The sequence below is a fragment of the Methylobacterium sp. Leaf87 genome (assembly GCF_001422775.1).
GTDB lineage: Bacteria > Pseudomonadota > Alphaproteobacteria > Rhizobiales > Beijerinckiaceae > Methylobacterium.
On record NZ_LMMI01000009.1, the window covers coordinates 1 to 55,950 of the forward strand.

Genomic DNA, 55,950 nt, shown 5'->3' on the forward strand with positions numbered 1-55,950 from the left:
CTGTTCCCCTCGACCTGCACCGACACCTTCGGCACCAAGTTCGCCGCCACCAATGCCGGCCTGCTCTACACCGCCAAGGGCACGGCGGCCCTGCTGGTGCCGGTGGCCAACTACCTGCAGCAGAGCACGGGGAGCTGGGACGGGGTGTTCCTGGTCGCGGCCGGCGCCAACGTCCTCGCCTCGCTGCTGGCCATCGCCGTGCTGAAGCCCTGGCGCAAGCGGGTCGTGGCCCAGGCGCAGATCGCCCCCGAGACCGTCCAGGCCCCGCGCATCGTCACAGCCTGACGCCCCTCGAACCCTCCACATGCGGGGCCGGACATCCGTCCGGCCCCGCATCCGTTCCGGGAGAGCCACCATGCAGCACACCCCCGAATGGCGCCGGATGAACACGGCCCCGCAGGACGTCGACCGGGTCTGGCTCAGGCACCGCACCCTCGGCATCGTCCTCGCCGAGGGCCGGGCCGGACGCTGGTACGCACCGAACGTCGCCCGCCAGATCTGGCGCTGGCACCGCTGCGAGGCGGGGCCGGATCCGTTCGAGGGCTGGCTTCCGTTCGACGCCCTGACGCCGACGCCGGCGGCGATCGCACCGTCCGTGCCTGCGGCCGCAATTCCCCTGCCCGCGCAGAAGGGTCCGTCGGCCATGGCGCGATGAGCGCCGATGCGTTGCACCGGGCGGGCTCACCGTATCGGTCACCGGCCCCGCGTCCGTCAGGACCCCGCGTCCGCTAGGGCGCCGCGATCGCCGCAAGCGCCGTGTGCCCGTCGACCACCACGCCGCGCGGCCACACATCCCAATCGGCGTCGCCGGTGATCGCCTCGGCGAGACGTCGCTTGTAGACGTGGCGGGGCACCTCCTCGGCGCCGAACTGCAGCAGGTGGTCGGTGACGAACTGGGTGTCAGCGAGGCGGTAGCCCCCGGTCCGCAGGCGGGCGACGAGGTGGACCAGGGCGACTTTCGAGGCGTCCCGCACGGTGTGGAACATGCTCTCGCCGAAGAACGCCGCCCCGAGGGAGACCCCGTAGAGTCCGCCGACGAGGCGGCCCTCGGCATAGACCTCCACCGTGTGGGCGTGGCCGGCGTCGAAGAGCGCGCCGTAGAGGTCGCGGATGCGGGCGTTGATCCAGGTGCGCGCGGCATCGCGGCGCGGTGCGGCGCATCCGGCGATCACCGCGTCGAAATCGTGGTCGACCCGGACTTCGAAGGCGTCCGACCGCACGGTGCGGGCGAGGCGCTTGGCGACGTGAAAGCCGTCGAGGGGCAGGATGCCCCGCGCCTTCGGCTCGACCCAGTAGATTGCCGGATCGTCGGCATCCTCCGCCATGGGGAAGATGCCCGCCGCGTAGGCCTTGAGCAGGATCTCGGGCGTGATGTCCACGCGGTCCGCGTCATGCATGGAAAAGACTTTGCATGGAGGAGACTTTGGCGTGGTGCGCGTCGGAATGCCAGGGTGAAGGCGGGCTCCGAACGCGGAACGGCGGAGCCGGGAGGCTCCGCCGCTGGACGAATCGGGACCGGGTCCGCCGATCAGAACTCCGGGCCGCCCGAGGTCGTGCCGAGGTTCGGCACCGTGCGGTTGATCTGCTCGGCGTTGCCGCCCTTGGCCGAGTCGACGATGATCGCCTCGCTGTTCGAGGGGAGCGGACGGGCACCGACGCTGCCCGTCGCGTCGAGGTCGACGAGGCCGGTCTCGGGATTGCGATAGGCGCCGTAGACGGACGGGTTGTCGATGGGGCCGCGCGTGGTGTTGCCGGCCTGCGGCACGGCGCGCTCCGGCTGGCCGACATTGCCGGAGGGGGACTGGGCCAGGGCGCCGGTCACGGACAGGGCAAAGGCGGCGACGGCGAGGGTCACGGAACGCATGGGTGTCTTTCGGGATGCTATGGTGTGTCCGGTTGGCGCGGGGCCGATGGCCCTGGCTGGGAAACTGTCTGTCTCCCGTCCGGTGTGGGGAGAGAAGTCGATTGTGCGCAATCGGTTCCAGCGAATTATTTGCTGGCAAAATGCCGCATCGCGTGGCCCTGGCGCCCTTGCCGTGGCCGCCCAATGCAGGGGGATTCTGGAGCCTTCACCATCCGCAATGAGCGGAAAGCGGCAGGTATCGGGTCCGCATAGCCACGCGACCGGACCCAAACTGGGGATTTCTTTGCTTATCAATTGATCGTGATGGTGACGGCGCTTGCCCGAACACCGTCTCGGATTGCGCATGAAAAAAGGCCGGCCCCATGGGGAGCCGGCCAATGACGGACGGTTCGGTTTCGCGAGCCGGGTGTCACACCCGGCTCGCCGCGGGGCGGTCTATTGGGCCGGACCACCGGACGTGCTGCCGGTGTTCGGTGCCCCGCGGGTCGGGTCCGATGCGTTGCCCCCCTTGGCCGAGTCGACGGAGCCCGCGCCGGGGGACATGCCGCCCTCGCCCACCGGCGTCGATTCGGTCCGGGTCGGGGCCATGTCGCGGGTCGAGGGCTTGTCGATGGGGCCGCCGGCGGTGTTGCCCGCCTGCGGAACGCCGCGCTCGGGCTGGCCGACATTGCCGGACGAGGATTGCGCCAGGGCGGGGGTGGCGAGGAGGGCGGTGGCGATCAGAACGTAGGAGAGGCGCATGGACGGTTCCTCGGCGGACACGGGCGAGAGCACTGCGCCGGAGGTGACGCTGACCAGCCCTGGTCGGCGACCGGCCTCGGCGGCACGATGTCACGGGTGAACGAAAGTCGACCCCGCGCCGTTCCCGCCACGGTTGCTGGTTCCGATGCAAAACCGAAGATTTACGGCTCGTCGAGGCCCCCGGCCGCCAGGAAGTTCTCCAGCCAGTGGATATCATAGGCGCCGTTCTGCACATCGGCGTTGCGCACAAGGGTGCGGAACAGCGGCAGGGTGGTGTCGACGCCATCCACCACGAACTCGTCCAGGGCGCGGCGCAGGCGCATCAGGCACTCGTTGCGGGTGCGCCCGTGCACGATGAGCTTGCCGATGAGCGAGTCGTAGTGCGGCGGGATGCGGTAGCCCTGGAACACCGCCGAATCGACCCGCACGCCGAGGCCGCCCGGCGGGTGGAAGTAGGTGATGAGGCCGGGGGACGGCCGGAAGGTCGCCGGGTGCTCGGCGTTGATCCGGCACTCGATGGCGTGCCCCGACACGCTGATTTCGTCCTGTGTCACCGACAGCGGCAGACCGGCGGCGACGCGGATCTGCTCGTTCACGAGGTCGATCCCGGTGATCATCTCGGTGACCGGATGCTCGACCTGGATGCGGGTGTTCATCTCGATGAAGTAGAACTGGCCGTCCTCGTAGAGGAACTCCACCGTGCCGGCGCCGAGGTATTTCAGCTCCTGCATGGCGCGGGCGCAGATGCCGCCGATCTCGGCCCGCATCGCTTCGTTGAGGGCCGGCGAACCGCCCTCCTCCCACACCTTCTGGTGACGGCGCTGGAGCGAGCAGTCGCGCTCGGCCAGATGCACGGCGTTGCCGCGCCCGTCGCCCAGCACCTGAACCTCGATGTGGCGCGGCTTCTCGAGATACTTCTCAAGGTAGACCGCATCGTCGCCGAAGGCGGCCTTGGCCTCCTGGCGGGCCATGCCCAGGGCCTGTTCGAGGTCGGCCTCGGAGCGCGCCACCTTCATGCCGCGGCCGCCGCCACCGGAGGCTGCCTTGACCAGCACCGGATAGCCGATCTCGGCCGCGATGCGCTTGGCCTCCACGGGGTCCTCGACTCCGCCCTCGGAGCCCGGCACGCACGGGATGCCGAGGCGTTTCGCCGTGCGCTTGGCCTCGATCTTGTCGCCCATGATGCGGATGTGCTCGGCCTTCGGGCCGATGAATCCGATCTCGTGATGGGCCAGGACTTCGGCGAAGCGCGCGTTCTCCGACAGAAAGCCGTAGCCGGGGTGCACCGCGTCCGCCCCGGTGATCTCGCAGGCGGCGATGATGGACGGGATGTTGAGGTAGCTGTCGCGGGCGGCCGGGGGGCCGATGCACACGCTCTCGTCGGCGAGCCGCACGTGCATGGCGTCGGCATCGGCAGTGGAATGGACGGCGACGGTCGCGATCCCGAGTTCCTTGGCCGCGCGCAGGATGCGCAGGGCGATCTCGCCGCGATTGGCGATCAGGATCTTGTCGAACATGGTGCCTCGCGCCTCACTCGATGACGAGGAGGGGTTCGCCGAACTCGACGGGCTGGCCGTCCTCGACGAAGACGGCCGTGACGGTACCGGCGCGGGGGGCCACGATCTCGTTGAAGGTCTTCATGGCCTCGATGAGGAGAACCTTCTCGCCGGCCTCCACCTTGGAGCCGACATCGACGAACACCTTGGCGTCCGGCGACGGGCGGCGATAGGCGGTGCCGACCATGGGCGAGGGCACGGCGCCGGGATGGCCCGCACCCGCCCGGGTGCGCTCGGGCACGGCGCCCGGCCCGGCCGCCGGCGGGGGCGGCGGAGCCACGGCGGCGAGCGCCGGGGCGGGGGCCGCCACCTGGACGTGGACCGGCTCGATGCGGCGAGCGACGCGGATGCGCAGGTCACCCTTCTCGACCTCGATCTCGGTGAGATCCGTCTCGGTGATGAGCTTGGCGAGCTCGCGCACGAGCTCCGGATCGAAGGGATCGTTCTTGGACATCGGCTCCTTGGGCATCGGCTCGGTCGTCGTCAGGCTGGATCGTGTCGTATCGAGAGACGCGGTCTCCCGGGTTCGGGGCGCTTCGCGGCTCGGGGGCCCTTCAGCAGCCGGCGTGGCCGCACTGGCGCACATCGGCGATGACCTTGCGGATCGGATCGACGCCGACGGCGCCCGGAATCACCTCGTCGCCGATGATGAAGGCCGGGGTGCCGGAGAGGCCGAGCTTGTCGCCGAGGCTGACGTTCTCGGAGAGCGCCGCCTTGACCTCGGGCCCCTGCGCGTCCTTGGCGAGGCGCGCCGTGTCGAGGCCCATTTCCTTGGCGACGGCGATCGCGCGCTCGCCCGTCACCCGGCCCTTGGTCTCCAAGAGCTTGACGTGGAACTCGAACATCCGGTCGGCCTTGAGCTGCTGCTTGGCCGCCAGCGCCAGCTTGCTCGCCTCGAGGGATTCTGCGCCCAGCACGGGGAAGTCGCGCAGCACCACGCGCAGCTTCGGATCGGACTTGACCAGGGCCTGGATGTCGCCGAGCGCCTTGCGGCAATAGCCGCAATTGTAGTCGAAGAACTCCACCACGGTGATGTCGCCCGCAGGATTCCCGACGACGACGCCGTGGGGCGAATTGGTGAGGGTGTCGCGGGATTCCTTCAGGGCGGCGGCCTGCGCCAGCTTCTGGGTCTCCTGCGCGCGCTTCTCGCCCTCGGCGATGGCCTCCTGCAGCACGTCCGGATTCTTGACGAGGTAATCCTTGACGATGGCTTCAATGGCTTGGCGCTGGGTGTCGGAGAACACCGGGGCGGCCGAGGTCGCCGCCGGGGCAGTCGCCGCCGGCGCGGCCTGCGGGGTGGTCTGGGCCCACGCGGCGGAGGCGCCGAACAGCATGGCGGAGGTGAGTAGGGACCGGAGCAGGGGCATGCGTCCTCGCGGAGGGGACCGGATGAAAACGCCACCGGCCGTAAGATGATCGTGCACGATGGGCGTGCGTCTATCGGCGGGGTTAGGCGTTTTCGCGGCGGCCGGTCAATCTCGGTCGCGGGCTCCGGACTGTTTCCGTCCCGCCGGATCGGCTCTACGGAGGTGCGATGACGGTTTCGCCAACGCCCCACCCCGCGTCTTCCATCGCCGCATCGCCTCTGCTGCCGTCGCGGCGCGCCGCCCGCGTCGCGCCGTTCCTCGCCATGGACGTGATGGCCGCCGCCGCCGCCCGGGAGGCCCGGGGCGACGGGGTGGTCCACATGGAGGTGGGACAGCCCTCGGCACCGGCCCCGCGTGCGGTGATCGCGGCGGCGCAGGCGGCGCTGGCTGGCGGCGCCCTGCCGTACACCCAGGCGCTGGGCCTGCCGGCGCTGCGCGCCCGCATCGCCCGGCACTATGCCGACACCCACGGCCTCGACGTGGCGCCCGGGCGCATCGTCGTCACCACGGGTTCGTCGGCGGGGTTCATCCTGGCCTTCCTCGGCCTGTTCGACGCCGGCGCCCGCATCGCCGTGCCGCTGCCCGGGTATCCGGCCTATCGCAGCATCCTGCATGCCCTCGACCTCGTGCCCGCTTCCCTGCCGCTGCGGCAGGCGGACCGCTACGCCCCGACGACCGAGAGCCTGCGCGCGCTCCATGCGCAAGCACCGCTCTCCGGCGTGCTGGTGATGAGCCCGGCCAACCCGTCCGGCACGGTCATCGAACCCGCGCGCCTCGCCGAACTCTGCACCACGGCCCGCGCCCTGGGGCTCCGCTTCATCTCGGACGAGATTTATCACGGCCTCGCCTACGGCGTGCCGACGGACACCGCGCTGCGCTACGAGCCCGACGCCGTCGTGATCAACTCGTTCTCGAAGACCTGGTGCATGACCGGCTGGCGCATCGGCTGGATGGTGGTGCCCGAATGGCTGGTGCGCCCGGTGGAACGCCTGGCCCAGAACCTGTTCATCTCCGCGCCCTACCTGTCCCAGGTGGCGGCTATCGCGGCGTTCGACGCCGTGGAGGAGGTGGAGGCCGTACGGGCCGGCTACGCCGCCAACCGGGCCCTGCTGCTCGATGCGTTTCCGGGCCTCGGCCTCGGCCGCACCCACCCGGCCGACGGGGCGTTCTACCTCTACGCCGACGTTTCGAACCTCACCGACGACGCGGCCGGGTTCTGCCGGCGGATGCTCGACGAGGCCGGCGTCGCCGCGACGCCGGGCCTCGACTTCGACGGCGTCGACGGCGGCCACCACGTCCGGTTCTCCTTCGCCGGCTCGCATGCGGATTGCGCCGACGCCGTGCGACGCCTGCGGGGCTGGCTGCGCTGAGGCGGCTGGCCCTCTTCATGCATGGGCCGAGAGGCATGGCCCGGGGGTGCTCTCGGGCGAACACCGATGAAGATCCGGCGGGCGCGTGAAACCCTGCACCGACAAAACACGGCGCTGCCTTGCCACCCGGTACCGGGCTCTGCATCCTGCCGGGAGATTTGGCGGCGTCTGGTTTCGGATAAGTTTCCGGCGCAACACTTATTGATCGACGCCGGTGCAACGATAAAGAGTTGCCGGCGGTTTCCGTCTTAACCCCTATTTCGACAAGTCCGGTTCGGGCTTGCACTGGAGCAGTGCCGCCATCATGAAGATCCGGACCGGTTACGCCATCACGTACGAGACGTTTCAGCCGACGCCGATGATGTTCCTGCTGAGCGTACACCCGTCGCGGGCGGGCGATATCCTGACGCCCGAGGTGATGACGTTCGATCCGCCGGTGGATGCGCACCAGTATCTCGACGCCTTCGGCAACGTCACCACCCGCATCCTGGCGCCGGCCGGCCGGATCACCGTGGCGACGGATTTCCTCGTGCACGATTCCGGGGAGCTCGATCCCGTGGTGCCGGACGCGAGGCAGCATCCGGTGCAGGACCTGCCGGACGAGGCCATGCGGTTCCTCCTCGGCAGCCGCTACTGCGACACGGACAAGCTGTCGAACATCGCCTGGGAGCTGTTCGGTGCCGGGCCGGAGGGCTGGGGCCGGGTTCAGACCGTGTGCGACTTCGTCAACCGCCACATCAAGTTCAACTACCAGGACGCCGACGCCACCCGCTCGGCCCACGACGCCTACACCCAGCAGCGCGGCGTCTGCCGCGACTACGCGCATCTGGCCGTCGCGTTCTGCCGCTGCCTCAACATTCCGGCGCGCTACTGTACGGGCTACCTCGGCGATATCGGCGTGCCCGTGGTGCCGCCGCCGGATTTCTCCGCCTGGTTCGAGGTCTATCTCGGCGGCGCTTGGCACACGTTCGACGCGCGCAACAACCGCCGCCGTATCGGCCGCATCGTCATCGCCCGGGGCCGCGACGCCACGGACGTGGCCATCTCGACGAGCTTCGCCACGGCGCTGCTCCTGCGCTTCGACGTCCACACGGACGAGGTTCTGGAGGAGGGAGAGTCCCCGACGCCGATCCTCACGGCCGAGGAAGCCGCCGCCGTGACGGGAAAGCCGACGGATCGGCCGAAAAAGGCCGCCGGGTCTGCCAAGACGCCAGAGACGGCGGTCGCGCCGGTCAAGACGCCGGAAACGGCCGTGGTTCCGACCGAGGCCGCGACCGTGAACACGCCAAAGGCCACGGCCGGCCTGACCAAGGTCGCCTGAGCGGCCGGCGCCACCCGTGTCGGAGAGCGGCCTCACCTACGCCATCGGCGACATCCACGGATGCGCCGATGCCCTGCGGCGCCTGCTCGCGGCCATCGACCGGCACCGGGCCGGCGCCCCGCGCCGCCTCGTCTTCCTCGGCGACTACATCGACCGCGGGCCGGACAGTGCCGGGGTCGTCGCGACCCTGCGCGCCCTTCAGGCCGCCGAGCCCGAGGCCGTCACCTGCCTCATGGGCAACCACGAGAGCCTGATGCTGGCCGCCTATCGCGACGGGTTCGGGAGCGCGCCCTGGCTCGAGAACGGCGGGGTCGCGACCCTGCGCTCCTTCGGCACCCGCGATCCGCAGGCCCTGCCCCACGACGTGCTGAACTGGATGTCGGCCCTTCCGACGGTCTGGGAGGATGCGCGCCGCTACTACGTCCATGCGGGCTTCCGCCCCGGCCGGCCCGGCATCGATCCGGACGAGCCGACCCGGCTGTGGATCCGCGAGCCTTTCCTTTCGGCGGACTATGATTTCGGCCGCCACGTCGTCCATGGCCACACGCCGCAAATGGACGGCCGACCGGACCTGCGCCCGCACCGGACCAACCTCGACACGGCCTGCGTCTTCGGCGCCACCCTCACGGCGGGGGTGTTCTCGGACGGTCAGGATGGACCGGTGGAGATTCTCCAAGTGGACGCGCAGGTGGCCGCGGAGATGTGACTCAGCCGCGCTCGGCCGCCTTCGATCCGGCGGGCTTCGCCTTGTCCGAGGCCTTGATGGCTTTCCAGGCGTTCGGCTGGGCGACGAAGGCGCGTAGAGCCACGGTGTTGGCGGCGGCCTCCTCGGGCGAAAGGTCCTGGCGGGACACGGCTTCGGCATCCGTGAACTTGCCCTTGAGGCCGTAGACCAGGGCGAGGTTCTGGCGCACCCGGGCATCGGCCCGGGGCTGGGCGACGGCGCGCTGCAGGGTGGCCTCGGCCTCGTCGAGGCGCTTGGCCAGAGCGTAGGACAGGCCGAGATTCGACAGGATCACCGGATCGTCCGGCTGGATCCTGAGGGCGGCCTCGTACAGGCCCTGCGCCCGGGCGTGGTCGCCGAGCTGGTCGGCGACGGCACCCTGGGCCGACAGCACGCGCCAGTCGGGCTGGGCCGCCGTGTGGGCGTTCTGGAGGACCTCCGCGGCCTCGGTGAAGCGGCCGACCTCGGCCAGGCTCTTGCCGTAGGCGGCGAGCACCGCCGTGTTCTTCGGGTTGCGCAGGGCGATCTGCTGAAGCACCGCCACGGCCTGGGGCCGCTGGTCCGTCGCCCGCAGGGCCTGGGCGTAGCGCAGGGCCAGGGGAACGTCGTTGGGATCGGCGGTGTAGCGCTCGCCCATGGCGTCGACCTCGCGGCGGGACACCACGTTGGCGGGCGCACGGCCGAGGCGCGGCAGGGAGAGACCGCCGAGGGAGCCAGTGGTCTCGGGGCCGTCCTGGCGGGTGCAGGCGCTGGACAGGAGCGCCAGAGCGGCGATCCCCGCGAGGCGCCGGAGCGTCCGTGCCGATGCCAAACGCGGCCTGACCATTGCGCGACTCCGCCTCAACCTTGCCCGCCGGCCGTTGCTTCACGGGGCCGGTCTCCGGGTGATAGACCGTTAACCCTAAGCAGCGGTTAATCCCGCCCCACGGCTGAGGAGCCCTAGCCCTGACCTCCCTGTTCGCCCCCGACTCCGACCACGCCTCCGCCATTCCCATCACCGGCGTCGGGTCGTCGGACTGGCCCCGGATCGAGGCCGCCCTGGATCCGCGCGAGGCGGCCTACGCCCGAGCGACGGGCTTCACGCCGAAGGCCGGCCGCATCGCCCTGCTGCCGGGGCCCGACGGCACCCTGGCGCGGGCGCTGTTCGGCCTCGGCGAGGCGAACCCGGCCCGCGAACGGCTCCTCGCCGGGACCTTGGCCGGCGCGCTTCCGCCCGGCACCTACCGCCTGGAGGGCACCGGCTTCGACGGCACGGAAGCCGCACTGGCGTGGCTGCTCGGCGGCTACCGCTTCACCCGCTACCGTGCGGCCGTTCCGGCCGGAGAGGCCGTTCCCGCCGGAGAAGCCGTTCCGGCCGGCCCCGCCCTGCCCCGCCTCGTCGCCCCCGCGGGCGTCGATGCCGAGGCGGTCTCCCGCATCGCCGCCGCCGTGGCGCTCGGGCGCGACCTCGTCAACACCCCGGCCAACGACCTCGGACCCGCCGAGATCGAGGCGGCCGCGCGCGCGCTGGCCGAACGGCACGGCGCCGCCGTCACGGTGGTGTCGGGCGACGAACTCGCGCGCGATTTCCCCCTCGTGCACGCCGTCGGAGCCGCCTCGCCCCGCGCGCCGCGCCTCATCGACCTGACCTGGGGCGATGCCGCCGCCCCCCGCGTCACCCTGGTCGGCAAGGGCGTCGCCTTCGACACCGGCGGTCTCGACATCAAGCCGTCCGCCGGCATGCTGCTGATGAAGAAGGACATGGGCGGGGCCGCCGCGGCGCTGGCCGCGGCCGCCATGGTGATGGGGGCGCATCTGCCCGTGCGCCTGCGCGTCCTCATCCCGGCGGTGGAGAATTCCGTCTCGGGCGCGGCCTTCCGGCCCGGCGACGTGCTGCGCAGCCGCGCCGGCCTCACCGTCGAGATCGGCAACACCGACGCGGAAGGGCGCCTCATCCTCGCCGACGCCCTGGCCCTGGCCGATGCCGAGGCCCCCGACCTGCTCATCGACTTCGCCACCCTGACGGGGGCGGCCCGCGTGGCCCTGGGCCCGGACCTGCCGGCGTTCTTCACGGAGGACGACGTCCTGGCCGAGGCCGTCGCGGCGGCGGGCCGGACGGCGTTCGACCCGGTGTGGCGCCTGCCTCTGCATGCCCCCTATGCGGGTCTGCTCGACTCGAAGATCGCCGACCTCAACAACGCCCCCGGCGGCCCCTTCGCGGGGGCCATCACGGCCGCGCTATTCCTGCGCCGCTTCGCGCCCGCCACCCGGGCGCACGTCCATTTCGACCTCTACGGCTGGAATCCCTCGACCAAGCCCGGTCGTCCCGAGGGCGGCGAGGTACAGACAGCGCGGCTCGTCTATGCCCTTCTGGCGCAGCGTTATCCGGCCGGGACATAGGATTGAACCAACGCATCCCGGGGCCACGCCGCAGAACCCGAGATCGGGAAACACACCGCTCGTCCGATTGACGATGCCGGGTTCCGGGGGCGCGTACGGGAGCCTGGAACGATCCCGGTGCAGGGTCGGCTCCCAGGCTCTAACCAGAGCCCGTCTGGATCGTGCGGGACACCAGGACGCGACGCCGCTCCGGCGGATGCGGCCGGCATCGTTTCTCCAGGGGTCACGCCGCCGTGGCCGCCTTCTCCGCGTCGTACGCCTTGCGCACGAGGGCGGCGCCGTAGGTGCGTTCCAGGCGCCGCACGGTGAAGTGGGCCCGCGCCATGGCCTGGAAGTGGTCCATGAACGCGGCGTTGACGGCAGCACCCCCGACGGCGCCGAGGATCGGCACGGCTTGGGCGGCGACCTTCTGCGAGACGACGATCCCGAAGCGGGCGGCGATCTGCGCCGAGAACCGGATGAGGGCCGGGGCCGCCTCGTCGAGGAGGGCGCGGTTGCCGGCGTAGCGCGCCGCCTCCGCCATGGTCTTGGCCAGCGCCGCGCGCACGGCGAAGTAGCCGCTCTCGGAGAGGGGGGTCTCGGCCCCGCGGGTCCCCAGGGCGAACACCTGCACGCAGGCGAGGGCGTTCTCCGGCTCGGCCAGATCCTCGCCCTCCTCGCGGGCGATCCCCGCGATGGACCGCAGCATCAGGGTGGTGGACAGCGGCAGTTCCACTGCCAGCGTCGCGAGTCCGAAGGCCCCGCCGACGGCGCCCGACATCGCCGCCATGGCCTTGTGGGCGAAGTCGCTCGACGGCAGCAGGCGGCCGAGGCGCGTCCCCGCCCCCACGGGGGCCTCCGCGATCGCCTCGACGAGACTCGTGCCGTCGGCCGGCAGCACGGTCTTCTCCGGCAGGGTCGCGAGGGCGACCCGCAGGGCGGTGTGCATGGCGCTCTCGGTCGCCCGCGACACGACCCCGGTCACCGCCTCCGGCAGGGCGCGGCCGATGGCGTCGAGGGGCGCGCCGGCGGCAGCCGAGAGACGCGCGGCGAGGCCGGGATTCTCCAGGGTTCGCACCGCCCGGCGTAGGGCGGCGGCGTCCGCGTCGCTCAGGGTGGCGTCCTGGGTGGCCGGGGTGGCCGCGCTCGTGTCGTCGATGAGGAAGATGTTGCTCACGTCTGCGGTCTCATGCGGGGGCCGGGCGCCGGGACGGCGGATGGATCGGAAGGAGCAAGCCCGGTGCCGCGCGGATGGTTCCCGCCCCGAGCGTCGGGCAGGTCTTCCGGCCCGGCCGGGTCGGCCAGCGCCGCGGGATTCGCGGCGGCCTCGGCCGCGATCCCGGCCGCCTTTGCGGCACTGCGCTCGCCGGCCCGTCCGACGAACAGGCACAGCACCACCACGGGGATGCCCACCGCCGCCGTGATGGCGAAGAACACCGGGTAGCCGTAGGCGGCGACGATGTAGCCGGAGGTGCCGGCCACGAGCTTGCCCGGCAGGGCGTAGAGCGAGGAGAACAGGGCGTACTGGGTCGCGGCGAAGCCCGGTGCGGTGAGGCTCGACATGTAGGCGATGAGGGCCATGCCCGCGAAGGAGCCGCAGAAATTGTCGATGGAGATCGCCGCCGTCAGGCGCCAGACCTCCGGCCCGCCGAAGGACAGCCACGAGAAGGCGAGGTTCGAGGCCGCGCCCAGGAAGGCGCCGACCACGAGGGTCGGGAACAGGCCGAAGCGCTGCATCGCCCAGCCGCCGACAAAGGCGCCGGCGATGCCGACCCAGATGCCGTAGAGCTTCGACACGGCGCCGATCTCCGTGAGGGTGAAACCGACCTGGAAGTAGAGCGGGCTCGCCATCACGCCGGAGATGAAGTCCGGCATCCGGTAGAGCGCAACGAGGACGAGGATCGCCCACAGGCCGGGCCCGAGGCGCGCGTGCAGTTCGGCGAGGGGCTCCAGCACCGCGCCCCTGAAGCTCCAGACCTTGGCCGGACGGCCGGCAGCCGCCTCGACGGCGGCGGCGGCGCGGGCCTCGTCCCCCGTGCGGTCGAAGGCGGGGGCGAGGAGCGCGGCCACGAGCCCGACGAGCATCAGGGCCGCCATGAGCAGGTAGGCGGCGCGCCAGCCGTAGGCGGCGGCGAGGAACAGGGCGCCGGCCCCCGCCGACATGAGGCCGAAGCGGTAGCCGAGGTTCGAGGTGGCGGCGAGAACGCCCTGGAGATCCGTGCCGGCGGCGTCGATGCGCCAGCCGTCGATGACCACGTCCTGCGTGGCGGCGCAGAATGCCAGGAGGAAGGCCCCCAGCCCGAGGAGCGCGAGGCTGGTGGCGGGGTCGGCGAAGGCCATCAGGGCGAGGGCGGCGGCGACGGCGCCTTGCGTCGTCACCATCCAGGCGCGCCGGCGCCCGAGGCGGCGGGTCAGCCCCGGCACGTCGAACCGGTCGATGAGCGGCGCCCACAGGAACTTCAGGGTGTAGGGGAGCGCGACGTAGCTGAAGAGCCCGATGGCCTTGATGTCGACGCCCGAATAGGCGAGCCGCGTCGAGAAGGTGCCGAGCACGAGAAGGAGCGGCAGGCCCGACGAGAAGCCCAGCGCCAGCATCAGCGGAATACGCGGATCGCGGGCGAAATCGCGCAGGCGCGGCGCGTGACGCACTCGGCTTGCAGCCATGGAATGGAACTCCTCTCAAGCCCGGCGCTTACTTCCGGCAACCGGAGCGGACGGTGGCCGAGGGCCGGCCGTTTCTCGTCGCGACCGCTCGGGCCGCGATCCTCCGACCGATCTCAGAAATGGCCGATAACTTGTTAACAGCGTGCGTCCAAACTGCGTACATGCGGGACGGGGCCTTTCGGGACTCGGTCTCGCGGGACTGGGCCTTGCATCGCGTCGGACCGGTCGGCTGCACGCCGACCGTCGACTGCGCGGCGCCGCGCCTTACCGGGATGGCCCATGTGACGAACCGCCCCTCCCCGCGTTCCGAAGGCGGTCGGTACCGGCCATGACGGATACGGCTCATCAGGCGGTGCCGGCGGCCCTCGCGCAAACGACCCTCGCCTCGGCCTTCTCCGAGAGCCCAACGCCGATGGTCCTCACGGAAGTGCGGGGCGGCGCCCATCCCATCGTCTGGGCCAATGCGGCGTTCCTCGCCCTCACGGGCTACGCCTGGCACGAGCTCGAAGGCCGCAACTGCCGGATGCTGCAGGGGCCGCAGACCGACCGCGAGACCGTGGCGCGCATCTCCGCGGCCGTCGCGGAGGGCCGCAGCTTCGAGGCCGAACTCGTGAACTACCGCAAGGACGGCACCTCGTTCTGGAACGGCATGACCCTGTCGCCCGTGCGCGACGCCACCGGCGCCGTCACGCACTACTACTCGGCACAGGCCGACATGACCGGCAAGCACAGCCTCGAAGTCGCGATGACGCTCGCCAACATCGACCTCGAGCGCCGCGTGTCCGAGCAGACGGCGGACCTGCGCGCCACCCTGGAGCAGAAGACCGCCCTGCTCCACGAGGTCGACCACCGGGTGAAGAACAACCTCCAGGTGATCTCGTCACTGATGCTGCTCAAGGCCCGGCGCACCCCCGAGGGCGAGGCGCGCGACGCCCTCAACGGCATGGCCGAGCGCATCGGCGCCCTCTCGACGGTGCACCGCATGCTCTACTCGGCCGGGGACGTGACCCGGTTCGACCTGCGCGAATTCGCCGACGATTTCCTGGGCGACCTCGTCGCCGGCCTCGACGGCGAGCGTACGGCCGTGAGCGCCGCCATCGATTCCGTGGCGGTGTCGGCCGCCATGGCGGCGCCCCTGGCGCTGATGCTGCACGAACTCGCCACCAACGCCGTGCGCCACGCCTTCCCGGACAACCGCGCCGGGCGGGTGAGCATCACGGCGCGACGCCGGGACGGCGCCCTGCACATGCTGATCGAGGACGACGGCGTCGGCCTCGCCGCCGCGATCCCGAACCCGGCGGGCTTCGGCCGTTCCCTCGTGGAAATGGTCGTGCGGCAGCTGCGCGGAACCATCGCGTGGAGCGAGACGACACCCGGGACCCGGGTCGAGATCAGCGTGCCCCTCGACGCCATCTCCCTGCGCGAGGCGGCCGACACCACCGCCGAGGAGTTGCCGCAATGGGCCAAGTGACTCCGGGCGCGGGCGGGGCGGCACCGTGCCTGCGCATCCTGGTGGTCGAGGACGAGGTGCTCATCGCCCTCGAACTCGAATGCCTGCTCGAGGATCTCGGCCACGTCACCGTCGGCGTCGCCGGTTCGTCCCAGGAAGCCATCGCGCTGGGCCTCTCGACCCACCCGGACGTGGCGCTGGTGGACATCCACCTCATCGACGGCCCCACGGGCGTCGCCGTGGCCCGGGCGCTCAGCGCCGACCCGCGCACCACGGTGGTGTTCATGACCGCCAACGCCAAGCGCATTCCCGACGATTTCGCCGGCGCCGTCGGGGTGATCGCCAAGCCCTATTCCGAGCGGGTGGTGGCGGGCGCGCTCCGCTACGTCGCCGAGTGCCGCGCCGGCCACGCCGCGAGCCTGGAAGGCCTCGACGGGTTCCGGCTCGCCGCCGATGGCTGGGAACGGCTGCATCCCTGAGGGGAATTGTCACGACAACGCGACGGTTCTCCGGAACCCGGCAGCCCTTCGGGACCCCGCGTTCTTAGGGACGATGATCCGCCCATCGAGCGTAGCGCAGGGCACCGTAGCCAAGGACAAGTGCTGCGACGGGCACGATGGCAAGGGCGATGAAATCGAGACCGCTCATCACATCAACTCCCCGAGGTATCGGCGTGCGGAGACATGTAGGGCCCCGCTGGCGATCCAGCAAACCACCGAAATGCCAACGATCGCCCATAAGGGGATCACGGGCGTGGTGTTGGTGTACAGGACGGCAAAAGTCGGAGCCAAACCTCCGACCGTAAAAACCGATCCGGCGACGGCATTGACGTATCCGGCCGTTAGCTTCGCGCGCTCGTTCGCAATGAGAAGCGTCCGTGTACTGGGTTTGGCCGCGAAGAGAACCCGATCCATGTCTTGGCTGCTCCAACATCCAGGGACACCCAACGCACGCCCAGGAGGCGGAGTCGGCTGTCGCACAGCCTCCATCTGACAGATGCAACCATGAGTATCAATCGTTTATCTAACCCTAGGTTTCATAGACTCCGCGCCGCCTTCAGCCGATACAGCGCCTCCAAGGCCTCGCGCGGGGTGAGCGCATCGGGGTCGATGTCGTCGAGCACGCGGCGCAGGCCATCCTCGCGTTCCGGGGGGGCTTCCTCCAGCGGCGGCGGCGAGAGGGCGGCGAACAGCGGCAGGTCGTCGATGCGCGGGCGCGTCGGGCGCTCACGCTCGGACTTCTCCAGGTTCTTCAGGATGGCGCCCGCCCGCGCGATCACCCCCGGCGGCAACCCGGCGAGGCGCGCGACCTGGAGCCCGTAGGAGCGGTCGGCCACACCCGGCACCACCTCGTGCAGGAACACCACGGTGCCCCGGTGCTCGGCGACCTTAAGGGTGGCGTTGTCGAGGTGCGACAGGCGCTGGCCCAGAGCGGTCAACTCGTGGAAATGGGTGGCGAACAGGGCGCGGCAGGCGTTCTTCTCGTGCAGGTGTTCGAGGCAGGCCCACGCGATGGAGAGGCCGTCGAAGGTCGCGGTGCCGCGCCCGATCTCGTCGAGGATCACCAGGGAGCGCCGGGTCGCCTGGTTCAGGATGGCGGCGGTCTCCACCATCTCGACCATGAAGGTCGATTGCCCGCGCGCCAGGTCGTCGGCCGCCCCGACGCGGGAGAACAGCCGGTCGACGAGGCCGAGCTGGGCGCTCGCCGCCGGCACGAAGGCGCCGATCTGCGCCAGCACGGCGATGAGGGCGTTCTGGCGCAGGAAGGTCGACTTGCCGCCCATGTTCGGGCCGGTGATGAGGCGGATGCGGCCGCGCCCCTCCCCCGACAGGTCGCAGTCGTTGGCGATGAACGGCTCGCCGGAGAGCCTGAGCGCCGCCTCGACCACGGGGTGGCGCCCGCCCGTGACGGAAAAGCCGTAGCCGTCGTCCACCACCGGGCGGCGCCAGTCGCGCTCCACGGCGAGGTCGGCGTGGGAGGCGGACACATCGAGGGCGGCCAGGGCCTCGGCCACGGACGCGATGGCGGCGGCCTGGGCGAGGGTCTCGCCCGACAGCGCGTCGAACACCGCCGTTTCGAGCCGCAGGGCCCGGTCGGAGGCGCCGGAGATGCGGCCTTCGAGGTCGCCGAGCTCGACGCTGGTGAAGCGCATGGCATCCACCATGGTCTGGCGGTGGATGAATGTCTCGCGCATCGCGCCCTTGAGGCAGCCCTCGCCCACCGCCTGCGGCACCTCGATGTAGTAGCCGAGCATGTTGTTGTGCTTGATCCGCAGGGTCCGGCAGCCGGTCTCCTCGGCGTAGCGCGCCTGCAGGGCCGCGATGACCTTTCGCGAGTCCTGGCCGAGCACCCGGGCCTCGTCGATCTCCGGCGAGTACCCTTCGCGGACGAAGCCGCCATCCGCGCGCTTGAGCGGCAGGTCGTCGGCCAGTGCCGCGGCGAGGTGCGCCACGAGGCCGGCATCGACCTGGGACAGCCCGGTTCCGAGGGCGGCGAGGTCGTCCGGCAGACCGTCGAGGGCGGCGAGGTGCGCGGCCAGGCCCTGCGCGGCGTCGAGGCCGTCGCGGAGCGCCGCGAGATCGCGCGGGCCGCCGCGCCCGAAGCCGAGGCGCGACAGGGCGCGGGCGAGGTCCGGCGCCCGCGCCAGGATCTCGCGGAACGTTTTTCGCGAGACGCCCTGCTCGCAGAGCCAGGCGACGGCGGCGTGGCGGCGGTGAATGGCGGCGAGGTCCGTGAGGGGACCGGCGAGGTGCTCGGCCAGCAGCCGCGCGCCGCTCGCCGAGACCGTGCGGTCGATGGCGTCGAGAAGGCTGCCCCGGCGCTCGCCCGACAGGGTGCGGGTGAGTTCGAGATTGGCCCGGGTCGACGCGTCGATGGCGAGGGTGGCGCCGCTGGCCTCCCGGGTCGGGGGCGACAGGGTCGGGCGCGCGCCGATCTGGGTGCGCTCGATATAGAGCAGGGCCGCGCCCGCCGCCGCGAGCTCGGCCCGGCCGAACTGGCCGAATCCCTCCAGGGTCGAGACACCGAACTGCGCCTTGATCCGTCGCTCGGCCCCGGCCGGCTCCAGCTCCGCCTGGGCCAGCGGCGTCACGGGAGCGGGAATCTCGCGCCACAGGCGGGCCAGCGCCGGATCGGCGTGGATGGTCTCCGACAGGACGATCTCGCGCGGCTCGTGCCGGGCGATGGCCGAGGCGAGTTCCGACGCCGGCACTTCGCTCAAGGCGAAGCGCCCCGTCGAGATGTCGAGGGCGGCGAGCCCGTAGGTGTACGCGGCCTGATCCTTGGCGGACTCCGATTTGGCGGCCCCGCCCTTGTTGCGGCCGATGGCGAGCAGGACGTTGGCGCGGGCCGGATCCAGGAGGCGGTCCTCCGTGATGGTGCCGGGGGTGACGAGGCGCACCACCTCGCGCCGGACGACGGATTTGGGCCCGCGCTTCTTCGCCTCCGCCGGATCCTCGGTCTGTGCGCAGACGGCGACGCGGTGTCCCAGCGCGATGAGGCGGCTGAGGTAGTCGTCGGAGCGCTCTACCGGCACGCCGCACATGGGGATGTCGGCCCCGCCGTGCTTGCCGCGCTTCGTCAGGACGATCCCCAGTGCCCGGGACGCGATCTCGGCGTCCTCGAAGAACAACTCGTAGAAATCCCCCATCCGGTAGAACAGCAGGCAGTCGGTGTTGGCGGCCTTGATCTCGATGTACTGCGCCATCATCGGCGTCGCGCCGGCGGTGTCGAGGACCGCCGCGCTGGTGGTGTAGTCCGACGGGGCGGAGCCGGTCTTCGGCATCGAACGGGCGGGGCGCTGCTGCATGGCCTGTGACATGGCGCCAGCCTAACAGACCCGGGCGTCCCTGATCAGCGCGGCCCGTCGCATCGGCTGGGGAGAAGCGCCGAACTCGGGCCGTTGCGCGCGACAGGTACGGCCCAACGAAAAAAGGCCGGCGCTCGCGCACCGGCCCTTCTGTCCGACCGGATCGGTCGGCGGTGTTCGGGGCGCTCAGTAGCGCGGGCCGCCCGTGGTCTGACCCTTCTGCTGCATGAAGCCCGGCTGCTGCGGGTTGCGCGCGTTCGGGTTGCTGCTCATGCGCGAGGCCGGACGGCGGTGCATCCGGTGACCATGGCCCATGCCGCGGTAGCGCATGCCCTGGTAGTGGCGGTGACGGCTCGCGACCTGCTCCACCGACTGGTCGCCGGCGACGATCGGGGCGCCGACCGGCATGGCCGGGGCAGCGGAGGCGGCGGTCATTCCGAAGGCGCCGAGCAGGGTGCTGGCAGCGAGTGCGATGGCGATCTTGGTCATTCGGTTCGTCTTTCGTCCATGCGCCGGGTGGGCGTCGGGGCATAAAGTCGCCGCTCAAGATTCCGTTCCGCGGAAACGTCGCAATAAACTTCGGCAACGGCCTGAAACGACTGACATTTTCGTTAAGCTGAACGGGATTAAGCCGGCCTGTCCGGACCGATGTGCCGAAACGAGCGACGCGGCACCGTGCCGCGAACGGCCCGCCGCGCCGACGGACGTCGGCCGATCTGTGATTCGACGATGCAAGTCCCGATCAGGATCGCATGCAGATCGAGCGATATCGAAACGGGTCCAAACGACTTCGCGTCTTCGGTCGGGGCTTCAATCACAATGACCGAACAATATCTACGTCACTGTGCAAGAACGATCAGGTCCAATATTTCGCCAAATACGCAAGTCTTTCAAATCTGTGCAAAAAATTGTGATTGAGAGCGGGATATTTTTCGTTCCAACTCCAGAAATAAACCGAAGGATGACTGTCTATCAGACCCGCCGAAGAGTCCTGTTGTTGGACCCGTCACGGGGGATCGGACGCCGGATCATACGATCTTAAAGAGTTTCCTCCTACGGTCGATCCAAGCCGGGGCTCCGATGCGGCGGGCGTTTCGTCCCTCCACCGAACCCGCGATCACGCTTCGGACGCTTGCCATGCTCACGACGATTCAAGGCCGCCTCGTCACGCTTCTCACGGTGATGGGCCTGCTCCTGCTCGGGGCGACGGCGATGGGCAACCTCGCCCTGCATTGGAGCCAGCAGAGCTTTCGCTCGGTCTTCGACGATCGCGTCGTCTGCCTGCGGCAGTTCAGCCTGATCCGGGACGCCTACGACGACCTCGTCGTCGCTTCGCGCGAGGTGAGGGACGGGCTCATCGCCGCTCCGGCCGCCAAGGCGCGGATCGAACGGGATCTGGCGAGCATCCGTACCCAGACCTCGGCCTACCTGGCGACCTACCTGGCACCCGACGAGAAGCCCCTCGCGTCGGCCCTGCAGGACCGGATCGCCGGCAACGAGACCGTCGTCGCCGAACTCCTCCGGCGCATCGCCGGTGGCGCGCAAGGGGAACTCGCCACCGCCCACGCGACCCTGCTGGCGAACGTGGAAGCCACGAACCAGACGCTCGCGGCACTGACGGCGTTCCAGGTCCGGGAGGCGGAAGCCGAGTACGGTCGCGCCACGGCGCTCTCGGGCTGGTCGCGCCTGGCCTTGCTCACCGCTTTGGCCCTCGCAGCCGTCGCCATCGCGTACGGCGTCTACACGGTTCTGGTCCAGGTCTCCCGCCCCTTGCACCGCATGACCGGCACCATGGCGCGCCTCGCCGGGGGCGACCTGACCACCGCCATCGACGGAGCCGACCGCCGGGACGAGATCGGCGCCATGGCCAAGGCCGTGGGCGTGTTCAAGCAGGCGCTCACCGCCAAGCTCGACGCGGACCGCGCGGCCGAGGTTGAGAATGCCGCCAAGATGCGCCGCACCCGGGTACTCGACGAGGCGACGCAGGCGTTCCGCAACCAAATCACCCAGCTGACCCGAGGCCTGTCCTCCGCCGCCACCGAGATGGAGGCCACCGCCCAGACCATGAGCCGCACGGCGGACGAGGCCGCCGGCCAGTCCCTGAGCGTCGCCTCCGCGGCCGAACAGACCTCCGCGAACGTCCAGACCGTGGCGGCCGCGAGCGAGGAGATGTCGGCGTCCATCGGCGAGATCACCGTTCAGGTCGCGCGCTCCAGCGACATGGCGGAGCGCGCGGCGGCGGATGCGGCCGCCACCAGCACCATCGTGCTCGGCCTCGCGGAGGGGGCCGAGAAGATCGGCGCCGTCGTCGGACTGATCTCCGGCATCGCGGCGCAGACGAACCTGCTCGCCCTCAACGCCACCATCGAGGCGGCGCGGGCCGGCGAGGCCGGCCGGGGCTTCGCCGTCGTCGCCGGCGAGGTCAAGGAACTGGCGGCGCAGACCGCGCGGGCGACGGAGACGATCTCCGTCCAGGTCACCACCATCCAGGGCGAGACCCGACAGGCCGTCGCCGCCATCCGGGCCATCGAGGCGACCATCGTCGAATTGCGCAGCATCGCCGTCGGCGTCGCGGCGGCCATGGAGGAGCAGGGCGCGGCCACCCAGGAAATCGTCCGCAACGTGACTCAGGCCGCGCAGGGCACGCAATCCGTCACCGTCAGCATCGGCGGCGTCACCCGGGCGGCGGCGGAGACAGGTGCGGCGGCCTCTCAGGTCCTGGCCGCGGCCTCGGACCTGTCCCGCCAGTCCGAGCGGTTGAGCGGCGAAGTCTCGGGCTTCCTCGAGACCGTCCAGGCCGCCTGAGGCGCGCCGCGCAGGCATTGCGGCCGGCCCCGCTTGCGGCCGCGGCCGGTTCGCGGCACCAGGGCAGCCGATGCAACCTGCGCGCCCTCGCACCGATATGTCCTTCGCGGTTCTTCCCATCGAGGCGGTCCTGCCCGCCCTCGCGGCGGCGCTGGCTTCCCGCGCCTCGTGCGTGCTCGTGGCCCCGCCCGGCGCCGGCAAGACCACCCGCGTCCCCCTCGCGCTCCTCGACGCCCCATGGCTCGCGGGCCGAAAGATCATCCTGCTGGAGCCGCGCCGCCTCGCCGCCCGGGGCGCGGCCGAACGCATGGCGCGCACCCTCGGCGAGCGCGTCGGCGACACCGTCGGCCTGCGCGTGCGCCTCGGCTCGAAGATCTCCGCCCGCACCCGCATCGAGGTGGTCACCGAGGGCGTCTTCACCCGGATGATCCTCGACGATCCGGAGCTCGCGGGCGTCGGCGCCGTGCTGTTCGACGAGTTCCACGAGCGCTCCCTCGACGCCGATCTCGGCCTGGCCCTGGCGCTCGATGCCCAGGGCGCCCTGCGCGAGGATCTGCGCATCCTCGTGATGTCGGCGACCCTCGACGGCGCGCGGGTGGCGCGCCTCTTGTCCGACGCGCCCGTGATCGAATCGGAGGGGCGCGCCTTTCCCGTCGACACCCGCCACGTCGAGCGCGACCCCAACCGGCGCATCGAGGAGGTGATGGCCGACACGGTGCTGCGGGCCCTGCGCGCCGATCCGGGCTCCGTCCTCGCGTTCCTCCCGGGCCAGGGCGAGATCCGCCGGGTCGCGACCCTCCTGGCCGACCGGGTCGGGGAGGACACCGACATCGCCCCCCTGTACGGCGCCCTCACCCCGGCCGAGCAGGACCGCGCCATCGCCCCCTCGGCACCAGGGCGGCGCAAGGTGGTGCTCGCCACCAGCATCGCCGAGACCTCCCTCACCATCGAGGGTGTGCGCATCGTCGTGGATTCCGGCCTGTCGCGGGTGCCGGTCTACGAGCCCGGCCTCGGGCTGACCCGCCTCGTCACCGCCCGGGCCTCGCGCGCCTCCGTCGACCAGCGCCGGGGCCGCGCCGGCCGCACGGAACCGGGCGTGTGCCACCGCCTGTGGTCGGAGGCCGCGACCAACGCCCTCGAGCCGTTCGGCCGCCCCGAGATCCTGGCAGCCGACCTCGCGGGCCTGCTCCTCGATTGCGCCGCCTGGGGTGTCGCCGACCCGACCACCCTCGGCTTCCTCGACACGCCGCCCGCCCCGGCACTGGCGGAAGCCCGCGCCATGCTCTCCGACCTCGCCGCCCTCGACGGCGACGGCCGCCTCACCCCCATGGGGCAGGCGCTCCGTGCCCTCCCCCTGCCCCCGCGCCTCGCCCGGATGGTGGTGGCCGCCGCCGCCCACGGACGCGCGCGAGAGGCCGCCGACCTCGCCGCCGTGCTGGTGGAGCGCGGGCTCGGCGGCGACGCCGTCGATCTGGGCGACCGGGTCGAGCGCTACGGCCGGGATCGCGGGCCCCGCGCCGGGGACATGCGCCGCCTCGCCCAAGGCTGGGCGAAGCAGGCCGGGACCTTCTCCGGCGAGGCCACGACCGCCTCCGCCGTCGATTTCTCCGAGCCCGGCCCCCTCCTGGCCCTCGCCTATCCCGACCGGGTGGCGCGGGCGCGGGGCCGCGACGGCGAGTTCGTCATGGCCAACGGCCGCGCCGGACGCCTCGATCCCGCCCTGGCGCTCGCCCGCGCACCGTTCCTCGTCGTGGCCGACATCACCGGCACCGCCGCGCAAAGCCGCATCCTCGCCGCCGCCACCATCGGCCTCGACGCCCTCGAGGCGCTGTTCCCCGAGCGCATCGCCAGCACCGATCAGGTCACCTTCGACCGGAGCGCGCGCGCCCTGCGCGCCCGGGGGCTCCGGCGCCTCGGCACGCTGGTGCTGGGCGAGCGCATCCGGCCGGTGCCCCCCGATGAAGAATCCGCCGCCATCCTGGCCCGGGGTGTGGCCGAACTCGGGCTCGCCGCCTTGCCCTGGACGCCGGCCCTGTCGCAATGGCTCGCCCGCCTGCGCTTCCTGCGCGCGGCCGATCCAGCCTGGCCCGACCTTTCGGACGAGGCCCTCACGGCAACCATCGAGGCGTGGCTCGCGCCCGAGATCGTCGGGCGCCTCGGAGTCGATGCGATCACGCCGGACGATCTTGGCCGGGCGCTGCACGCCCTGCTGCCGTGGGACCTGCGCGCCCGCCTCGACACGGAAGCCCCGACCCATGTCGCGGTGCCTACGGGCTCGCGCATCGCCCTCGACTACGACGCCGAGGGCGGCCCGGTCCTGGCGGTGCGGGTGCAGGAGCTGTTCGGCCTGGAGCGCCACCCGTCCATCGCGGGCGGGCGCATTCCCCTGGTGCTGCACCTGCTCTCGCCGGCCTCGCGGCCGATCCAGATCACACGGGACCTGCCGGGCTTCTGGCGCGGCTCGTGGAGCGCCGTGCGCGCCGAGATGCGCGGGCGCTATCCCCGCCACCCCTGGCCGGAGGACCCCGTGGCCGAGCCGCCGACCCGGCGGGTGAAGCCGCGCGGCACATGAGGTTCTTCGGATTTCTCGCGCGTGCCTTCGATCCGCGCGGCCGCATGTCGGCGGGCGCTTACCGGCGCGTCTTCGTCCGGACGATCCTGTACGGGGCGGGTCTGCTTTGCCTCTCCATCTGGCTCGCCGGCCCCGGGGGCCGTGCGGCGGCGATCCTCACGGCGGCCACACTGCCCGTCGTCGGCCTCGCCATGCTCGCCGCCACTGCCCGGCGCCTGCACGACCGCGACCGTTCCGCCGGGTGGCTCGTCCCCTGGGGCCTCGCCCAGGCCGTCGGCTTCGCCCCCCTCGACCGGATGGTCGACACCACCCCGCTCCTCGTCATCGCCCTGCTGCTGGCGATGCTCGGATTCTCGGCCTGGTTTTTCGTCGAGACGCTCATGCGGCGCGGCTCCTCCGGCGCCAACCGCTTCGGGCCGCCGGACGATGCGGGTTAGGGCGCAAGCTGAGGGTCTCACCCCTCTACGCGCTGCGCGTAGGGTGACGGAACACGGGCGCTCGTTTTTCGCGAGCGACGGCGTTCCCCCTATCTCGCGGGCAGCGCGGGTCCCCTCTCCTTTCAGGAGGGGGAGTCCGGTCACGTCCCTTTCAGACGCCTCGCGGCGTGCGAAATCCAATGGTAGGCGGATGCGTGACCGAGGTAGCCTGGACGTGATGAGAGGACGCCAAGCCGTGACGAGGGGGCCGATCGTAGGGGGCTCACTGCCTGCGCCTCTTCAAGCAGTCCCGCCCAGCACGGCGCCGAGATAGACCTCCTCGACCTCGCAGAACGGCACCCCGTCCGGCGTCGCGAGGAGCGCCGCGATGGAGAACAGCGGCGCGGCGGCGGATGGCGGCGCGGCGGCGGCGTAGAGGGTACGGACCGCCAGGGTCCGGCGCATCGGCGCCAGGGCGTGGACCACCCGCCCGAACGGCACGTCCGTCTCCGCCAGGGCGTGGTTCATCGCCGGGGTCAGCCGGGCCGCGACGTACCAGTTGTCGGCGATCGAGAGCACGTGCGGGCCGCAGACGAGGCGCACCCGGCGATGGCGCGAGGGCGCGTCACCCGTCAGGGCGAGGCGGTAGCGCTGCGCGTCCGTGGGAGCGGTCTCGGGTCCGGGCAGGCGCTCCGCTCTGAGTTCGGCCCGCGACAGGCCACGGGCGGCGCACCACGCTTCAAGCACGGCGGTGGCGCTGGGTCCGGCGCGGAGGCGTTCGGTGAGGGTGGCGATCAGCGCAACGTGTGCCGGCAGCGTCATGAACGGGGGCGGCTCGGCATGGAACTCAATCGGGGCGATGCGGTGCCGGGGACGGATCGCCCGGCTCACACCCGTGCCGTCCCGTCACGGCCGAACCGAAGACGCACGTGACTCCGATGAAAAAGCTGGCTAACGACGGACCGGACTGGTGGAGCCTAACGGGATCGAACCGATGACCTCTTCCATGCCATGGAAGCGCTCTCCCAGCTGAGCTAAGGCCCCACATCGTCTAGTCTGGTCGTCCGGGTTCAGGTTCAAGGGAAACCTGATTGGTGGAGCCTAACGGGATCGAACCGATGACCTCTTCCATGCCATGGAAGCGCTCTCCCAGCTGAGCTAAGGCCCCACTTTGGTGCCACCGAACCCAACCCTGCGGTTGGTTTCGTGGGCGTTTCGACCGGCCTCCGCGGTGGCGGCCGGCGATGGCGGTTCTATATTCGGCCCCCGCTTGGGCCTCAACCCCCTTTCTCGCCGGCCGGCAAAGTTTTTTCCCGGCCGGTGCAGAAGTGGGGTCAGCTCTCTTCGTCGTTCTCGATGTCGCCGTCGATGAGATCGGCCACGTCGTCGTCGCCGGCATCCTCCTCCTCGAGGAAGGTGTCGTCGCTGTCCGCCGAATCGGAATCGCTGTCGTCCGTGGTGGTGTCGGTGTCTTCCTCGGCCGCCTCGACCTCGTCGAGGGAGACGATCTCGGGACCGCCCTTCTCGGCGTCGGTGTCCTCGTCGTCATCCGCCGGCACGGCGGCGGCGCGGGCGGCGAGCGCCGGGGCGGCGACGCGGCTGCTGGAGGCGATGGCCTGATAGATCGTCCCGCATTTCGGGCAGGTCGCCGGATCCTTGTCGAGGTCGTAGAACTTGGCGCCGCAGCTCATGCATTGACGCTTCAAGCCGAGTTCCGGTCTGGCCACGGGCGAACCTCTAGATACACTTTTCGGGGAGGGGCCCCGTTAGTCGCGTGCAACGCGTCTGTCAAATACTGGCGTGGTCCTGCGGCGCGGTGCGGTTTTCCTGTCGCGATTCCCACGACGCCGGACGGCTCGGATGACGCGGCCCCGCCTGCGTGATAACCGGCCTGTCCATGAGCCGGATCGTCGATCCCGGCACCCGTGCGGCGGAGGGCGCCGATCCGGCCCCGGATCGGCCCCGAAGCCCCTGACGCCGAAAAGTCCTGTCCCCGTGTCACACGACCTTCCGCCCCAGCCCCTCACCGCCACGGCGGGCCTCGCCCTCCAGGGCTCCCTGCGCCCGCCGGGCGACAAGTCGATCTCCCACCGGGCGATGATCCTCGGCCTCCTCAGCATCGGCGAGACCCGGGTCGAGGGTTTGCTCGAAGGCGACGACGTCCTGCGCACCGCCGCCGCGGCGGAAGCCCTCGGCGCCACCGTCGAGCGCCTCGGCGAGGGCCGCTGGCGCATCGTCGGCGTCGGCCTCGGCGGCCTCACCGACCCGGCGGACGTGCTCGATTTCGGCAATGCCGGCACGGGCTCGCGCCTGATGATGGGTGTCGTCGGCGGCCAGCCCGTGACGGCGACGTTCGACGGCGACGCCTCCCTGCGCAAGCGCCCCATGCGCCGCATCCTCGATCCCCTGGTGCGCATGGGGACGGAGGTCGTGAGCGAACGGGAGGGCGGGCGCGTGCCCCTCACCCTGCGGGGCCCGCGCGAAGCCATTCCCATCACGTACGAGACGCCGGTGGCCTCGGCGCAGATCAAGTCGGCGGTGCTCCTCGCCGGCCTCAACGCGCCCGGCATCACCACGGTGATCGAGGCGGCCGCCACCCGCGACCACACCGAGCGGATGCTGCGCCTGTTCGGCGCCCACGTGGAGGTCACGGCCCACGGTCCGGAGGGCCACGGCCGCACCATCGCGCTGACCGGCCAGCCGACCTTGCGCGGCACCGACGTGGTGGTGCCGGCCGATCCGTCCTCGGCGGCGTTCCCCCTGGTGGCGGCCCTCATCGTACCGGGCTCGGAGGTCGTCATCGAGGGCGTGATGATGAACCCCCTCCGCACGGGCCTCATCACCACCCTGCTGGAGATGGGCGCCGACATCGAGCGCCTGCGCGAGCGCGACGAGGGCGGCGAGAGCGTGGCCGACCTGCGGGTGCGCGCGAGCCGCCTGACGGGCGTCGACGTGCCGCCCGAGCGGGCGCCCGCGATGATCGACGAGTACCCGATCTTGGCGGTGGCCGCCGCCTTCGCCGAGGGCACCACCCGGATGAACGGCCTGCACGAGCTGCGGGTGAAGGAATCCGACCGTCTCGCGGCGGTGGCGGACGGCCTGAGCGCCAACGGCATCGCGTACGTCATCGAGGGCGACGACCTCGTGGTGCACGGCGACGGGAGCCCCCCGAAGGGCGGCGGCACCGTGGCGACCCACCTCGATCACCGCATCGCCATGGCGTTCCTCGTCCTCGGGCTCGCCACGCGCGAGCCCGTGACGGTGGATGACGGCGCCATGATCGCCACGAGCTTCCCGAGCTTCCTGCCGACCATGCAGGCGCTCGGCGGACGGATCGCGTCATGAGCGACTTTCACGTGGGTGATATCCCCCTCGTCATCGCCATCGACGGCCCGGCGGCCTCCGGCAAAGGCACGCTGGCCAAGCGCATCGCCGCCCATTACGGCCTGCCCCACCTCGACACCGGCCTGCTCTACCGGGCGGTGGCGCTGACCGTGATCGACGCCGGCTACAAGCTCGACGACCACCAGGCCGCCGCGCGGGCCGCCGCCAGCCTCATCGCCGACCGCCTCGCGGATCCGCGCCTGCGCGAGCGCGCCATGGGCGAGGCCGCTTCGCGAATCTCCTCCGTGCCGGCGGTGCGCTCGGCGCTCCTCGCCTGGCAGCAGCGCTTCGCCGGCAACGCCGCCGGCGCGGTCCTCGACGGGCGCGACATCGGCACGGTGGTGTGCCCCCACGCGCGGGTGAAGCTGTTCATCACGGCGGCCCCCGAGGAGCGGGCACGCCGTCGCCACCTCGAACTCCAGCGCCGGGGCGAGACCACGAGCGTCGGGGCGATCCTCGCCGACATCGTCGCCCGCGACGCCCGCGACGCCCAGCGCTCCACCGCCCCCCTCAAGGCGGCGGCCGACGCCGTGCTCCTCGACACCACGGACCTCGACCCCGACGCCGCCTTCGCGGCGGCCCGCGACGTGATCGACCGCGCCCGGCCCCATTGAGGCGGGTCGCTATCGGCTGGGGGATGAGGTGGATCGGAGCGCGCCGTGCCCTCGTCCCGCTGTCGTGAAGCGGAGGATCCGGTCAGTGGCAATGCCTTGCGTATCGCGCGAATGGCGCAAGTCCCCCTCTGCTTCCAGGAGAGGAGGTACCGTCATGCGCTATGCCCGCCGGATGCGGCTTTCGAAGACGTCGCAAACCGGTGTGTGATTTCGGAGCCGGCAAGGAACGCGCACGCGCGCTGTCCCCGACCTTATCGGAGCCGTACCGGGGATCGGATGGTCCATCCGGCCCCGGGACTTTCTGAAGGCCCCGTCAGCGCGCGGCGAACTCCGCGAACGCGTCGTCCTTGGCCAGCCGCAGAAGGTTCTGCCCATAGGCGGTCTTGGCGAACAGGTTGCCGCGCGCGATGAGCTGCTCCTTGTCGATGAAGCCCTGGAGGTAGGCGATCTCCTCAAGGCAGGCGACTTGCAGGCCCTGGCGGTGCTGCAGGGTGCGGACGAACTCGGCCGCCTCCAGCAGGCTGTCGTGGGTGCCGGTATCGAGCCAGGCGTAGCCGCGCGACATCCGCTCGACATGGAGCTGGCCGCGTTCGAGATAGGCCTGGTTGACGCTCGTGATCTCGAGTTCGCCGCGCGGCGACGGGGTCACGGCGGCGGCGATGTCGAGGACCTGGTTGTCGTAGAAGTACAGGCCGGTCACCGCCCAGGGGCTCTCGGGCTGGGTCGGCTTCTCGACGAGGCGCAAGGGGCGGCCCTCCTTGTCGAGGGTGACGACGCCGTAGGCCGCCGGATTGTCGACGTGGTAGGCGAACACCGTGGCGCCCGACGTGCGGGTGCGGGCGCGGGCGAGGAGCTCGCTCATGCCGTTGCCGAAGAACAGATTGTCGCCGAGCACCAGGGCGACGTCGTCGGTTCCGACGAAGTCGCGGCCGATGACGAAGGCCTGGGCCAGGCCCTCGGGGCGCGGCTGGATCGCGTAGGAGAACTGCAGGCCGAACTGCTCGCCGGTGCCGAACAGGCGCTTGTAGTTGTCGAGGTGCTCAGGGCTGGAGATGATTAGGATCTCGCGGATGCCGGCGAGCATCAGCACCGAGACCGGGTAGTAGATCATCGGCTTGTCGTAGACCGGCAGCAGCTGCTTGTTGATCGACAGGGTGGCCGGGTGCAGGCGCGTGCCCGATCCGCCGGCAAGGACGATGCCCTTCATGCCCGTGTCTCCGTGTGGGTGTGGGTCGGCCCGATGAGCCGGTCGAGGATGTCGTCCAGGGCCTCGCCCCAGGGCCGCGGCGCGATGCCGTAGGCCGCGTCAAGGCTCACCGTCGACAGGCGGGAATTGGCTGGGCGCCGGGCCGGCGTCGGGTAGGCGCTCGTCGGAATGCCGGTGACCGGGATCGACCGGCCGCCGCGCGCGGCCGAGCCCGCCACGATGGCTTGCGCGAAGCCGCGCCAAGTGGTCGAGCCGGCATTGACGCAGTGGAACGTGCCCGTCGGTGCGTCGGGCTCGGCGGCGAGCCGCAGGGCGATGCGGGCGCAGGCTTGCGCCAGATCCGTCGCCGAGGTCGGGCAGCCGTGCTGGTCGTCCACCACGGTGAGCGCGTCGCGCTCGGCCGAGAGCCGCAGCATGGTCTTCACGAAGTTGCCCCGGTGCGGGCTCACCACCCAGGCCGTGCGCAGGATGGCGTGGCGCGGGTTGGCCGTGCGCACCGCCATCTCGCCAGCCGCCTTGCTGGCGCCGTAGACGCTGCGCGGGTTCACGGGGGCGTCGGGCAGGTAATCCCCCTCCCCGTCCCCGTCGAAGACGTAATCCGTCGAGACGTGGACGAGGGGGATGCCGCGCGCCCGCGTCGCGGCGGCGAGGATCGCCGGCGCGAGGGCGTTGAGGCGCCAAGCCGCGACCACGTCGGCTTCGGCCTTGTCCACGGCGGTGTAGGCCGCCGTGTTGATCACGGCCGCGTAGGTTTTCGTATCGAAGACGCGGGCCACCGCATCCGCATCGGTGATGTCGAGGGCTGCGCGGTCAGGCGCGTCGACCCGCACGCCGTCCGGCCAAGCATGGGCCCGCAGCTCGGTGCCGACCTGACCGGCGCCGCCGAGGATCAGGATATCCACTTAGGAGGCCTTCGTCGCGGACGCCTGCGCGCCGCCGAGGCCGAGGCGCTCGCCGGTGTAGCGGCCCTCGCGGATCGGGCGCCACCACGCCTCGTTTTCGAGGTACCACTTCACGGTCTCTTCGAGCGCCGTCTCGAAGTTCTTCGTCGGCGCCCACGCGACCTCGGCCTCCGCCTTCGACGGGTCGATGGCGTAGCGGCGGTCGTGGCCCGGACGGTCGGCCACGTAGGTGATCAGGCGGTCGTGCGGGGCGTGCTCGGGGCGCAGGCGGTCGAAGGCGGCGCACAGCCCCTTCACCACCGCGAGGTTGTTGCGCACGGAGCGCCCGCCGAGCAGGTAGGTCTCGCCGAGGCGGCCGTTCTTCAGTACCGCCACGAGGCCCTTGGCGTGGTCCTCGACGTGGATCCAGTCGCGCTCGTTCAACCCGTCGCCGTAGACGGGGAGGTTCTTGCCCTCCAGCGCATTGAGGATCATCAGCGGGATGAGCTTCTCGGGGAAGTGCCGCGGCCCGTAATTGTTCGAGCAGTTCGTGATGAGCACCGGCAGGCCATAGGTCTCGTGCCAGGCGCGGGCGAGATGGTCGGAGGCCGCTTTCGAGGCCGAGTAGGGCGAGCGCGGGTCGTAGCGGCTCTCTTCGGTGAAGAACCCGTCGGGCGGGAGCGAGCCGTAGACCTCGTCCGTGGAGACGTGGAGGAAGCGGAACGCCGCCTTCGCGTCGCCGGAGAGCCCGTCCCAGTAGGTGCGGGCGCCGTCGAGCATCACCTGGGTGCCGACCACGTTGGTGCGGATGAACGCGCCCGGATCGGTGATGGAGCGGTCGACGTGGCTCTCGGCGGCCAGATGCATCACCGCGTCGGGCTTGAACTCGGCATAGAGCGCGTGGACGGCCGAAGGATCGCAAATGTCGGCCTCGGCGAAGCGATGGCGGGAGTCCTCGGCCAGGGGCTGCAGGGAGATCGGGTTCGCCGCATAGGTCAGGGCGTCGAGGGTGAGGACGTCGTGCCCGAGATCCTGAACCAGATGCAGGACGAGGGCGGAACCGATGAAGCCGCAGCCGCCGGTGACCAGGATGCGCATGCGTGTCTTCTCCCTCGAACCCTTGGTATCAAATGTTCAGAACGCGGCGCCGAGATCCGCGAAACGCGGGGCGGCGCGGTCCTTGTCCGACAGCACGGCGCCGGCCTCTTCCACCGGCCAGGCGATGGCGAGATCGGGGTCGTTCCAGACGAGGTTGCGGTCGTGCGCCGCGCTGTAATAGGCGCTGACCTTGTAGGCCACCATGGTGTCCGGCTCCAGGGTGCAGAAGCCGTGGGCGAAGCCGGCCGGCACGTAGAGCTGCTCGCCGCCCTTCGCGTCGAGGGTCACGGCGACGTGGCGGCCGTAGGTCGGGCTGTCGCGGCGCAGATCCACGGCGACGTCGAGGATCGAGCCCGCCAGCACCCGCACCAGCTTGGCCTGCGCCGCCGGGGCGAGCTGGAAGTGAAGGCCCCGCACGGTGCCGACCTGGGCCGAGAACGACTGGTTGTCCTGCACGAACGCCACGTCGATCCCGCCGGCCGCGAGGGTATCGACACGAAAGGTCTCCGAGAACCAGCCCCGGTCGTCGCCGAAGCGGTTGGGAACGACGCGCTTGACCGCCGCGATCTCCGTCTCGATCACCCGCATGGTGGATTGATCCCTGGGAACACCCGAAAATTCGAACCGTCTAGGCCGGGGTTCTCGCCGGGTTGTCAAGGCTGAGACACGACTTGGCGGCCCTGCCGGGCGTCTTCGGGGGTCGTTTGGGGCGTCGCTCGGGGGGGCACTCGGGCGGTCGCTTGCGGCGGTCGTGGACCGTGCGCTATGCCGCCCGACCGCGCGGGACACTTCAGGGAGACAGCGCATATGATCACGCAGAATCGGACGGCCCGCGCCCTCGCGGGCACCCTCCTGCTCCTCGGGCTCGCCGGCCCGGCCGCCGCCGAGAAGGGTCCCGACGCCACCGGCCTGTGGCTGACGGAGACGGGCGGCTCCAAGGTCCGCATCGCCCGCTGCGGCCAGGGCTATTGCGGCACCCTCGCCAGCGTCTCCGGCCCCGGCCTCGACGCCCAGAACCCCGACGTGTCCCTGCGGACCCGCAGCCTCATCGGCGTGCGGATCATGACCGCCGACCGGGCCAAGGGCGACGGTTACGAAGGCTCGCTCTACAACCCCAAGGACGGCAAGACCTACGCCGGCAGCCTCGTCCTCAAGGGCCCGGACGTCGTCGAGGTCCAGGGCTGCGTCCTGAGCGTCTTGTGCAAGAGCCAGACTTGGAAGCGGGTGAACTGAGGCGATCGGGGGCGATTCCATGCGGTTGGCGGGAAAGACCTGCGTCGTCACGGGCGCCGCCCGAGGCATCGGGCGGGCGATCGCGGAGGCGTTCGGGCGCGAGGGCGCGACCGTTATCGCGACGGATGCGGACGCGGCGGCCCTCGCCGACCTGGAAGCCGCCCTCGGCTGCCGGACCTTCCCCCTCGACGTACGGTCGGAGGAGGCCTGGGACGCCCTGGCGCGGTTCGCCCCCGCCGTCGACGTGGTGGTGAACAACGCCGGCGTCACGGGGTTCGAGGACGGGATGGTCGCGCACGATCCCGAACACGCCACCCTCGCCGACTGGTGCGCGGTCCACGCGGTCAACCTCGACGGCACCTTTCTCGGCTGCCGCTACGCCATCCGGGCCATGAAGGCGCGGAGCGCAGGCTCCATCGTCAATATCGCCTCGCGCTCCGGCCTCGTCGGCATCCCTGGGGCCGCCGCCTACGCGTCCTCGAAGGCCGCCATCCGCAACCACACCAAGACCGTGGCGCTCTATTGCGCCCAGCAGGGCTGGACCATCCGCTGCAACGCGATCCATCCGGCCGCGATCCTCACCGGAATGTGGGAGCCGATGCTCGGCACCGGACCCGACCGGCAGGCCCGGATGGACGCCCTCGTGGCCGACACGCCCCTGCGCCGGTTCGGCCGCCCCGACGAGGTCGCGGCCGTCGCTTTGATGCTCGCCTCCGACGAGGCCACCTACATCACCGGCGCGGACATCACCCTCGACGGCGGCCTTCTGGCCGGATCGGCGGTGGTGCCGGGTTAGGGGGGCGCCGAGCCGTCCCCGCACGCTTCCCGGCCGAAGGGTCCGGCCCATCGCGTCGAACGGCCGGACCGTGGGACGCCACGCCGAAGGTCTTTACCATTCGGTTTTCCAGCATTTATCTGTACACGAGGGACAGAGCATCGCTCTCCAGCGTGAAAGCCTTGTTCGGTTTCGGTAACGCCCTCGTCGCGTGCGAACAGAAGCTCGCGCAAGAATTCGAGCATATCCAGCAGGCGATCGACCGGGAGTACGGCGCCGGGATGGGCGACCGCGTGTTCCGGGATATCGGCCGGACGCAGACCGGCGACCTGAGCGGCGGCATCAAGCGCTCCGATCTCGGCCTCATCGGACGGACTGCGGACCGGCTCACGCAGAACATGCTCAATGCAGCGCTCACGGACCGCAACATCGGCGGACTGCAGGGCCACCGGCCCGACTACGATAAGATGCAGGCGTTCTTCGACGCGCATTTCGCGGTGGCGACCAACCCCAAATTCCGGGGAAGTACGCTGCGGAATCGAACGTAGAGGTTTACGGGAGCGCGCTCGCCAGGAACGTGCTGAACCGCGTCGGGCAGAACGGAACGATCAGCCAGTCCGATTTCGACGACCTGTCCAAGGCGTTCGGACCCTACGACAAGAGTTTCAATCCCACCATGCCGGATTGTCCGGCGCCCTCGCCGCTCGGCGGGCATCTGGTCGGGCCGGCGAACGAGGCGCGCCTGAACGAACTGACGCAGGCGGTCTGTGAGCGTTTCTGCAAGCTGACGCCTGCTCTTGCCGTCAATTTGCGCAGCCAGCAATTCTCCAAGATCCAGACGACGTTTGCGCAAGCGAACACCTCCGCGAACCGCATCACCGCGACGACCGGGCCGTCCAGGGTCTCGACGCACCGCACCCGCGGATCCGGCCGATCAGAGACTCGGGTCAGAACTCGACGCCGAAGCGGACCCGTAGGTTGTGACGGGCGAACTGGGTGAGGTTGAAGGCGCGGTCGGCGAAGTCGGGGGCGCGGTCGTGGCCGGACACCTGGGCGGAGTAGGCGACGGTCAGGAAGCCCTTTTCCCTGACCTGCACGTGCAGCACGGGGCCGACAAAAACCGCTCGCCCGAGGAACCGGTTCAGGAACGACCCGTCGTAGGCACGCATGACCCGGATTTCGGGGCCGAGGAAGACGCTGTTCGTCGCCCGCGCCATCAGCGTTCCCGACAGGGAGAGGGTCGAGGATCGGTCGGTGTCGCCGGAGTCCTTGAGGCGCGCGACGGAGGGATCGTAGATCACGTTCGCACCGGCCCACAGCTTACCCGGAATCAGGCGCGCATCCGCCATGAGCCGGGTGTCCATGCTGAACACGTCGGCGCCCTGCCCCTCGATGGGCGTCACCCGCGAATACAGCGGCTCCGCCTGCAGGGCGATGCCGAACGGATGGTCGTCCGTCCGCTTGAGAACCTGATACTTGAACTCCAGTGAGCCGCCGTTGACGAGGCCGAAGGTCTTGTCCGGCACGCCGACGATGTTGCGGCTGTCCCGCGCGTCGAATTGCAGGCCGGGCTCGATGCTGAAATCGTCGGTCGGATCGTACTGGTAGCTGACGATGGGTTCGCTGGCGCGATAGGCCGACGAGCCCGGCCCCGCCCGCCGCTTGCTGAAGCGGCCGATCGCGTCGACCACCACCTCCTGCTCGCCGGCCTTGCCGGTGTCGGTTCCTTCCGTGAAGCCGAACAGGTTCTCGGTGTCGATCGTGTCGGGCGCGCTGCCCGTGCCCGCCTCCTGGTAGTCTTTGCCGGACGCGGACGGAATCGGTCCGGCCAGAGCGGATCCGGCGACGAGGAGGACCGAGAGCCGGGCCGCCCGGCGGACGCGATGCCAGGCTTGCCGAATGGGAACGGGTCGTGACGGGAGCATCCCGCACGCTATCCTGCCGCGTCGCGTCCTGGCTGGTGCGCGAAAGCCACACAGGCCTTCGTCCCTCGCGTGCGGTCGGACGGCGCTGGATTAAAACACTTCCGGCCGCATCGCCCGGTTGTGTCCTGCGTCACGGCTTCGCCGTTGCACGCCGATGCAGCAGGATCAGGCCACCGGCCAGACCCAGCAACGTGAGGCCGATGGCGGCCTGAAAGGCCTGCCAGATCCGTGGCGTGTAGATCCCCTGTGCCGCGTCGAATCCGTAGCACAGCAGCCGGACGCGATCGCCGAGCGTCCCGATCCGGCCTTCTCCCGCCTCCACGAGGGCGAGGCGCAGGCTGTCCGCCGTCACGGTGAGGCTCGACAGGACGCGCGACACCCGCCCGTCGCCGGTCAGCGACACGAAGGCGGCCGGGTGGACGATGGCGCCGTGCACGGTATCGGGCACCGACGTGTAGCCGATCGCTTCGGTCAAGCGCGCGACCGCCTCGGGCGGCCCCGTCACGGTGGTGACCGCCTCGGCCAGCGCCCCGTCGATGCCGGCCGTCACGGACGTCCGGGCCTCGTCGCGCGGACCGAGGCCGATGACGACGAGCCGGACATCCCGGCCTGGGCGCAGGCCGGTTCCCATCAGAGCCCCGGACAGGATCGCGAGGGTCGGCGCGCAGATCACCCGGCAGTTCGGGTCGATGGGCACCAGGAGGGTCGGGCGGCCGTCGAGGGCGGCGGCGACCGTGACGGCTTGGCCCCGATCGGTCCGGAGTTCGAGGTCCAGCGGCACTCGAGCCCCTGGGGGCGGCGCGAGGCCGACGCGCGCGAGGTCGAGCCGGGTGAGGTCCGCCGAGGCCGGCGACGGGAAGGCCGGTGCCGCCACGACCAGGGTGGCGAGACAGGGCCGGATGGCTCGGGATACCCGCGAGCGGACCCCAGGCTGCGGGCGCCGCATCATCCTTCCGCCAACCGGGCGAACACGTCCGCGAGGGTGAGGGTGAACAGGATCGCCAGCCAGAACAGACCGCAGGCCGCGGTGAGCCGGTCGAGGGCATTCGCCGTATCGAGGCGCATGAACGGCACCGCGACGAGGAGCGCCTGGGTGCCGGCGATGCCGAACGGGAGGGCGACGTTCCAGGGGCCGAGGGGTCGGTAGGCCAGCAGGACCGAGACGGCGAGGAGCGCGACGAGGCCGAGCCAGACCGGCACGGTGCGCAGGAGAATGGAGCGGAGGGTGGGGGCCTCGCTCATCCGGCGCGCCCCACGAGGTAGAGGGCGGGGTAGAGGACGATCCACGCCATGTCGACGAAGCCCCAATACAGCAGCGCCACCTCGACCTGCGGACTCGTGGCGAGGAAGTCCGGCGCGTGCCAGCCCTTCCACGCCAGCCGCGTCACCAGGCCGATGCCGATGGCGAGGTGGATTCCGTGCACCGCCGTGGCGAACCAGTAGAAGCCGAAGAACAGCTGCGTCGGCCGGTCCGCGAGCTTGAAGCCCGGTCCGGGCACCAGATTTTCCCGGATGTCCTCGCGGTATTCGAAGCCCTTCACGATCAGGAAAGCGAGGCCGAGGCCCGCCGTGAGCAAGAGGCAGACGAGGACCAGACGGCGCAGGGCCGGCACCTCCGCGGCCCGCGCGGCGATGGCCGCGAGCAGACCGCTCGTCAGCAGCAGGGCGGTGTTCGCCGTCCCGTAGACGATGTTGGTCTCGCGCGCCGCCGCCGCGACGGCCTCGGGATGCTCGGCCCTGAGGGCGGCGTAGAACAGGAACAGCGCCCCGAAGAACAGGACTTCGCTGGCGATGAAGATCCACATGCCGAAGGTGGCCCCGGCCCGCTGCCGCGCGAGGGCGTCGGCGGGCGCGAAACCGAGGTCGTGCCAAGGCTCGCGCAGCGACGGGGCAGACTCGCGCAGCGAGGGGACAGTCTCGCGCAGCGGAGGAGACGGCTCGCGCAGCGGAAGGGACGGCTCGCCGGTCGCCCTCATGCCTGGGATTCCTGCGTCGGCAGATGCGGCTGGTCCTGCGTCGGCGGGCTCCCGGCCGGGTGGTAATCGTAGGGCGGCCCGAGGACGGCGACACGGCCGAGGAAATTGTCGCGGGGCGGCGGCGACGTGGTCCGCCATTCGAGGCCGGTGGCGTTCCATGGGTCGTTGCGGGCGCGGGCGCCGAAGAACACCGACCAGGTGAGGTAGCCCAGCGGCATCAGGTAGGCGACGGCGAGGACGGCCGCGCCCGAGGACGAGAGCACGTTCCAGACCTGGAATTCCGGCGGATAGACGTGGTAGCGCCGCGGCATGCCGAGATACCCGGCGATGAATTGCGGGAAGAACGTCAGGTTGAAGCCGAAGAACATCAGGATCGCGGCGAACTTCGCCCAGGTCTCCGGGTACATCCGCCCGGTGATCTTGGGCCACCACAGGTGCAGCCCGGCGAAGTAGGCCGACACCGAGGCGCCGACCATGATGTAGTGGAAGTGGGCGACGACGAAGTAAGTGTCCTGCACGTGCACGTCGATGGGGATCGAGGCGAGGAACAGGCCCGTCAGGCCCCCCACCGTGAACAGGCCGAGGAAGCCGAGGGCGTAGAGCATCGGCGATTCGAAGCCGATCTGGCCGCGATACAGGGTGGCGGTCCAGTTGAAGACCTTGATGGCCGACGGCACGGCGACGATGAACGACAGGAACGAGAACAGCAGCGCCGCGTAGGGCGACATGCCTGAGGTGAACATGTGATGGCCCCAGGTGAAGAAGCCGATCACCGCGATGGCCACCAGGGCGTAGACCATGAAGGTGTAGCCGAAGACGACCCGCCGCGAGAAGCAGGTGATCACCTCGGAGATCACCCCCATCGCCGGCAGGATCATGATGTACACCGCCGGGTGCGAGTAGAACCAGAACAGGTGCTGGAACAGGATCGGGTCGCCGCCCCGCGCCGGATCGAAGATCGGCAGGCCGAAGGCCCGCTCGGCCAGCACGAGGAGCAGGGTGAGAGCGAGGACCGGCGTCGCCAGGACGAAGATCAGGCTCGTGGTGTACATGGCCCACACGAACAGCGGCAGGCGGAACCAGGTCATACCGGGCGCCCGCAGCAGGTGCACGGTGGCGATGAAGTTGACGCCCGTGGCGATGGTCGAGAACCCGGCGACGAACACGCCGAGCACCGCCACGGAGACGGCGGTGTCGGAGAACACCGTCGCGTAGGGGAAGTAGAAGGTCCACCCCGTGTCGATCCCGCCCGCCAGCACGGCGACGGCGGCCAGGAGCCCGCCGCCGAGGTTGAGGTACCAGCTCACGAGGTTGAGTTTGGGAAATGCGAGATCTCGCGCGCCGATCATCAGCGGCAGGAGGAAGTTGCCGAAGGTGGTGGGGATCGACGGGATGAGGAAGAACCACACCATGATCACGCCGTGGAGCGTGAACAGCTTGTTGTAGGTGTCCGACCCGACGAAATCGGCTTCCAGCGTGAAAAGTTCGAGACGCACGGCCGTGGCCGCCGCGCCGCCGAGGAAGAAGAACAGCGTAATCGACAGTCCGTACAGGATGGCGATGCGCTTGTGGTCGGTGGTGGTCAGCCACGAGCCGAGGGTGTGGCCGGCCGCGAGATAGCTCTCCGGCAGGCCCAGCGCGAGCTCGTCCGGGTCCGCCAGGGCCGTGGGGCTTTGGGCGATGTGGGGGCTCATCTGCGCGCTCGCGGACGGGGAGGGCGGGGATCGACGACGGGGCGGGTCACGGGCCCACCGCCGGTCCGGCGGGGGCCGGCGTGTCCGCGACGGGCGCGCCCGGCACCATGGCGGGGCTGCGCTCGCGGGCGGACCCCGGCACGCGGGAGGAGAGCGGCGGCACGCCTGGGCTGCGCACGGTGCGGGGGCCGGCCCCGAGGGCGCGGAGATAGGCGGTGAGTTCCTGCACCTCTCCGTCCGTCAGTAGGCCCGCGTAGCTCGGCATGATCGGCGCGTAACCGGCGGCGATGTCGCGCGCGGGCTGGAGGATCGAATCGCGGATATAGGCCGCATCCACCGTGACGGTGCGGCCGCCTTCGAGGGGAATGGTCTTGCCCCAGAGGCCGGCGAGGTCCGGCGCGTGGATCGTGGAGCCCGGTGCGTGGCACCCGGCGCAGCCGCGCTCGGTGAACAGGCGCTCGCCCGCATGGGCGAGGTCGTCGCCCTCGGGCTGGGCCGAGAGCCAAGCCGCGTAATCCTGCGGCTCCATCACGATGACGCGGCCGAGCATGCGGGAATGATCGGTGCCGCAGAACTCCGTGCACATGAGGTGGAAGGTGCCGGTCTTGGTGGCCTGGAACCAGGTCTCGGTCTGGCGGCCCGGCACGGCGTCGCGCTTCAGGCGGAAGGCCGGGATGTAGAACGAATGGATCACGTCCTGCGAGGTCAGCATCAGCCGCACGGGCGCGCCCACGGGCACGTGCAGCTCGTTGATCTCGCGGGCGCCGTTGGAGGCCTGCGTCTTCCACATCCACTGCTTGGCGACGACGTGGATCTCGATGGCGTCCTTCGGTGGAGTGTAGGCCCCGATCTCGGCCGAGGCCGCCCACCAGAAGATGAACAGGAACACGAACAGGGTGGCGGCGGTCCAGCCGATCTCGAACTCGCGCGACACGACGCTCGGCAGGGCGCCGCGATCGGCCTTCGAGCCGCGCCGGAACCGGATCGCGAAGGTGACGACGAGGCCGACCACCACGAGGACGATGGCGGCCGAGATCACCGTCAGGCCGAAGAAGATCGCGTCGACCTTGGCGGCCTGCGTCGAGGCGGCTTCGGGCATGAGCCACGCGGGCACGAAGCGCTGCATCATGGGGCGCCCCCGCCGGCGGGACCGGACGCCGCGGCGCCGCCGGGGCTCCCCCGTGGCGCCGGGAGCGCGCTGACCGCGCCACCGCGGCTTCCGAGGCTCGGCCAGCGTTCGGGCTGGACCGGCGCGGCGTAGGCGGTCGCGCCCCGATCGGCGAGGCGGCGCATGGCTTCCCCGATGGGCATCCGGGCGATGCCGCGGTCGCGGTCGACCCACCCGTAGCCCTTCAGCCGGTGACGCTGATCGGCGAGGAACCGCGCGAGGTCGCCGCCGGGATTCTGCTGGAGCTGCGGCCCGGGAAACGCGCGGGGGGCCTGAGCGACCGGTCCCGGCACCTCGCTCCGGTAGTACAGCCACAGGCCGGCCAGCGACGCCCCGACGAACACCACGATGCCGAGGCCCGTGAGCAGCACCGGCTTCAGGGCGATGCCCGGCGCCTCGAGGCCGGGATCGGCATGATCCGCGACGTCGTCGTGGATGCGGTCGCGCGACGGCTCAGGCATGGGCTCAGGCATGGGCTCAGGCATGCCGGCTCTCCGGCGCGGAGGCGTCGGCGAAGGTGCGCGCGGTGAATCGCGCGGCGCGGCGCGACAGCAGGGCCAGAACGGCGAGGCCCGCGAGCCCGGCCGCCGCGGCGGCACCGGCGCCGTCGCCGTAGGCCGGCAGGAGCGTCCAGGCGAGGTGGAGGGCGAGGCCCACGAGGACGAGGACGCCCACCGCCCGCAACAGGGCCGCGCTGCGGCGCACGGCAGAAAAGAGCAGCATCCCGAACGGGACGAGGCCGCCGGCCACGAAGGCGGCGAGCAGCACCGCCCGCCAGGTGCCCTCGCCACGCTTCAGGTACCACGCGGCCTTCGACGGCAGGTCGCCGTACCACGCCACCACGTAGGCCATCAGGCCCATGTAGAGGACGCCCAGGAGGGTCGCGAGAATGAGCTTGGCGAGGTCGCCCGCCCGCTCCCCGTCGCGGCCGGGCACGCCCACCAGGGCCGCCCACGCGAGGGCGGCGAGCATCTGGTGCAGAGCGATGTCGGCGGCGAACGCGGAGGAGACGTAGGACGGCTCGACGGACAGGATCCAGTCCACGGCGACGAGGCTGAGGCTGAACCCGTAGAAGGCGAGGCCGAGGCCGGCCACCAGCCGGGTGCAGCGCCCCGCCAGGATGAGGAGGGCGAGGCCCGACCAGCCCGCGAGCGCCAGGCCGGCCCGCAGATCGAACGCCACCGGATTGAGGTAGAGGCGGGCGACATCCGCCTTCACGCGCCCCGGATCGGCCGCCCAGGGGTAGAGGGCCGGCAGGGTGGCGGCGATGCCGAGGAACGCGAGGGCCGCCAGGGGCACCAGGGCGGTGGCGGGCCGCAGGGCGGGAGCGAGAGCGTCGCCCCACCGGCCGCCCGTGACGGCGTGGATCATCACCCAGACGAGGCTGCCGACGGGGATCATGCTCCAGACGATCCAGGCGAGGAGCCAGCCCCGCGCCAGGGCGTCGGCGATCGACGACGCGCCCGTCATGGCAGCGCCTCCGCGAGACCCGGCACGTCGGCGACGCGGGCGCCCTGACCGAGTTGCAGGGCGCGGATATAGGCGGCGATGGCCCAGCGATCCCGCGGCTCGACGCGGGCGGCGTAGGAATACATCACGCCGTAGCCCTCGGTGATCACGGCGACGAGGTAGCCCGCCGGCGCCGCCCGCAGGCGGTCCTCGTGGAAGGAGGGCGGGGCGGGAAAGCCGCGCTGGACGATCATTCCGTCGCCGTGGCCGGTATAGCCGTGGCAGGGCGTGCAGATGGCGTCGTAGCGCGCCCGGCCCCGCCGCAGCAGGGCGGCGTCGACGGGGGGCGCATCGCGCAAGGCCGCCTCGGCCGCGAGATCGCCCTGCGCCACGGTGCCGTCCGGGGGTGTCCGGGCCTCGGCGCCGTCGGCGAACAGGGCCGCCTTGCCGTAGACCCGATAGCGCTTCTGGACCCGCATCGACTGGTCGTCGCAGGCTGCGAGCGGCAGCAGGAGCGCGAGGGCGCCGAATCCCACGCGGAGCGTGCGGCGCGCGTCTCGGGACCGCCTCATGGGTTCATCTCCGACACCAGGCGGGCGCCTGCCCCTTCGAGCAGCACGCGCAGGGCGCGCGGATCGTCCTTCGGGGCGATGAGGAGCAGGAAGCGGTCCTGGCTCGCCCGCTCGAATTGCGGCATCGCGTGCAGCGGATGGTGCAGGCGCGGCAGGCCGCAGGCGGACAGCATGGCGACGAAGCCCGCCAGGGCGGCGGCGAGGATTCCGACCTCGAACGGCACGAGGAGGAAGACCGGCCAGGAATGCAGGGGCCGCCCGCCGGAATTCAGCGGGTAGGCGTGGACCGCGCTGTACCATTGCAGGGCGTACATCAGCCCCGCCGCGCCGAAGCCCGCCATCGCCATGGCGGGCCGGACCCATCGGCGCGTGGGCGCGATCAATCCGGCAAGATCCTCCACGGGGAAGGGCGTGAAGGCGTCGATGGGGCTGTGGCCGTCGGCATGGCCGAGGCGGGTCGCCCGCAGTAAGGCCTCGGGCGTCTCGAACTCGGCGAGGAGGTGGGGGCGGGACCCGCTCATGCGGCGCCCTCGCGGTGGCTGAGCTGGCGGACCTCGTGCATCGACACGAGGGGCAGCAGGCGCGCCAGGACGAGGAAGCCGAGGACGAACAACCCGAGGGGCCCGAATAGGATCGCGAGGTCGTAGAGGCTGATCTGGTAGGTCCGCCACAGGCTGACGGCGTAGCCGCGCGCGAGGGTGTTCCAGACGATGAGGATGCGCTCGAGCCACATCCCTACGTTGATCAGAATCGCGAGGGCGGCGAGCGCTCGCAAGTCGACCCGCACGGCCGGGAACCACAGGGCCTGCGGGGCGAGGCAGTTGCAGAACAGCAGCGCGGCGTAGAGCCAGCGGTAATCGCCGGTGAAGAAATAGCCCACCACCGTCCTGTCGGTGTGCTCGCCGCCGTACCAGGCCATGAACCACTCGGTGGCGTAGGAGAACGTCATCACGATGCTGGCGAACAGCATCACCTTCGCCATGGCGTCGAAATGCGCCCGCGTGATCATCGCCCGGAGGTTCAGGCCCCAGCGGATGGCGATGGCCAGCACCACCACCATGGCGAAGCCCGAATACATCGCCCCGACGACGAAGTAGGGCGGGAAGAGGCTCTCCTGCCAGCCGGGCATCAGGCTCGCGGCGAAGTCGAGGCCGACGATGGAATGGACCGAGCAGACGAGGGGGATCGCCAGGGCCGCCATGGTCATGTGGAAGGTCTCGTAGACCTGCCAGTGCCGGGCCGAGCCGCGCCAGCCGAGCGCCAGGGCGCCGTAGATCACCTGGCCCGGCCGCGTGGTGGCCCGATCGCGCAGGGTGGCGAGGTCGGGCAGCAGGCCGGTGAACCAGAAGAGGAGGGAGAACAGCAGGTAGCTGAGGATCGCCCAGAAATCCCAGACCAGGGCCGAGCGCCATTGCGGCCACAAGTCCATGGTGTTCGGGTAGGGCGCCAGCCAATAGGCGTAGAGCGGTCGGCCGAGGTGGATGATCGGGAACAGGCCCGCGATGGCGGCGGCCAGCAGGGTCATGGCCTCGGCGAAGCGGTTGATGGAGGCGCGCCAGTGCTGGCGCGTCAGCAGCAGCATCGAGGAGATCAGCGTTCCGGCGTTGCCGATGCCGATCCACCAGACGTAATTCGCGATGGAGACGCCCCACACCACCGTGGTGTTCACGCCCGACAGGCCGATGCCCACGGTGAGCACCGCCCCGATGGCGAAGAGCGTCAGCAGCACGAAGGGCAGGACGCAGAGCAAGGCGACGAACCACGCCTTGCCGGGACCGCGCTTCTGGATCGGATCGGCGACGGCGGCCGTGATCTCGGCGTCGCCGAGGCGCGCGGGCGCGATCCAGCTTTGGTGCTGCCCAACCCCGCTCACGTGTGGTCCTCCGCCCAATCGGGATTCGGCGCGCGCAGATTGGCCAGGTAGGTGGTGCGCGGGCGGGTGTTGAGCTCTTCCAGCAGCGCGTAGTGGCGCGGGTCCGCCCGCAGGGCCGAGACCGGGTTGCCCGGCCGGGCGAGGTCGCTGAAGGTGATCGCACGGGTGGGGCAGGCCGATTGGCAGGCGGTGACCACGTCGTTCATGGCGCGGCCGTCCCGCTCGGCCCCCTGCCGCTCCGTGGCGATGCGCTGGACGCAGTAGGTGCATTTCTCCATGACGCCGCGCGCCCGCACGGTGACGTTGGGGTTGCGCTGCGCCCGGATCGGCTCGGCGTCGAGGTTGGCGTATTCCTGGCCGTCGGCGTAGCCGAAGAAGTTGAAGCGCCGGACCTTGTAGGGGCAGTTCGCCTCGCAGAACCGCGACCCGACGCAGCGGTTGTAGACCTGAAGGTTCAGGCCCTCGCCGTCATGCACCGAGGCCGCCACCGGGCAGACCGGCTCGCAGGGCGCGTGCTCGCAATGCATGCACGGCACGGGCTGGAACCCGGCCTTCACCGCCTCGGGCGTGCCAGCATCGTAGAGGTCGATGCGCAGCCAGTGCATCATCCGGCCCCGCGCGATCTCCTCCGGGCCGACCACCGGGACGTTGTTCTCCGACTGGCAGGCGACCACGCAGGCGTTGCAGCCGATGCAGGCATTCGTGTCGATGGCCATGGCCCAGGCATGGCCATCGGCATCCCCGGTCCAGGCCTCGATGAGCGACGGCTGGTCGGCGCCGATTCCCTTCGGCTGGGCGGTCGCGAGGTCGGCGAGATCGATTTGCCGGAAGAGCTTCGCGGTCTCGCCCTCGACCTGCACGTAATTCTGCGTCCGCAGCACCGCGCCGGTGCGGCCCGTGGCGGCGAGGTCGACGGGCGTGACGAGCCAGCGCTCGGCCCGGGACACGAGGCGGTAGGCATCCGCCCCGATGCCGTTGCCGATGGCCCCGGCGCGAGCGCGGCCGGACCCGAGGGTGAGCACGCCGACGCCGTCGGCCACGCCGGATTCGACGGCGACGGGCACCTCGACGCTCCGCCCCGCCGCGCTGAGGCGCACCACGTCGCCGGCCCCGACGCCCCGCCGGTCCGCCTCGCCGCGCGACAGGGCGAGGGCGTTGCCCCAGACCTGCTTCGAGATCGGCTTCGGGCATTCCTGAAGCCAGGCGTTGTTGGAAAACCGCCCGTCCCACAGGCACGGATCGGGGCGCAGTTCGACGGTGAAGCCGGCCCCCATCCGGGGCGGCAAGCTCGGCGGCGCGGGATCCGCCACCGTGATCGTCGCCGCCGCGCTGCCGGCGATCACGCCGTCATGGAGGCTCCGGCGCCACCATTCCTCGAACGCTGCGGCCTCGCGGTCCGGCCGGCTTTCGCGCCAAGTCTCGCTCCAAGTCTCGTGCCAGGTCTCGCTCCAGGTCTCGTGCCAAGTCTCGCGCACGAGGTCGTAGCCCGACCGGGCCGGGGACTCGCCGAACAAGGCCACGATCTCGTGGATCGAGCGGGCGCCGTAGAGGGGCCGGATCAGGGGCTGGACCAGACTGGCGGTGCCGTCGACGGCGCGCAGGTCGGACCAGCCCTCGAGTTCGTGGGCCAGCGGCAGGTGCCAGTGGGTGGCGCCGGCCGTCTCGTCCCCGTGTGTGCCCGCATGGACGCTGAACGCCGCCCGGCCGATCCGGGAGCCGAGATCGAGGTCGGGGCCGCCGGTGAGGACCGGATTGCAATCGAGGATCGCGAGGCCTTCGACGGTCCCGGAATCGAGGGCGGCCGCGAGGGCGGTGAGCCCCGCGGGGGTACGCCCGTCGATGCGGTCCGGGGGCTCGATGACGTCCACGGGGGCGTCGAGGCGGGCGTTGATCCAATGCGCGAGGGCGTGATGCTCCGGCGCCAGAGCCGGACCGACGAGGACGAGGGCGCGGCCGCGATGCGCCGTCAAGTCGGCCGCGACGGCTTCGGCGAAGCGCCGGACCGCCTCGCTCGCGTCGGGCGCCGGCAATCCGGCCCCGAGGGCGTTGGCGCAGGCGACGAGCAGGGCGGCCTGTGCGTGCGGCGGCAGCGCGCGGCGCGCATCGGCCTTGATCCCCGTCTGCGTCAGGGCGGATTCGGCGACGTAGAGCCGGCCGAACCGGCCCGGGTCGCGGCGGCGCTCGGCGAAACCGGAGGCCAAGCGGATCTGATCCGGGCCGGGCCCGAGGGGATCGGCCCCGACGCACAGGACCACTTCGGCGCGGTCGAGCCGGGGCAGCACCCTCAAGGAGCGGCCGAAGGCCCGTACGGTGCCGCGCGTCGCGTGGGTGTCGTCCACCGGTTCGTGGACGTGCCACACGGCGTCCGGCATCGCCCGCAGGAGGGACGCGATCTGGCGCAGGAGGGTCGGCGAGGTGACCCGCCCGGTGAGGAGGTGAAAGCCGGCGCCGTTGCGGCTGCGCGCCCGCGCCAGGGGCCCGGCCAGGGCGCGCTCGAACATCTCCCAGGAGGCGATGCCGCTCCTGTGCTCCGTCACCGTGCGCGAACGGTCGGGATCGTAGAGGTCGAGGATCGCGGCCTCGGCGAAGACGTCCGTTGCGCCGCGGCTCGCCGGATGGAGCGGATTGCCCTCGATCTTGATGGGGCGCCCGTCCACCGCGATGGCGTGGACGCCGCGGGCGAAGCCGCCGAGCGACAGGCTCGTCGCGTAGCGCACGGGCACGCCGGGCAGCAGGCGCTCCGGCATCCGCACGTAGGGCACGATCTCCTCGGACGGTTTCGTACACCCGCCCGCCGCCAGGGCGATGCCGGCGCCGAGGAGGGTCAGGGCCTCGCGCCGCGAGGTGAGGGGCTCGCGCCGCGAGGGCGGGCCTAGCGGTGGCATAGGGAGCATTCGCTGAGACGCTCGGGCGAGCGGATGTGGTATTCCTTCAGCCGCTGCGCCCCGAGGGCGGCCTGATCGGCGGGCGCGGTCCAGGCCGTGTCGAAGACCGCATCGCGGGCGCGCAGGTTCGGGGCCGGATCGCGGTGGCAGTCGAGGCACCAGCCCATGGTGAGGGGGGCCGCCTGCCGGACGAGCTTCATCGTCTGGATCTCGCCGTGGCAGGTGGTGCAGCCGACACCCTTGGCGACATGCACGGCGTGATTGAAGTAGACGTAGCCCGGCAGAGTGTGGACGCGGCGCCAGCGCAGGGAGCGCCCTTCGGCGAGACTGGTGCGCACGGGGGCCAGCATCGGCGCATTGGTCCAGATCTGCGAGTGGCAGGACATGCAGGTGTCCGTGGGCGGAATGCCCGCGAAGGCCGCCTTCTCCACGGAGGTGTGGCAGTAGCGGCAATCGAGGCCGAGGCCGCCGACGTGATGCGCGTGGCTGAACGGCACCGGCTGCTCGCGGGTGACGCCCTGCCCCGTGACGTAGGGGGAGCGCCAGACCGCGTAGGCGACCCCGACGGCGAAGACCGGGACCGTGGCGAGCGACGCGAGGACGAAGCGGACGACCGTGTCGGCCCCCGGACGGAAAATCTGCACCATCCCTCGCACGTACCCCGTGCCACGGCACCCGACGCCTTCAAGACGCGCAAGACCAAACCGCTCGCGAACCATGACGACAGGGTCGGGAACGGAGCGTGTCGAGGCACTGCGCCGTCGCCAACCAAGACCCAACGCAGCCTTCGGTCTACAACATGGGTTATATCTCGCGAACGAGGGTAGGCTTTACCACTTCGTCAGCCTGCATGCGCCCCGAGTTATTTCTTCGATTGAGCCGTTCCTTTCACGCAACTTGCCCAGACCCGAATGGCCGACGTGGAGCACGCGAATGTCCGACGACGAGACGACAGCTCACTATGACGGTCCGGCCGGCGGCTGGGGTTCCGTACGCGGCATCACCGAGATCTTCGGCCGGGAATGGGCGACGCCGCTGGCGACCGAGACCCTGTTCCGCCAGAACAAGCCCAAGGGCTTCATGTGCGTGTCGTGTTCCTGGGCGAAGCCCGCGGACTACCACCCGTTCGAGTTCTGCGAGAACGGCGCCAAGGCGACCCTGTGGGAGCTCACCTCCCTGCGCTGCACGCCCGATTTCTTCGCCGAGCACACGGTGACGGAACTCCGTACCTGGACGGATTACGAACTCGAACAGCAGGGCCGCCTGACGCATCCGATGCGCTACGACCCCGCGACCGACACCTACGTGCCCTGCGGTTGGGACGAGGCGTTCGCCGAGATCGGCGCCGAGTTGAAGCGCCTCGCTCCGAAATCCGTGGTGTTCTATTCCTCGGGCCGCGCAAGCCTGGAAACAGCGTATCTCTACGGGCTGCTGGCCCGGCTCTACGGCTGCAACAACCTGCCCGACAGCTCGAACATGTGCCACGAGACCACCTCGGTGGCCCTCAAGCAGACCATCGGCGCCAGCGTCGGCACGGTGGTGTTCGACGATCTCCAGAACTGCGACGCGATGTTCTTCTTCGGACAGAACACCGGGTCGAACTCCCCGCGCTTCCTCCATCCCCTGCAGGAGGCGGCCAAGCGCGGCGTCGAGATCGTGACCTTCAATCCCGTCCGCGAACGGGGCCTGGAGTTCTTCACCGATCCGCAGAGCCCGGTGGAGATGCTGACCGGGAAGGAAACCCGCATCAGCTCGCAGTACCATCAGGTCCGGCCCGGCGGGGACATCGCGGTGCTGATGGGCCTATGCAAGCACGTCTTCGCCGCCGACGACGCCGCGAAGGAACGGGGCGAACGCGTCCTCGACGTCGATTTCATCCAGCAGCACACGACGGGCCTCGACGCGTTCGAGGCGAAGGTCCGGGCGACGCCCTGGGACGAGATCGAGCACGAATCCGGCCTGTCGCGCGCGGCCATCGCGGGCGCGGCCGAGGTCTACGTCAAGGCCGACCGGGTGATCGGCATCTACGGCATGGGCCTGACGCAACACAGGAACGGGTTCGAGAACGTCGCGCTGTTCGTCAACCTGCTGCTGCTGAAGGGCAATATCGGGCGCGACGGCGCCGGCATCTCGCCCGTGCGCGGCCATTCCAACGTCCAGGGTCAGCGCACCGTCGGCATCTCGGAGAAGCCCGAACTGGTGCCCCTCGACAAGCTCGCCGAGCAGTTCGGCTTCGAACCGCCGCGCGACAAGGGCGTGAACACCGTCGAGGCCTGCGAGGGCATCCTGTCCGGCGAGATCCGCAGCTTCATCGGGCTCGGGGGCAACTTCGTCCGCGCCATCCCGGAGCGGGACCTGATGGAGGCGGCCTGGACGAAGATGCGCCTCACGGTGCAGGTCGCGACGAAGCTCAACCGGTCGCATCTCGTCAACGGCGAGATCGCCTACCTGCTGCCGTGCCGGGGCCGGACCGAGGAGGACCGGCAGGCCACCGGCCCGCAGGCGGTCAGCATGGAGGATACGTTCAGCTGCATCTCCGGCTCCCTCGGTCGCCGCACGCCCGCAAGCCCGCACCTGAAATCCGAGGTCGACATCGTGGCGGGGATCGCCAAGGCGACCCTGGCGCCGAACCCGAAGGTGACCTGGGACGCCTGGGTCGGGGATTACGGCCTGATCCGGGATGCGATCGAGCGAACCTACGGACCCGAGTTCCGCGACTTCAACGAACGCCTCTGGACCCCGGGCGGTTTCTATCGGGGCAATTCGGCCCGCGAGCGCATCTGGAAGACCGAGACGAAGCGAGCGGCCTTTACGACGCCGAAGCAGAGGAACGCCGTGGGCTTCTCCGAAGCCCCGGGACGCTATCGCCTGATCACCCTGCGCTCGAACGACCAGTTCAACACCACCATCTACGGCTATAGCGACCGCATGCGCGGCATCGAGGGCACGCGCGACGTGCTCCTGGTCAATCCGGATGAGATGGCCCGGGCGAACCTGCGCGAGGGACAGGTGGTCGCCCTCGTCAGCGATGCGCAGGACGGCATCGAGCGGACGGTCTACGGCCTGAAGGTCGTGCCGTTCTCTCTGCCGGATGGCTGCCTCGGGGCCTACTACCCCGAGATGAATCCGTTGATGCCGCTGTCTCACCACGACGGGCCGTCGAAGACCCCGGCGGCGAAATCGGTCCCCGTCCGCATACGGATCACCGATGCCGACGGGCCGGTGACCGAGCGGCTGGAGCCGACGGGGCACGCCACTTCGGCTTGATCGGGCGAGTGCGGGGTCCGCACGGCGGTGATCGTGCACCGAACCACGCCGGTGCGAAGGGTCAGGCGATGCGGGCGATGTCCGCCCGGCTCTGCGCCTCCACGGGTCCGTCATGGCCGGGCAGCCCCTCGGCCTGGAGCTGCCACATCCGCGCGAACACGCCGCCGGCCCCGCGCAGGGCGGCGGGGCTGCCGTCCTCGACCACGCGGCCCTGGTCGATCACGAGGATGCGGTCGAACCCCGTCAAGGTGGAGAGGCGATGCGCGACGGCGACCACCGTGCGCCGACGCATGATCCGCACCAGGGCGGCCTGCACCGCCATCTCGGATTCGGTGTCGAGGGCGGAGGTCGCCTCGTCGAGGAGGATGATCGGTGCATCCTTGAGGAAGGCGCGGGCGATACCGATCCGCTGGCGCTGCCCCCCCGACAGCTTGGCACCGCGCTCGCCCACGACAGTTTCGTAGCCGTCGGGGAGTCGGCGGACGAACCCGTCGCAGGCCGCCGCCCGCGCGGCCGCGAACACCGCCGCGTCGTCGGCCTCGGGTCTGGCGAAACGGATGTTCTCCAGCACGCTGCGATGCAGGAGGCTGATCTCCTGGGGCACCACCGCGAGGGCGTCGCGCAGGGAATCCTGGCGCACGGACGCGATGGGCACGCCGTCGATGAGGATGGTGCCGTGCTGGACGTCGTGAAGTCGTTGCAGGAGCTGGACCAAGGTCGACTTACCGGCGCCCGATGGCCCGACGATGCCGACCTTCTGGCCGGCCGGGATCGTGAGGGTGACGCCGTCGAGGACGCGCCGTCCCGCCCCGTACGCGAAGGCGACGTCACGCAATTCGATGCGGCCGCCGCCGCAGACGAGGTCCGGCGCGCCCGGCGCATCCGGCACCGTCCGCGGCTGGGCGATGACCGCGAGGGTCTCCTCGACGAAGCCGAATTGCTGGGCCACGTCCACGAGGGAGAGAGCCATGTCCTTGGAGCTGTGCAGGATGCGCAGGGTCAGGCTCGCCACCACCACCACCTCGCCGGGGCTGGCCTGCCCGCTTCTCCACAACATCACCGCCCAGGTCAGGATGCCGGCGGCCATCGCCCAGAGGGCGAGGTCGTGGAGGAGCCGGGCCACCTCGAGGTACATCCAGCTCCGGCGCTGCGCCGTCGCCTCGGCCTCGAACCCGGTGCGCAGGCGCAGCCATTCGCGGCGGCGGGCCGAGAAGGCCTTCACCGTCCACATGTTGGTGATGGTGTCGACAAGGTCGCCCGCCACCTTGGCCGCTTCGCCCGAATAGGCGCGGTGGAGGGGGCGGCCGCGCTCCCCGAACACGATCAGGCCCAGGGTGACGCCGATGACGAAGACCAGGAGGGCGGCGGTGAGCCGGCCGTCGATGGTCGCGAAGATGATCACCGCGCCGCCGACATCCACCACCGGCGGAATGATGCGCCACACCAGGGTGTTGATGAGGGCGCCGAAATTGCCGGCCGTGGCGGTGATGCGCTGGCCGAGGGAGCCCGCGCGGTTCTCCGCGAAGTAGCGCATCGACTGCGCGCTGAGTTCGTCGAAGAGTTCGAGGCGCAGGCCGACCCCGACGCCCACGGTGGTGCGGCAGGCGAGCCACCCCGTGAGCCGCGCGAGCACGCCCTCGGCGGCGATGAGGCCGAGGAACAGCAGCAGCACCGCCGTGACGGCCGAGGCGGCGTCGGCCGGCCGGGTCATGGCGTCGACGAACTGCTTCAGGACGTATTGCTGTCCGACGCCGCAGGCGGAGGCCGCGACCACGAGGGTGAACAGCGATCCGAAATGCCAGCGCCAGCACAGCAGGTGGTGCCGGATGAACCGGCCGGGACCGGACAGGTGCGGGGCGACCAGGGGACCATCCTTCATGCGGCGCCTGGAGCCTGCGCGAACAGAGTCTGCTGGCGTCGGAGTTCCGCGGCGAAATCCGGATCGGAGAACCGTCCTCCGTCTCGGTCGGGTGCGGACAACAGGCCCACCGCGCAGGGGCGCCCGTCGTCCCACCCGGGATAATCGAGAATCGGATAGAGGCAGATCCCCGCGACCGGGACGCCGCCGCGGCGCGCGGCCAGGACCTCGCCGCAGACGTAGTGCAGCCATGCCGCCCGGGCCGTGCCTTCGGCGCCCGTCTCCGCCACCAGGAGCGGACGCTCGTAACGGCCATGAACCTCCGCCAGCATGTGGCGCAGGGGTCGGTAGGCATGGTGGCCGAGGGGGATCGTTCCCCCGTCATGGACCCACTGGTTGTCCGGGTAAAAGTTCACCCCGACGACATCGAGGCAATCGGGACCGCCGCCGAGCTCTGGGCAGAGGCGCCCGCTCACCATGTCGAGGGCCTCGTACTGCACCGTCCGGTAGGCCTCGGCGGCGGGCACGTCCTCCGGGCTGCCGGCGACGACGTGGATCAGGGGTTCGGCATGGAGGAAGCGCGCGTCCGGCACCGCGATGCGGATCGCCCGCGTCGCGGCGACGGAGGCGCGCACGAGCTGGCGCTTGAGCTCCGGCCCCCGCTCGAGGGCGAGGGGCGCCATGCGGCCGACATCGCCCCCGGCCCAGGCCCAGTAGGAAATCTCGTTGACGGTGCAGAAGGCGGGCGCGCCGTCCGTCTCGGCGGCCACGATCCGGGCGGCCTCGGCGGCGAACGCGGCAAAGCGTACGGGGAAGGCCTCGGACCAGATGTCGAGGTCGTCGGGCCAACCGTAATGGCAGAGGTCCCAGATCACCCGCTGACCGCTGGCGCGGGCCGCCCGCAGCATCGGCAGGGCGCTCGACCAGTCGTACACCCGGGGCGCGACCTCGATCCGGTGCCAGCGCAGGCCGTCGCGGACGCCACCGAGCCCGAGGGCCCGCAGGGCCGCGTAATCGGCCGCCGCCCAGGTGTCGTGACCCGTCGCGGCGATGAGGTCGAGGCGCTGCCCGTCGCGGCGGCGATGGGTCGAGCATTCGAACCCGCCGAGGAACGGCGTCGGGCTGAGCGCGCCGGCGTCCCGGGTCACCGGGCCTGGAACGGCGCCGCCCTGGGTACCAGTCATTCCGCGGCCTGCCGCACGGCTAGGGGGGACGCCGCCGCGACGGCATCGCGAAAGCGCTGCAGGGCGCTCGCCCGCGTCGGCATGAGCAGGCCGCGCGTGCTCGTGAGCGCGCGGTTGATCCGCAGGATCCCGGATCCGACGGCCGTCGGCGAATGCCCCGCGACACCGTGCGCGATCTCCGCGAGGGCTGCGTCCCGGTCCACCGCCCCACGGTTGACGAGGTGCCACGGCCCGGACACGTCGTCGATGAGAAGATCCAGCGCCGCATGGGCGAGGTCCGGCAGATAGCTGACGGACAGGAGCTCGGGCTGGCCGGGAGGCGTCTCCGTCCCCTCTCCGTGCGCGTCGCGGAGCGGCACGGCTGCGAAAGCGGGGTCGGGCGCATCGAAGACGAGGCCGGGGCGGACGATCAGTGCCCGTGGATGCCGTGATCGGATCCGTGCCTCGGACGCCGCGACGCCGTGCGCGTAGGGGCCGTCGGGCCTGACGGGATCCGCCTCGTCGGCGGGTCGGCCGAGGCTGCCGTCGAAGACGCGATCGCTGGAGAACGTCAGGAGCGGGAGGCCCGCGCGGGCGCAGGCCGCGGCGATGCGGCCCGCCCGGTCGGCGCAGACCGGGCGGGCCGCGCCGGAATCCTCCCGGCCCGCCGCATCGGCGTCGAGGCCGGCGGCGTCGATGATCGCCCAGGCCGCATGCCGGGCGATGAGGGCGTCGAGGGTCGGGTCCTCCTCCGACGCGCCGGCCGGCACCGTCACCCGGTGCAACCCCCGGTCCTGGCAGATCCGGACCAGGCCCTGTGCGAGGCGGCCATCCACAGCGAGGATCAGGAGCGGACGGGCGCGGTCCGGGCGCATTGCCACCGCGCCCGCTTGCCGCCGGTAGAACCGGACCGGCCGGTGCCACCAGCCCGGCGAATCGAGGACCGGATGGTCGTAGCGTCCGGTGGTCGCGAGGGCGCGCACGGCCGTCGCCAGGGCGGTCGCGCGGGGCTTCGGTGCCCGAATGTCGAAGGCGCCGGGCTCGTAGATCCCCGCGCGGTCGACGAGCAGGCTGTTCCAATCCACCGAGCCCATGAGCGACCACACGGTCACGGCTTCCACCGGCACGCCCCGGTCGCGCAGTGCCGTGGCGGCGTTCCACACCTCCGCCAGCCAGCGCAGCTGCTCGTCACGGCTGCAGCCGTGGTGCACCTCGGTGACGGCGACGGGAATGCGGTAGCGCTCCCACACCTCGGTGAGGCGGGTGGCGGGACCCGTGGCGCCCTCGGGAAGGGCGACCCGCACGGCCTCCACGTCGGCGTAACGCTGGCGGCCGTTGCCGCCCCGCGAGGCTGCCGGATAGGCCCGCAGACGGCCATCGAGATAGCGCTCGCTCGTGAGGTAGTGGTTGACCCCGATGAGGCCGGGCGCCCCCTCCCCCGTGGCGAGCAGGGCCAGATCCGCCGCCGGAACGCCATGATCGATCAGGCGCCCGTACCAGGGATGGGCCGGATCCACCCGGCCGCACAGGAGATCGAGGCTGAGCCAGCGTCGCGCGTTCTCGTAGGCCGCCTGGCCCGCGAGGGCCGGCGTGCTGAACGTCCGTCCGATGTCCTCGGTCTGGACGAGGCGCGCCGCGGGGATCAGCCGGCGGATCGCCCGCATGGCCAGGAGGGTCGCCTTGCATTGGTTGACCGCCATGCGCAGGAACGCGGCCTCGCTGCGCGCGTGGGGATACCAATGGCCGTAGAGGCCGGCGAACCGCGCCGTGGTCAGCGGTTCGTTGACCGGCGTGAACTGGCGCAGCCAGGGGTAGCGACGGGCGACCCGATCGGCATACGCGGCGAACAGCCGTGGCAGGTCAGGATCGAGGAGACCGGTGCCGAACGGTCCGCTGCCGTGGTGGAGCAGGC

Annotated in this window: 50 protein-coding genes, 2 tRNA genes and 3 pseudogenes (1 of these 55 only partly in view); 18 read left to right on the forward strand and 37 right to left on the reverse strand. The window is 71.0% G+C overall.

The window, feature by feature from the left end:
* Both ASF22_RS07075 and ASF22_RS07080 read left to right on the forward strand, forming a co-directional pair.
* Positions 1-285 (forward strand): annotated as a pseudogene (locus ASF22_RS07075) (oxalate/formate MFS antiporter); the annotation flags it as partial.
* 70 nt (positions 286-355) lie between these two features.
* Positions 356-655, forward strand: coding sequence for a hypothetical protein (locus tag ASF22_RS07080; RefSeq protein WP_156647629.1), 300 nt, complete (start codon positions 356-358; stop codon positions 653-655).
* 73 nt (positions 656-728) lie between these two features.
* Here ASF22_RS07080 and aat read toward each other — a convergent pair whose 3' ends face one another.
* The 6 genes from aat to ASF22_RS07110 all read right to left on the reverse strand — a co-directional run bounded on the left by aat (position 729) and on the right by ASF22_RS07110 (position 5,528).
* Entirely contained in the window at positions 729-1,397 is a 669-nt protein-coding gene (gene aat / locus ASF22_RS07085; protein WP_056169488.1) for a leucyl/phenylalanyl-tRNA--protein transferase, read from the reverse strand.
* A 131-nt stretch (positions 1,398-1,528) separates the two neighbouring features.
* Entirely contained in the window at positions 1,529-1,864 is a 336-nt protein-coding gene (locus ASF22_RS07090) for a hypothetical protein (protein WP_056169490.1), read from the reverse strand.
* 435 nt (positions 1,865-2,299) lie between these two features.
* Positions 2,300-2,605 (reverse strand): hypothetical protein, encoded by a 306-nt coding sequence (locus ASF22_RS07095; protein WP_056262829.1) that lies wholly within the window; start codon positions 2,603-2,605, stop codon positions 2,300-2,302.
* Between the two features lie 161 nt (positions 2,606-2,766).
* Entirely contained in the window at positions 2,767-4,122 is a 1,356-nt protein-coding gene (gene accC / locus ASF22_RS07100) for an acetyl-CoA carboxylase biotin carboxylase subunit (protein ID WP_056262832.1), read from the reverse strand.
* A gap of 13 nt (positions 4,123-4,135) precedes the next feature.
* Positions 4,136-4,615, reverse strand: coding sequence for an acetyl-CoA carboxylase biotin carboxyl carrier protein (gene accB / locus ASF22_RS07105; RefSeq protein ID WP_056169636.1), 480 nt, complete (start codon positions 4,613-4,615; stop codon positions 4,136-4,138).
* Positions 4,616-4,715: 100 nt separating this feature from the next.
* Positions 4,716-5,528, reverse strand: coding sequence for a DsbA family protein (locus tag ASF22_RS07110; RefSeq protein WP_200927106.1), 813 nt, complete (start codon positions 5,526-5,528; stop codon positions 4,716-4,718).
* Between the two features lie 167 nt (positions 5,529-5,695).
* Between ASF22_RS07110 and ASF22_RS07115 the strand changes: the two genes are divergently transcribed.
* The 3 genes and pseudogenes from ASF22_RS07115 (at position 5,696) to ASF22_RS07125 (ending at position 8,925) form a co-directional block, all read left to right on the forward strand.
* A complete protein-coding gene (locus ASF22_RS07115; protein ID WP_200927110.1) occupies positions 5,696-6,898 on the forward strand; it encodes an aminotransferase class I/II-fold pyridoxal phosphate-dependent enzyme in 1,203 nt (400 codons plus the stop codon).
* Positions 6,899-7,202: 304 nt separating this feature from the next.
* Positions 7,203-8,006: pseudogene (locus tag ASF22_RS07120) on the forward strand (transglutaminase family protein); the annotation flags it as partial.
* A 229-nt stretch (positions 8,007-8,235) separates the two neighbouring features.
* Complete coding sequence (locus ASF22_RS07125) at positions 8,236-8,925, forward strand: metallophosphoesterase family protein (protein ID WP_056262835.1); 690 nt, start codon at positions 8,236-8,238, stop codon at positions 8,923-8,925.
* 1 nt (position 8,926) lies between these two features.
* Here ASF22_RS07125 and ASF22_RS07130 read toward each other — a convergent pair whose 3' ends face one another.
* Positions 8,927-9,769, reverse strand: coding sequence for a tetratricopeptide repeat protein (locus tag ASF22_RS07130; protein ID WP_056262838.1), 843 nt, complete (start codon positions 9,767-9,769; stop codon positions 8,927-8,929).
* A 167-nt stretch (positions 9,770-9,936) separates the two neighbouring features.
* Here ASF22_RS07130 and ASF22_RS07135 point away from each other — a divergent pair, with 167 nt between their 5' ends.
* Entirely contained in the window at positions 9,937-11,322 is a 1,386-nt protein-coding gene (locus ASF22_RS07135; protein WP_244474223.1) for a leucyl aminopeptidase family protein, read from the forward strand.
* A 223-nt stretch (positions 11,323-11,545) separates the two neighbouring features.
* Here the strand turns inward: ASF22_RS07135 and ASF22_RS07140 are convergent, their stop codons facing one another.
* Together ASF22_RS07140 and ASF22_RS07145 are read right to left on the reverse strand one after the other, a co-directional pair.
* Complete coding sequence (locus ASF22_RS07140) at positions 11,546-12,469, reverse strand: EcsC family protein (RefSeq protein ID WP_244472995.1); 924 nt, start codon at positions 12,467-12,469, stop codon at positions 11,546-11,548.
* A 5-nt stretch (positions 12,470-12,474) separates the two neighbouring features.
* The gene (locus tag ASF22_RS07145; RefSeq protein ID WP_244473732.1) at positions 12,475-13,896 is read right to left on the reverse strand and encodes an MFS transporter; all 1,422 of its coding nucleotides are present in this window, start codon (positions 13,894-13,896) and stop codon (positions 12,475-12,477) included.
* Positions 13,897-14,293: 397 nt separating this feature from the next.
* On the opposite strand from ASF22_RS07145, the gene ASF22_RS07150 reads away from it, so the two are divergent.
* Both ASF22_RS07150 and ASF22_RS07155 read left to right on the forward strand, forming a co-directional pair.
* The gene (locus ASF22_RS07150; RefSeq protein WP_056262850.1) at positions 14,294-15,436 is read left to right on the forward strand and encodes a histidine kinase dimerization/phosphoacceptor domain -containing protein; all 1,143 of its coding nucleotides are present in this window, start codon (positions 14,294-14,296) and stop codon (positions 15,434-15,436) included.
* Positions 15,424-15,894, forward strand: coding sequence for a response regulator (locus tag ASF22_RS07155; RefSeq protein ID WP_056262853.1), 471 nt, complete (start codon positions 15,424-15,426; stop codon positions 15,892-15,894). Before ASF22_RS07150 ends, ASF22_RS07155 begins: the two co-directional genes overlap by 13 nt.
* 168 nt (positions 15,895-16,062) lie before the next feature.
* Here ASF22_RS07155 and ASF22_RS07160 read toward each other — a convergent pair whose 3' ends face one another.
* From ASF22_RS07160 to ASF22_RS07170, 3 genes are all read right to left on the reverse strand, one after another.
* Entirely contained in the window at positions 16,063-16,329 is a 267-nt protein-coding gene (locus tag ASF22_RS07160; RefSeq protein ID WP_056262856.1) for a hypothetical protein, read from the reverse strand.
* Between the two features lie 122 nt (positions 16,330-16,451).
* On the reverse strand, positions 16,452-19,199 hold the full coding sequence (gene mutS / locus ASF22_RS07165) for a DNA mismatch repair protein MutS (RefSeq protein WP_056262972.1): 2,748 nt from the start codon (positions 19,197-19,199) through the stop codon (positions 16,452-16,454).
* 210 nt (positions 19,200-19,409) lie between these two features.
* Complete coding sequence (locus ASF22_RS07170; RefSeq protein WP_056169526.1) at positions 19,410-19,712, reverse strand: hypothetical protein; 303 nt, start codon at positions 19,710-19,712, stop codon at positions 19,410-19,412.
* A 648-nt stretch (positions 19,713-20,360) separates the two neighbouring features.
* Between ASF22_RS07170 and ASF22_RS07175 the strand changes: the two genes are divergently transcribed.
* From ASF22_RS07175 to ASF22_RS07185, 3 genes are all read left to right on the forward strand, one after another.
* Positions 20,361-22,028: a methyl-accepting chemotaxis protein gene (locus ASF22_RS07175; protein ID WP_056262975.1), complete on the forward strand. Its 1,668-nt coding sequence runs from the start codon at positions 20,361-20,363 to the stop codon at positions 22,026-22,028.
* A 97-nt stretch (positions 22,029-22,125) separates the two neighbouring features.
* Complete coding sequence (gene hrpB, locus ASF22_RS07180; RefSeq protein WP_056262858.1) at positions 22,126-24,600, forward strand: ATP-dependent helicase HrpB; 2,475 nt, start codon at positions 22,126-22,128, stop codon at positions 24,598-24,600.
* Positions 24,597-25,037, forward strand: coding sequence for a DUF805 domain-containing protein (locus tag ASF22_RS07185; protein WP_056262861.1), 441 nt, complete (start codon positions 24,597-24,599; stop codon positions 25,035-25,037). The genes hrpB and ASF22_RS07185 overlap by 4 nt, the downstream gene beginning before the upstream one ends.
* Before the next feature lie 279 nt (positions 25,038-25,316).
* On the opposite strand, the gene ASF22_RS07190 is transcribed toward ASF22_RS07185, so the two are convergent.
* From ASF22_RS07190 to ASF22_RS07205, 4 genes are all read right to left on the reverse strand, one after another.
* Positions 25,317-25,838 carry a hypothetical protein gene (locus ASF22_RS07190; protein WP_056262864.1) on the reverse strand — a complete coding sequence of 174 codons (522 nt, stop codon included), beginning with the start codon at positions 25,836-25,838 and terminating at the stop codon, positions 25,317-25,319.
* A 146-nt stretch (positions 25,839-25,984) separates the two neighbouring features.
* Positions 25,985-26,060, reverse strand: a tRNA-Ala gene (locus ASF22_RS07195).
* A gap of 48 nt (positions 26,061-26,108) precedes the next feature.
* Positions 26,109-26,184 (reverse strand) — tRNA-Ala (locus ASF22_RS07200).
* Positions 26,185-26,350: 166 nt separating this feature from the next.
* Positions 26,351-26,743 (reverse strand): TIGR02300 family protein, encoded by a 393-nt coding sequence (locus tag ASF22_RS07205; protein WP_082478868.1) that lies wholly within the window; start codon positions 26,741-26,743, stop codon positions 26,351-26,353.
* 268 nt (positions 26,744-27,011) lie between these two features.
* Here ASF22_RS07205 and aroA point away from each other — a divergent pair, with 268 nt between their 5' ends.
* Both aroA and cmk read left to right on the forward strand, forming a co-directional pair.
* Positions 27,012-28,361: a 3-phosphoshikimate 1-carboxyvinyltransferase gene (gene aroA, locus ASF22_RS07210; protein ID WP_056262868.1), complete on the forward strand. Its 1,350-nt coding sequence runs from the start codon at positions 27,012-27,014 to the stop codon at positions 28,359-28,361.
* Positions 28,358-29,014, forward strand: a complete 657-nt coding sequence (gene cmk, locus ASF22_RS07215; protein WP_056169543.1) for a (d)CMP kinase — start codon at positions 28,358-28,360, stop codon at positions 29,012-29,014. The genes aroA and cmk overlap by 4 nt, the downstream gene beginning before the upstream one ends.
* 313 nt (positions 29,015-29,327) lie before the next feature.
* Here the strand turns inward: cmk and rfbA are convergent, their stop codons facing one another.
* From rfbA to rfbC, 4 genes are read right to left on the reverse strand one after another with little or no spacing between them, the layout of a single operon-like run.
* Positions 29,328-30,221, reverse strand: a complete 894-nt coding sequence (rfbA, locus tag ASF22_RS07220) for a glucose-1-phosphate thymidylyltransferase RfbA (RefSeq protein WP_056262872.1) — start codon at positions 30,219-30,221, stop codon at positions 29,328-29,330.
* Complete coding sequence (rfbD, locus tag ASF22_RS07225; RefSeq protein ID WP_056262875.1) at positions 30,218-31,123, reverse strand: dTDP-4-dehydrorhamnose reductase; 906 nt, start codon at positions 31,121-31,123, stop codon at positions 30,218-30,220. The genes rfbA and rfbD overlap by 4 nt, the downstream gene beginning before the upstream one ends.
* Positions 31,124-32,200, reverse strand: coding sequence for a dTDP-glucose 4,6-dehydratase (gene rfbB, locus ASF22_RS07230; RefSeq protein WP_056262878.1), 1,077 nt, complete (start codon positions 32,198-32,200; stop codon positions 31,124-31,126).
* Positions 32,201-32,236: 36 nt separating this feature from the next.
* On the reverse strand, positions 32,237-32,788 hold the full coding sequence (gene rfbC, locus ASF22_RS07235; RefSeq protein WP_056262881.1) for a dTDP-4-dehydrorhamnose 3,5-epimerase: 552 nt from the start codon (positions 32,786-32,788) through the stop codon (positions 32,237-32,239).
* A 219-nt stretch (positions 32,789-33,007) separates the two neighbouring features.
* Between rfbC and ASF22_RS07240 the strand changes: the two genes are divergently transcribed.
* The 4 genes from ASF22_RS07240 (at position 33,008) to ASF22_RS23650 (ending at position 35,208) form a co-directional block, all read left to right on the forward strand.
* Positions 33,008-33,433, forward strand: a complete 426-nt coding sequence (locus ASF22_RS07240) for a DUF2147 domain-containing protein (protein ID WP_056169558.1) — start codon at positions 33,008-33,010, stop codon at positions 33,431-33,433.
* A 19-nt stretch (positions 33,434-33,452) separates the two neighbouring features.
* On the forward strand, positions 33,453-34,229 hold the full coding sequence (locus tag ASF22_RS07245) for an SDR family oxidoreductase (RefSeq protein WP_056262891.1): 777 nt from the start codon (positions 33,453-33,455) through the stop codon (positions 34,227-34,229).
* A 161-nt stretch (positions 34,230-34,390) separates the two neighbouring features.
* On the forward strand, positions 34,391-34,756 hold the full coding sequence (locus ASF22_RS07250) for a hypothetical protein (RefSeq protein WP_056262894.1): 366 nt from the start codon (positions 34,391-34,393) through the stop codon (positions 34,754-34,756).
* A gap of 29 nt (positions 34,757-34,785) precedes the next feature.
* Positions 34,786-35,208, forward strand: coding sequence for a hypothetical protein (locus ASF22_RS23650; protein ID WP_156647630.1), 423 nt, complete (start codon positions 34,786-34,788; stop codon positions 35,206-35,208).
* Here ASF22_RS23650 and ASF22_RS07260 read toward each other — a convergent pair.
* From ASF22_RS07260 to ASF22_RS07320, 13 genes are all read right to left on the reverse strand, one after another.
* Positions 35,156-36,133 (reverse strand): hypothetical protein, encoded by a 978-nt coding sequence (locus ASF22_RS07260; RefSeq protein ID WP_056262896.1) that lies wholly within the window; start codon positions 36,131-36,133, stop codon positions 35,156-35,158. The two genes, ASF22_RS23650 and ASF22_RS07260, sit on opposite strands and share 53 nt — an antisense overlap.
* A 130-nt stretch (positions 36,134-36,263) precedes the next feature.
* Positions 36,264-37,079, reverse strand: a complete 816-nt coding sequence (locus tag ASF22_RS07265; protein WP_244474219.1) for an SCO family protein — start codon at positions 37,077-37,079, stop codon at positions 36,264-36,266.
* Complete coding sequence (locus tag ASF22_RS07270; protein ID WP_056262900.1) at positions 37,079-37,375, reverse strand: cytochrome C oxidase subunit IV family protein; 297 nt, start codon at positions 37,373-37,375, stop codon at positions 37,079-37,081. Before ASF22_RS07270 ends, ASF22_RS07265 begins: the two co-directional genes overlap by 1 nt.
* A complete protein-coding gene (locus tag ASF22_RS07275) occupies positions 37,372-38,109 on the reverse strand; it encodes a cytochrome c oxidase subunit 3 (RefSeq protein WP_082483569.1) in 738 nt (245 codons plus the stop codon). The genes ASF22_RS07270 and ASF22_RS07275 overlap by 4 nt, the downstream gene beginning before the upstream one ends.
* Positions 38,106-39,803: a cbb3-type cytochrome c oxidase subunit I gene (locus ASF22_RS07280; RefSeq protein ID WP_056262903.1), complete on the reverse strand. Its 1,698-nt coding sequence runs from the start codon at positions 39,801-39,803 to the stop codon at positions 38,106-38,108. Before ASF22_RS07280 ends, ASF22_RS07275 begins: the two co-directional genes overlap by 4 nt.
* Before the next feature lie 46 nt (positions 39,804-39,849).
* Positions 39,850-40,932 carry a cytochrome c oxidase subunit II gene (gene coxB / locus ASF22_RS07285; protein ID WP_056262926.1) on the reverse strand — a complete coding sequence of 361 codons (1,083 nt, stop codon included), beginning with the start codon at positions 40,930-40,932 and terminating at the stop codon, positions 39,850-39,852.
* On the reverse strand, positions 40,929-41,456 hold the full coding sequence (locus tag ASF22_RS07290) for a hypothetical protein (protein WP_244474220.1): 528 nt from the start codon (positions 41,454-41,456) through the stop codon (positions 40,929-40,931). Before ASF22_RS07290 ends, coxB begins: the two co-directional genes overlap by 4 nt.
* Positions 41,449-42,423 carry a hypothetical protein gene (locus ASF22_RS07295; protein ID WP_056262983.1) on the reverse strand — a complete coding sequence of 325 codons (975 nt, stop codon included), beginning with the start codon at positions 42,421-42,423 and terminating at the stop codon, positions 41,449-41,451. The genes ASF22_RS07290 and ASF22_RS07295 overlap by 8 nt, the downstream gene beginning before the upstream one ends.
* Before the next feature lie 14 nt (positions 42,424-42,437).
* Positions 42,438-42,992: a cytochrome c gene (locus ASF22_RS07300; RefSeq protein WP_056262933.1), complete on the reverse strand. Its 555-nt coding sequence runs from the start codon at positions 42,990-42,992 to the stop codon at positions 42,438-42,440.
* On the reverse strand, positions 42,989-43,513 hold the full coding sequence (locus ASF22_RS07305; protein WP_056262936.1) for a DUF3341 domain-containing protein: 525 nt from the start codon (positions 43,511-43,513) through the stop codon (positions 42,989-42,991). Before ASF22_RS07305 ends, ASF22_RS07300 begins: the two co-directional genes overlap by 4 nt.
* Positions 43,510-44,865, reverse strand: a complete 1,356-nt coding sequence (nrfD, locus tag ASF22_RS07310; protein ID WP_056262939.1) for an NrfD/PsrC family molybdoenzyme membrane anchor subunit — start codon at positions 44,863-44,865, stop codon at positions 43,510-43,512. The genes ASF22_RS07305 and nrfD overlap by 4 nt, the downstream gene beginning before the upstream one ends.
* Positions 44,862-47,750 carry a 4Fe-4S dicluster domain-containing protein gene (locus ASF22_RS07315; RefSeq protein WP_056262944.1) on the reverse strand — a complete coding sequence of 963 codons (2,889 nt, stop codon included), beginning with the start codon at positions 47,748-47,750 and terminating at the stop codon, positions 44,862-44,864. The genes nrfD and ASF22_RS07315 overlap by 4 nt, the downstream gene beginning before the upstream one ends.
* The gene (locus ASF22_RS07320) at positions 47,738-48,397 is read right to left on the reverse strand and encodes a cytochrome c3 family protein (RefSeq protein WP_056262947.1); all 660 of its coding nucleotides are present in this window, start codon (positions 48,395-48,397) and stop codon (positions 47,738-47,740) included. Before ASF22_RS07320 ends, ASF22_RS07315 begins: the two co-directional genes overlap by 13 nt.
* A gap of 286 nt (positions 48,398-48,683) precedes the next feature.
* On the opposite strand from ASF22_RS07320, the gene ASF22_RS07325 reads away from it, so the two are divergent.
* Positions 48,684-51,017 carry an FdhF/YdeP family oxidoreductase gene (locus ASF22_RS07325; RefSeq protein WP_056262952.1) on the forward strand — a complete coding sequence of 778 codons (2,334 nt, stop codon included), beginning with the start codon at positions 48,684-48,686 and terminating at the stop codon, positions 51,015-51,017.
* A gap of 61 nt (positions 51,018-51,078) precedes the next feature.
* Here the strand turns inward: ASF22_RS07325 and ASF22_RS07330 are convergent, their stop codons facing one another.
* From ASF22_RS07330 to ASF22_RS25175, 4 genes and pseudogenes are all read right to left on the reverse strand, one after another.
* Positions 51,079-52,896: an ABC transporter ATP-binding protein gene (locus ASF22_RS07330; protein WP_056262954.1), complete on the reverse strand. Its 1,818-nt coding sequence runs from the start codon at positions 52,894-52,896 to the stop codon at positions 51,079-51,081.
* On the reverse strand, positions 52,893-54,059 hold the full coding sequence (locus ASF22_RS24330) for a hypothetical protein (RefSeq protein ID WP_056262956.1): 1,167 nt from the start codon (positions 54,057-54,059) through the stop codon (positions 52,893-52,895). The genes ASF22_RS07330 and ASF22_RS24330 overlap by 4 nt, the downstream gene beginning before the upstream one ends.
* Positions 54,056-54,913: a sugar nucleotide-binding protein gene (locus ASF22_RS25170; RefSeq protein WP_274533783.1), complete on the reverse strand. Its 858-nt coding sequence runs from the start codon at positions 54,911-54,913 to the stop codon at positions 54,056-54,058. Before ASF22_RS25170 ends, ASF22_RS24330 begins: the two co-directional genes overlap by 4 nt.
* 180 nt (positions 54,914-55,093) lie before the next feature.
* Positions 55,094-55,950 (reverse strand): annotated as a pseudogene (locus tag ASF22_RS25175) (family 1 glycosylhydrolase); its annotated part runs 295 nt beyond the window's last position; the annotation flags it as partial.

What these genes read in the sequence shown, in the direction of transcription:
- ASF22_RS07080 (WP_156647629.1), top strand. Translation starts at nt 356, where the DNA reads ATGCAGCACACCCCCGAATGGCGCCGGATGAACACGGCCCCGCAGGAC.
- aat (WP_056169488.1), bottom strand. Translation starts at nt 1,397, where the DNA reads ATGCATGACGCGGACCGCGTGGACATCACGCCCGAGATCCTGCTCAAG.
- ASF22_RS07090 (WP_056169490.1), bottom strand. Translation starts at nt 1,864, where the DNA reads ATGCGTTCCGTGACCCTCGCCGTCGCCGCCTTTGCCCTGTCCGTGACC.
- ASF22_RS07095 (WP_056262829.1), bottom strand. Translation starts at nt 2,605, where the DNA reads ATGCGCCTCTCCTACGTTCTGATCGCCACCGCCCTCCTCGCCACCCCC.
- accC (WP_056262832.1), bottom strand. Translation starts at nt 4,122, where the DNA reads ATGTTCGACAAGATCCTGATCGCCAATCGCGGCGAGATCGCCCTGCGC.
- accB (WP_056169636.1), bottom strand. Translation starts at nt 4,615, where the DNA reads ATGTCCAAGAACGATCCCTTCGATCCGGAGCTCGTGCGCGAGCTCGCC.
- ASF22_RS07110 (WP_200927106.1), bottom strand. Translation starts at nt 5,528, where the DNA reads ATGCCCCTGCTCCGGTCCCTACTCACCTCCGCCATGCTGTTCGGCGCC.
- ASF22_RS07115 (WP_200927110.1), top strand. Translation starts at nt 5,696, where the DNA reads ATGACGGTTTCGCCAACGCCCCACCCCGCGTCTTCCATCGCCGCATCG.
- ASF22_RS07130 (WP_056262838.1), bottom strand. Translation starts at nt 9,769, where the DNA reads ATGGTCAGGCCGCGTTTGGCATCGGCACGGACGCTCCGGCGCCTCGCG.
- ASF22_RS07145 (WP_244473732.1), bottom strand. Translation starts at nt 13,896, where the DNA reads ATGCTGGCGCTGGGCTTCTCGTCGGGCCTGCCGCTCCTTCTCGTGCTC.
- ASF22_RS07150 (WP_056262850.1), top strand. Translation starts at nt 14,294, where the DNA reads ATGACGGATACGGCTCATCAGGCGGTGCCGGCGGCCCTCGCGCAAACG.
- ASF22_RS07155 (WP_056262853.1), top strand. Translation starts at nt 15,424, where the DNA reads ATGGGCCAAGTGACTCCGGGCGCGGGCGGGGCGGCACCGTGCCTGCGC.
- ASF22_RS07160 (WP_056262856.1), bottom strand. Translation starts at nt 16,329, where the DNA reads ATGGATCGGGTTCTCTTCGCGGCCAAACCCAGTACACGGACGCTTCTC.
- mutS (WP_056262972.1), bottom strand. Translation starts at nt 19,199, where the DNA reads ATGCCGAAGACCGGCTCCGCCCCGTCGGACTACACCACCAGCGCGGCG.
- ASF22_RS07170 (WP_056169526.1), bottom strand. Translation starts at nt 19,712, where the DNA reads ATGACCAAGATCGCCATCGCACTCGCTGCCAGCACCCTGCTCGGCGCC.
- ASF22_RS07175 (WP_056262975.1), top strand. Translation starts at nt 20,361, where the DNA reads ATGCTCACGACGATTCAAGGCCGCCTCGTCACGCTTCTCACGGTGATG.
- hrpB (WP_056262858.1), top strand. Translation starts at nt 22,126, where the DNA reads ATGTCCTTCGCGGTTCTTCCCATCGAGGCGGTCCTGCCCGCCCTCGCG.
- ASF22_RS07185 (WP_056262861.1), top strand. Translation starts at nt 24,597, where the DNA reads ATGAGGTTCTTCGGATTTCTCGCGCGTGCCTTCGATCCGCGCGGCCGC.
- ASF22_RS07190 (WP_056262864.1), bottom strand. Translation starts at nt 25,838, where the DNA reads ATGACGCTGCCGGCACACGTTGCGCTGATCGCCACCCTCACCGAACGC.
- cmk (WP_056169543.1), top strand. Translation starts at nt 28,358, where the DNA reads ATGAGCGACTTTCACGTGGGTGATATCCCCCTCGTCATCGCCATCGAC.
- rfbA (WP_056262872.1), bottom strand. Translation starts at nt 30,221, where the DNA reads ATGAAGGGCATCGTCCTTGCCGGCGGATCGGGCACGCGCCTGCACCCG.
- rfbB (WP_056262878.1), bottom strand. Translation starts at nt 32,200, where the DNA reads ATGCGCATCCTGGTCACCGGCGGCTGCGGCTTCATCGGTTCCGCCCTC.
- rfbC (WP_056262881.1), bottom strand. Translation starts at nt 32,788, where the DNA reads ATGCGGGTGATCGAGACGGAGATCGCGGCGGTCAAGCGCGTCGTTCCC.
- ASF22_RS07240 (WP_056169558.1), top strand. Translation starts at nt 33,008, where the DNA reads ATGATCACGCAGAATCGGACGGCCCGCGCCCTCGCGGGCACCCTCCTG.
- ASF22_RS07245 (WP_056262891.1), top strand. Translation starts at nt 33,453, where the DNA reads ATGCGGTTGGCGGGAAAGACCTGCGTCGTCACGGGCGCCGCCCGAGGC.
- ASF22_RS07260 (WP_056262896.1), bottom strand. Translation starts at nt 36,133, where the DNA reads ATGCTCCCGTCACGACCCGTTCCCATTCGGCAAGCCTGGCATCGCGTC.
- ASF22_RS07265 (WP_244474219.1), bottom strand. Translation starts at nt 37,079, where the DNA reads ATGCGGCGCCCGCAGCCTGGGGTCCGCTCGCGGGTATCCCGAGCCATC.
- ASF22_RS07270 (WP_056262900.1), bottom strand. Translation starts at nt 37,375, where the DNA reads ATGAGCGAGGCCCCCACCCTCCGCTCCATTCTCCTGCGCACCGTGCCG.
- ASF22_RS07275 (WP_082483569.1), bottom strand. Translation starts at nt 38,109, where the DNA reads ATGAGGGCGACCGGCGAGCCGTCCCTTCCGCTGCGCGAGCCGTCTCCT.
- ASF22_RS07280 (WP_056262903.1), bottom strand. Translation starts at nt 39,803, where the DNA reads ATGAGCCCCCACATCGCCCAAAGCCCCACGGCCCTGGCGGACCCGGAC.
- coxB (WP_056262926.1), bottom strand. Translation starts at nt 40,932, where the DNA reads ATGATGCAGCGCTTCGTGCCCGCGTGGCTCATGCCCGAAGCCGCCTCG.
- ASF22_RS07290 (WP_244474220.1), bottom strand. Translation starts at nt 41,456, where the DNA reads ATGCCTGAGCCCATGCCTGAGCCCATGCCTGAGCCGTCGCGCGACCGC.
- ASF22_RS07300 (WP_056262933.1), bottom strand. Translation starts at nt 42,992, where the DNA reads ATGAGGCGGTCCCGAGACGCGCGCCGCACGCTCCGCGTGGGATTCGGC.
- ASF22_RS07305 (WP_056262936.1), bottom strand. Translation starts at nt 43,513, where the DNA reads ATGAGCGGGTCCCGCCCCCACCTCCTCGCCGAGTTCGAGACGCCCGAG.
- ASF22_RS07315 (WP_056262944.1), bottom strand. Translation starts at nt 47,750, where the DNA reads ATGCCACCGCTAGGCCCGCCCTCGCGGCGCGAGCCCCTCACCTCGCGG.
- ASF22_RS07320 (WP_056262947.1), bottom strand. Translation starts at nt 48,397, where the DNA reads ATGGTGCAGATTTTCCGTCCGGGGGCCGACACGGTCGTCCGCTTCGTC.
- ASF22_RS07325 (WP_056262952.1), top strand. Translation starts at nt 48,684, where the DNA reads ATGTCCGACGACGAGACGACAGCTCACTATGACGGTCCGGCCGGCGGC.
- ASF22_RS07330 (WP_056262954.1), bottom strand. Translation starts at nt 52,896, where the DNA reads ATGAAGGATGGTCCCCTGGTCGCCCCGCACCTGTCCGGTCCCGGCCGG.
- ASF22_RS24330 (WP_056262956.1), bottom strand. Translation starts at nt 54,059, where the DNA reads ATGACTGGTACCCAGGGCGGCGCCGTTCCAGGCCCGGTGACCCGGGAC.
- ASF22_RS25170 (WP_274533783.1), bottom strand. Translation starts at nt 54,913, where the DNA reads ATGCGCCCGGACCGCGCCCGTCCGCTCCTGATCCTCGCTGTGGATGGC.